Source organism: Janthinobacterium darwini (assembly GCF_051380905.1).
In the GTDB taxonomy this organism is placed as follows: Bacteria; Pseudomonadota; Gammaproteobacteria; order Burkholderiales; family Burkholderiaceae_D; genus Janthinobacterium.
The window spans coordinates 3,153,517-3,205,892 of sequence record NZ_JBNYXX010000001.1 but is presented as its reverse complement, the minus strand read 5'-3'; the positions used below and the strand labels follow the sequence as shown (position 1 = coordinate 3,205,892).

General features: G+C 62.5%; 59 protein-coding genes (2 of these 59 only partly in view). 33 read left to right on the top strand and 26 right to left on the bottom strand.

The genetic code is table 11. The features are described from left to right. A protein-coding gene (locus tag ACQ4WZ_RS14765) for a TetR/AcrR family transcriptional regulator (RefSeq protein ID WP_436573770.1) crosses the window boundary here: on the top strand, positions 1–394 show its 3' portion. 224 nt of this gene lie to the left of the window's left edge; the window shows 394 of its 618 coding nt (coding positions 225–618); its start codon lies off the left edge, out of view; it ends in the stop codon at positions 392–394. 3 nt (positions 395–397) lie between these two features. Here the strand turns inward: ACQ4WZ_RS14765 and ACQ4WZ_RS14760 are convergent, their stop codons facing one another. Both ACQ4WZ_RS14760 and ACQ4WZ_RS14755 read right to left on the bottom strand, forming a co-directional pair. Then, entirely contained in the window at positions 398–868 is a 471-nt protein-coding gene (locus ACQ4WZ_RS14760; RefSeq protein ID WP_101480322.1) for a GNAT family N-acetyltransferase, read from the bottom strand. Between the two features lie 33 nt (positions 869–901). Further along, the gene (locus ACQ4WZ_RS14755) at positions 902–1,339 is read right to left on the bottom strand and encodes an XAC2610-related protein (RefSeq protein ID WP_436573769.1); all 438 of its coding nucleotides are present in this window, start codon (positions 1,337–1,339) and stop codon (positions 902–904) included. Here ACQ4WZ_RS14755 and ACQ4WZ_RS14750 point away from each other — a divergent pair. Together ACQ4WZ_RS14750 and ACQ4WZ_RS14745 are read left to right on the top strand one after the other, a co-directional pair. After that, a complete protein-coding gene (locus ACQ4WZ_RS14750) occupies positions 1,322–1,540 on the top strand; it encodes a hypothetical protein (protein ID WP_436573768.1) in 219 nt (72 codons plus the stop codon). The genes ACQ4WZ_RS14755 and ACQ4WZ_RS14750 overlap by 18 nt on opposite strands. A 186-nt stretch (positions 1,541–1,726) precedes the next feature. After that, complete coding sequence (locus tag ACQ4WZ_RS14745) at positions 1,727–2,383, top strand: tetratricopeptide repeat protein (protein WP_436573767.1); 657 nt, start codon at positions 1,727–1,729, stop codon at positions 2,381–2,383. On the opposite strand, the gene ACQ4WZ_RS14740 is transcribed toward ACQ4WZ_RS14745, so the two are convergent. Beyond that, complete coding sequence (locus ACQ4WZ_RS14740; RefSeq protein ID WP_436573766.1) at positions 2,370–3,350, bottom strand: ribonuclease Z; 981 nt, start codon at positions 3,348–3,350, stop codon at positions 2,370–2,372. The genes ACQ4WZ_RS14745 and ACQ4WZ_RS14740 overlap by 14 nt on opposite strands. Positions 3,351–3,396: 46 nt before the next feature. Continuing rightward, on the bottom strand, positions 3,397–3,552 hold the full coding sequence (locus ACQ4WZ_RS14735) for a hypothetical protein (RefSeq protein WP_436573765.1): 156 nt from the start codon (positions 3,550–3,552) through the stop codon (positions 3,397–3,399). A gap of 177 nt (positions 3,553–3,729) precedes the next feature. Here ACQ4WZ_RS14735 and ACQ4WZ_RS14730 point away from each other — a divergent pair, with 177 nt between their 5' ends. Next, the gene (locus ACQ4WZ_RS14730) at positions 3,730–4,113 is read left to right on the top strand and encodes a hypothetical protein (RefSeq protein WP_133992831.1); all 384 of its coding nucleotides are present in this window, start codon (positions 3,730–3,732) and stop codon (positions 4,111–4,113) included. A gap of 118 nt (positions 4,114–4,231) precedes the next feature. After that, positions 4,232–6,067, top strand: coding sequence for a lipid A export permease/ATP-binding protein MsbA (msbA, locus tag ACQ4WZ_RS14725; protein WP_101480328.1), 1,836 nt, complete (start codon positions 4,232–4,234; stop codon positions 6,065–6,067). Here msbA and ACQ4WZ_RS14720 read toward each other — a convergent pair. Beyond that, positions 6,064–6,471: a hypothetical protein gene (locus ACQ4WZ_RS14720; RefSeq protein ID WP_436573764.1), complete on the bottom strand. Its 408-nt coding sequence runs from the start codon at positions 6,469–6,471 to the stop codon at positions 6,064–6,066. The genes msbA and ACQ4WZ_RS14720 overlap by 4 nt on opposite strands. Before the next feature lie 77 nt (positions 6,472–6,548). On the opposite strand from ACQ4WZ_RS14720, the gene ACQ4WZ_RS14715 reads away from it, so the two are divergent. The 4 genes from ACQ4WZ_RS14715 to ACQ4WZ_RS14700 all read left to right on the top strand — a co-directional run bounded on the left by ACQ4WZ_RS14715 (position 6,549) and on the right by ACQ4WZ_RS14700 (position 10,450). Next, positions 6,549–7,670: a toxin-antitoxin system YwqK family antitoxin gene (locus tag ACQ4WZ_RS14715; protein ID WP_436573763.1), complete on the top strand. Its 1,122-nt coding sequence runs from the start codon at positions 6,549–6,551 to the stop codon at positions 7,668–7,670. A gap of 8 nt (positions 7,671–7,678) precedes the next feature. Beyond that, positions 7,679–8,821 carry a toxin-antitoxin system YwqK family antitoxin gene (locus ACQ4WZ_RS14710; RefSeq protein WP_436573762.1) on the top strand — a complete coding sequence of 381 codons (1,143 nt, stop codon included), beginning with the start codon at positions 7,679–7,681 and terminating at the stop codon, positions 8,819–8,821. 87 nt (positions 8,822–8,908) lie between these two features. After that, on the top strand, positions 8,909–9,403 hold the full coding sequence (locus tag ACQ4WZ_RS14705) for a MarR family winged helix-turn-helix transcriptional regulator (protein ID WP_101480332.1): 495 nt from the start codon (positions 8,909–8,911) through the stop codon (positions 9,401–9,403). 78 nt (positions 9,404–9,481) lie between these two features. After that, entirely contained in the window at positions 9,482–10,450 is a 969-nt protein-coding gene (locus tag ACQ4WZ_RS14700) for a toxin-antitoxin system YwqK family antitoxin (protein WP_133992821.1), read from the top strand. Here ACQ4WZ_RS14700 and ACQ4WZ_RS14695 read toward each other — a convergent pair. Then, on the bottom strand, positions 10,447–11,769 hold the full coding sequence (locus ACQ4WZ_RS14695) for a chloride channel protein (protein WP_133992819.1): 1,323 nt from the start codon (positions 11,767–11,769) through the stop codon (positions 10,447–10,449). The genes ACQ4WZ_RS14700 and ACQ4WZ_RS14695 overlap by 4 nt on opposite strands. Before the next feature lie 77 nt (positions 11,770–11,846). Beyond that, complete coding sequence (locus tag ACQ4WZ_RS14690) at positions 11,847–12,779, bottom strand: LysR family transcriptional regulator (RefSeq protein WP_436573761.1); 933 nt, start codon at positions 12,777–12,779, stop codon at positions 11,847–11,849. Positions 12,780–12,877: 98 nt separating this feature from the next. Here ACQ4WZ_RS14690 and ACQ4WZ_RS14685 point away from each other — a divergent pair, with 98 nt between their 5' ends. Next, a complete protein-coding gene (locus ACQ4WZ_RS14685; protein ID WP_436573760.1) occupies positions 12,878–13,888 on the top strand; it encodes a zinc-binding alcohol dehydrogenase family protein in 1,011 nt (336 codons plus the stop codon). A 6-nt stretch (positions 13,889–13,894) separates the two neighbouring features. On the opposite strand, the gene nhaR is transcribed toward ACQ4WZ_RS14685, so the two are convergent. Continuing rightward, positions 13,895–14,794 carry a transcriptional activator NhaR gene (gene nhaR / locus ACQ4WZ_RS14680; protein WP_101480337.1) on the bottom strand — a complete coding sequence of 300 codons (900 nt, stop codon included), beginning with the start codon at positions 14,792–14,794 and terminating at the stop codon, positions 13,895–13,897. Between the two features lie 157 nt (positions 14,795–14,951). Between nhaR and ACQ4WZ_RS14675 the strand changes: the two genes are divergently transcribed. Both ACQ4WZ_RS14675 and ACQ4WZ_RS14670 read left to right on the top strand, forming a co-directional pair. Continuing rightward, a complete protein-coding gene (locus tag ACQ4WZ_RS14675) occupies positions 14,952–15,914 on the top strand; it encodes a TerC family protein (protein ID WP_035826186.1) in 963 nt (320 codons plus the stop codon). An 80-nt stretch (positions 15,915–15,994) separates the two neighbouring features. Next, on the top strand, positions 15,995–16,396 hold the full coding sequence (locus ACQ4WZ_RS14670) for a tellurite resistance TerB family protein (RefSeq protein ID WP_243858205.1): 402 nt from the start codon (positions 15,995–15,997) through the stop codon (positions 16,394–16,396). Between the two features lie 6 nt (positions 16,397–16,402). On the opposite strand, the gene ACQ4WZ_RS14665 is transcribed toward ACQ4WZ_RS14670, so the two are convergent. Continuing rightward, entirely contained in the window at positions 16,403–16,756 is a 354-nt protein-coding gene (locus ACQ4WZ_RS14665) for a YnfA family protein (protein WP_436573759.1), read from the bottom strand. A gap of 115 nt (positions 16,757–16,871) precedes the next feature. Between ACQ4WZ_RS14665 and ACQ4WZ_RS14660 the strand changes: the two genes are divergently transcribed. Then, positions 16,872–18,140 (top strand): glycerate kinase type-2 family protein, encoded by a 1,269-nt coding sequence (locus ACQ4WZ_RS14660; protein ID WP_436573758.1) that lies wholly within the window; start codon positions 16,872–16,874, stop codon positions 18,138–18,140. Here ACQ4WZ_RS14660 and ACQ4WZ_RS14655 read toward each other — a convergent pair whose 3' ends face one another. Next, on the bottom strand, positions 18,141–19,157 hold the full coding sequence (locus ACQ4WZ_RS14655) for a zinc-binding alcohol dehydrogenase family protein (protein ID WP_436573757.1): 1,017 nt from the start codon (positions 19,155–19,157) through the stop codon (positions 18,141–18,143). It lies immediately after the preceding gene. 105 nt (positions 19,158–19,262) lie between these two features. On the opposite strand from ACQ4WZ_RS14655, the gene ACQ4WZ_RS14650 reads away from it, so the two are divergent. The 4 genes from ACQ4WZ_RS14650 to ACQ4WZ_RS14635 all read left to right on the top strand — a co-directional run bounded on the left by ACQ4WZ_RS14650 (position 19,263) and on the right by ACQ4WZ_RS14635 (position 24,203). Further along, positions 19,263–20,168: a LysR family transcriptional regulator gene (locus ACQ4WZ_RS14650; RefSeq protein WP_133992807.1), complete on the top strand. Its 906-nt coding sequence runs from the start codon at positions 19,263–19,265 to the stop codon at positions 20,166–20,168. A gap of 96 nt (positions 20,169–20,264) precedes the next feature. Then, the gene (locus ACQ4WZ_RS14645) at positions 20,265–21,809 is read left to right on the top strand and encodes a DUF1800 domain-containing protein (protein ID WP_436573756.1); all 1,545 of its coding nucleotides are present in this window, start codon (positions 20,265–20,267) and stop codon (positions 21,807–21,809) included. 10 nt (positions 21,810–21,819) lie between these two features. Continuing rightward, positions 21,820–23,010 (top strand): DUF1501 domain-containing protein, encoded by a 1,191-nt coding sequence (locus tag ACQ4WZ_RS14640; protein ID WP_436573755.1) that lies wholly within the window; start codon positions 21,820–21,822, stop codon positions 23,008–23,010. Between the two features lie 92 nt (positions 23,011–23,102). After that, positions 23,103–24,203: an AI-2E family transporter gene (locus ACQ4WZ_RS14635; RefSeq protein ID WP_101480344.1), complete on the top strand. Its 1,101-nt coding sequence runs from the start codon at positions 23,103–23,105 to the stop codon at positions 24,201–24,203. Between the two features lie 213 nt (positions 24,204–24,416). Here ACQ4WZ_RS14635 and ACQ4WZ_RS14630 read toward each other — a convergent pair whose 3' ends face one another. Continuing rightward, a complete protein-coding gene (locus ACQ4WZ_RS14630; RefSeq protein ID WP_010396348.1) occupies positions 24,417–24,641 on the bottom strand; it encodes a hypothetical protein in 225 nt (74 codons plus the stop codon). A gap of 165 nt (positions 24,642–24,806) precedes the next feature. Here ACQ4WZ_RS14630 and ACQ4WZ_RS14625 point away from each other — a divergent pair, with 165 nt between their 5' ends. From ACQ4WZ_RS14625 to ACQ4WZ_RS14615, 3 genes are read left to right on the top strand one after another with little or no spacing between them, the layout of a single operon-like run. After that, on the top strand, positions 24,807–25,541 hold the full coding sequence (locus ACQ4WZ_RS14625) for a phosphatase PAP2 family protein (protein WP_101480346.1): 735 nt from the start codon (positions 24,807–24,809) through the stop codon (positions 25,539–25,541). A gap of 12 nt (positions 25,542–25,553) precedes the next feature. Further along, the gene (locus ACQ4WZ_RS14620; RefSeq protein ID WP_436573897.1) at positions 25,554–26,456 is read left to right on the top strand and encodes a diacylglycerol/lipid kinase family protein; all 903 of its coding nucleotides are present in this window, start codon (positions 25,554–25,556) and stop codon (positions 26,454–26,456) included. A 4-nt stretch (positions 26,457–26,460) separates the two neighbouring features. After that, on the top strand, positions 26,461–27,279 hold the full coding sequence (locus ACQ4WZ_RS14615) for a metallophosphoesterase family protein (RefSeq protein ID WP_436573754.1): 819 nt from the start codon (positions 26,461–26,463) through the stop codon (positions 27,277–27,279). 128 nt (positions 27,280–27,407) lie between these two features. On the opposite strand, the gene cls is transcribed toward ACQ4WZ_RS14615, so the two are convergent. Then, entirely contained in the window at positions 27,408–28,784 is a 1,377-nt protein-coding gene (cls, locus tag ACQ4WZ_RS14610; RefSeq protein ID WP_373917165.1) for a cardiolipin synthase, read from the bottom strand. A gap of 11 nt (positions 28,785–28,795) precedes the next feature. After that, complete coding sequence (locus ACQ4WZ_RS14605; protein ID WP_436573753.1) at positions 28,796–30,907, bottom strand: site-specific recombinase; 2,112 nt, start codon at positions 30,905–30,907, stop codon at positions 28,796–28,798. A 319-nt stretch (positions 30,908–31,226) separates the two neighbouring features. On the opposite strand from ACQ4WZ_RS14605, the gene ACQ4WZ_RS14600 reads away from it, so the two are divergent. Beyond that, positions 31,227–32,336 (top strand): porin, encoded by a 1,110-nt coding sequence (locus ACQ4WZ_RS14600; RefSeq protein ID WP_436573752.1) that lies wholly within the window; start codon positions 31,227–31,229, stop codon positions 32,334–32,336. On the opposite strand, the gene ACQ4WZ_RS14595 is transcribed toward ACQ4WZ_RS14600, so the two are convergent. The 3 genes from ACQ4WZ_RS14595 to ACQ4WZ_RS14585 all read right to left on the bottom strand — a co-directional run bounded on the left by ACQ4WZ_RS14595 (position 32,324) and on the right by ACQ4WZ_RS14585 (position 34,877). After that, on the bottom strand, positions 32,324–32,902 hold the full coding sequence (locus tag ACQ4WZ_RS14595) for a DUF3617 domain-containing protein (protein WP_101484432.1): 579 nt from the start codon (positions 32,900–32,902) through the stop codon (positions 32,324–32,326). The genes ACQ4WZ_RS14600 and ACQ4WZ_RS14595 overlap by 13 nt on opposite strands. Before the next feature lie 67 nt (positions 32,903–32,969). Further along, positions 32,970–34,517 (bottom strand): TerC family protein, encoded by a 1,548-nt coding sequence (locus ACQ4WZ_RS14590; protein WP_101480351.1) that lies wholly within the window; start codon positions 34,515–34,517, stop codon positions 32,970–32,972. A gap of 84 nt (positions 34,518–34,601) precedes the next feature. Then, positions 34,602–34,877 (bottom strand): hypothetical protein, encoded by a 276-nt coding sequence (locus tag ACQ4WZ_RS14585; RefSeq protein ID WP_133992793.1) that lies wholly within the window; start codon positions 34,875–34,877, stop codon positions 34,602–34,604. Positions 34,878–35,178: 301 nt separating this feature from the next. On the opposite strand from ACQ4WZ_RS14585, the gene ACQ4WZ_RS14580 reads away from it, so the two are divergent. Beyond that, positions 35,179–38,025: a M16 family metallopeptidase gene (locus ACQ4WZ_RS14580; protein WP_436573751.1), complete on the top strand. Its 2,847-nt coding sequence runs from the start codon at positions 35,179–35,181 to the stop codon at positions 38,023–38,025. A gap of 70 nt (positions 38,026–38,095) precedes the next feature. Here ACQ4WZ_RS14580 and ACQ4WZ_RS14575 read toward each other — a convergent pair whose 3' ends face one another. The 4 genes from ACQ4WZ_RS14575 to ACQ4WZ_RS14560 form a co-directional block, all read right to left on the bottom strand. Continuing rightward, positions 38,096–38,731, bottom strand: coding sequence for a YiaD family glycine zipper/OmpA-like lipoprotein (locus ACQ4WZ_RS14575; RefSeq protein ID WP_101484433.1), 636 nt, complete (start codon positions 38,729–38,731; stop codon positions 38,096–38,098). A gap of 215 nt (positions 38,732–38,946) precedes the next feature. Further along, complete coding sequence (locus ACQ4WZ_RS14570) at positions 38,947–39,093, bottom strand: lmo0937 family membrane protein (protein WP_121670992.1); 147 nt, start codon at positions 39,091–39,093, stop codon at positions 38,947–38,949. A gap of 185 nt (positions 39,094–39,278) precedes the next feature. Continuing rightward, complete coding sequence (locus ACQ4WZ_RS14565; RefSeq protein ID WP_101480354.1) at positions 39,279–39,524, bottom strand: hypothetical protein; 246 nt, start codon at positions 39,522–39,524, stop codon at positions 39,279–39,281. A gap of 165 nt (positions 39,525–39,689) precedes the next feature. Next, complete coding sequence (locus ACQ4WZ_RS14560) at positions 39,690–40,343, bottom strand: outer membrane lipoprotein (protein WP_436573750.1); 654 nt, start codon at positions 40,341–40,343, stop codon at positions 39,690–39,692. Positions 40,344–40,540: 197 nt separating this feature from the next. Between ACQ4WZ_RS14560 and ACQ4WZ_RS14555 the strand changes: the two genes are divergently transcribed. Further along, positions 40,541–41,296, top strand: coding sequence for a Crp/Fnr family transcriptional regulator (locus tag ACQ4WZ_RS14555; protein WP_243858201.1), 756 nt, complete (start codon positions 40,541–40,543; stop codon positions 41,294–41,296). A 78-nt stretch (positions 41,297–41,374) separates the two neighbouring features. Here ACQ4WZ_RS14555 and ACQ4WZ_RS14550 read toward each other — a convergent pair whose 3' ends face one another. Together ACQ4WZ_RS14550 and ACQ4WZ_RS14545 are read right to left on the bottom strand one after the other, a co-directional pair. Then, positions 41,375–41,593: a YMGG-like glycine zipper-containing protein gene (locus ACQ4WZ_RS14550; protein ID WP_077401543.1), complete on the bottom strand. Its 219-nt coding sequence runs from the start codon at positions 41,591–41,593 to the stop codon at positions 41,375–41,377. A gap of 174 nt (positions 41,594–41,767) precedes the next feature. Further along, entirely contained in the window at positions 41,768–43,816 is a 2,049-nt protein-coding gene (locus tag ACQ4WZ_RS14545) for an AsmA family protein (protein ID WP_436573749.1), read from the bottom strand. Positions 43,817–44,084: 268 nt separating this feature from the next. Between ACQ4WZ_RS14545 and ACQ4WZ_RS14540 the strand changes: the two genes are divergently transcribed. From ACQ4WZ_RS14540 to ACQ4WZ_RS14510, 7 genes are all read left to right on the top strand, one after another. Beyond that, positions 44,085–44,489 (top strand): DUF4398 domain-containing protein, encoded by a 405-nt coding sequence (locus ACQ4WZ_RS14540; protein ID WP_101480358.1) that lies wholly within the window; start codon positions 44,085–44,087, stop codon positions 44,487–44,489. A gap of 37 nt (positions 44,490–44,526) precedes the next feature. Continuing rightward, positions 44,527–45,426 (top strand): OmpA family protein, encoded by a 900-nt coding sequence (locus tag ACQ4WZ_RS14535; RefSeq protein ID WP_101480359.1) that lies wholly within the window; start codon positions 44,527–44,529, stop codon positions 45,424–45,426. A 91-nt stretch (positions 45,427–45,517) separates the two neighbouring features. After that, positions 45,518–46,054: a ferritin-like domain-containing protein gene (locus ACQ4WZ_RS14530; RefSeq protein ID WP_436573748.1), complete on the top strand. Its 537-nt coding sequence runs from the start codon at positions 45,518–45,520 to the stop codon at positions 46,052–46,054. Positions 46,055–46,112: 58 nt separating this feature from the next. Next, the gene (locus ACQ4WZ_RS14525; RefSeq protein WP_034786336.1) at positions 46,113–46,415 is read left to right on the top strand and encodes an ElaB/YgaM/YqjD family protein; all 303 of its coding nucleotides are present in this window, start codon (positions 46,113–46,115) and stop codon (positions 46,413–46,415) included. An 18-nt stretch (positions 46,416–46,433) separates the two neighbouring features. Then, entirely contained in the window at positions 46,434–46,820 is a 387-nt protein-coding gene (locus ACQ4WZ_RS14520; protein ID WP_101480360.1) for a phage holin family protein, read from the top strand. A 73-nt stretch (positions 46,821–46,893) separates the two neighbouring features. Then, positions 46,894–47,232, top strand: coding sequence for a hypothetical protein (locus ACQ4WZ_RS14515; RefSeq protein ID WP_071078646.1), 339 nt, complete (start codon positions 46,894–46,896; stop codon positions 47,230–47,232). A gap of 146 nt (positions 47,233–47,378) precedes the next feature. Beyond that, complete coding sequence (locus ACQ4WZ_RS14510; protein WP_436573747.1) at positions 47,379–48,536, top strand: patatin-like phospholipase family protein; 1,158 nt, start codon at positions 47,379–47,381, stop codon at positions 48,534–48,536. 133 nt (positions 48,537–48,669) lie between these two features. Here the strand turns inward: ACQ4WZ_RS14510 and ACQ4WZ_RS14505 are convergent, their stop codons facing one another. From ACQ4WZ_RS14505 to ACQ4WZ_RS14495, 3 genes are all read right to left on the bottom strand, one after another. Then, positions 48,670–48,972: a hypothetical protein gene (locus ACQ4WZ_RS14505; RefSeq protein WP_436573746.1), complete on the bottom strand. Its 303-nt coding sequence runs from the start codon at positions 48,970–48,972 to the stop codon at positions 48,670–48,672. Between the two features lie 44 nt (positions 48,973–49,016). Next, positions 49,017–49,169, bottom strand: coding sequence for a DUF3309 family protein (locus ACQ4WZ_RS14500; RefSeq protein WP_092800820.1), 153 nt, complete (start codon positions 49,167–49,169; stop codon positions 49,017–49,019). A gap of 67 nt (positions 49,170–49,236) precedes the next feature. Beyond that, positions 49,237–49,683 (bottom strand): outer membrane lipoprotein, encoded by a 447-nt coding sequence (locus ACQ4WZ_RS14495; protein WP_070278587.1) that lies wholly within the window; start codon positions 49,681–49,683, stop codon positions 49,237–49,239. A 266-nt stretch (positions 49,684–49,949) separates the two neighbouring features. On the opposite strand from ACQ4WZ_RS14495, the gene ACQ4WZ_RS14490 reads away from it, so the two are divergent. The 3 genes from ACQ4WZ_RS14490 to ACQ4WZ_RS14480 all read left to right on the top strand — a co-directional run bounded on the left by ACQ4WZ_RS14490 (position 49,950) and on the right by ACQ4WZ_RS14480 (position 52,166). After that, complete coding sequence (locus ACQ4WZ_RS14490) at positions 49,950–50,504, top strand: hypothetical protein (RefSeq protein WP_046682431.1); 555 nt, start codon at positions 49,950–49,952, stop codon at positions 50,502–50,504. A gap of 81 nt (positions 50,505–50,585) precedes the next feature. Beyond that, positions 50,586–50,897, top strand: coding sequence for a BON domain-containing protein (locus tag ACQ4WZ_RS14485; RefSeq protein ID WP_034786324.1), 312 nt, complete (start codon positions 50,586–50,588; stop codon positions 50,895–50,897). A 177-nt stretch (positions 50,898–51,074) separates the two neighbouring features. Continuing rightward, positions 51,075–52,166 carry an AI-2E family transporter gene (locus ACQ4WZ_RS14480; RefSeq protein WP_436573745.1) on the top strand — a complete coding sequence of 364 codons (1,092 nt, stop codon included), beginning with the start codon at positions 51,075–51,077 and terminating at the stop codon, positions 52,164–52,166. Between the two features lie 62 nt (positions 52,167–52,228). Here ACQ4WZ_RS14480 and ACQ4WZ_RS14475 read toward each other — a convergent pair whose 3' ends face one another. Next, a protein-coding gene (locus tag ACQ4WZ_RS14475) for a YihY/virulence factor BrkB family protein (RefSeq protein ID WP_436573744.1) crosses the window boundary here: on the bottom strand, positions 52,229–52,376 show its end. Its footprint extends 800 nt past the window's final position; the window shows 148 of its 948 coding nt (coding positions 801–948); its start codon lies beyond the right edge, outside the window — the gene reads right to left on this strand; the stop codon is at positions 52,229–52,231.

The window sequence follows — 52,376 nt, the reverse complement described above, 5'->3', positions numbered from 1 at the left end:
GGAGTGTTTGTGGGACGAAGGCATGGCGCCGCGCGCGGCCATCGAGCTGGCCTTGCGCCAGTCGGCCAGCATGCAGTCCGAGCCGGGTCACCCTCCCGGCTGCATGGTGGCGCTCGGCTGCATGAGCGCGCCGACGGCCGAACATGCGGCCGTGGCCGAGCCGCTCACGGCATCGCGCGCGCGCACGCGCAGCGGCTTCGTGCATTGCGTCGAGCGTGGCATGGTCAGCGGCGAATTGCCGGCGGGTATAGACGCGTACGCGCTGGCGGCTGTCTTCGACAGTTTCTTGTCGGGCGTCTCCATCCAGGCCCGCGATGGCGTGGCCTACGCCGTGTTTGATGCAGCCATTACGCAGATCCTGCGCGTGTGGGATGCCAACCGCGTGTTGAGCTAGACGCTAGGCCGGAAAGCGAAACTCCAGTACGTCGTCGCCATACTTGTCCGTCTCGCCCGTAGCGGTCCAGCCCAGGTAGCGGTAAAAGCCGTAGGAGCGCGAGGCGGGGTCGCTGGAACAGCCGAGGAACAGCCGTTGATGGCCCTGCGCGCGCAGCTGCGCCATGATCCCCTCCAGCAAGGTCTTGCCGATGCCCAGTCCTTCGAATTCCGGCAGCAGGGCCAGGACGATGATTTCGCCCGTGTCGCGCTCGCCAAAGCAGTAGCCGACCAGCTGGCCGTCGTGGTGGCAGACCTGGCCGGGCAGGCTGCCCGAGCGCATCATCTCGGCCCAGGATTCGGCCGTGATGCCCACCTCGGCCAAGCGTTCACTGGAAATGGCGTTTTGCCGCGTCTTGCCGCGCAATGCGATGAAGGCGGCTGTATCGTCCGCATTGGCGGCATGGAAGGTGATGGAAGCGGGATGTGTCGTCATGTGTGCGTGAATGGTTGGATGGAATTGAGGGATTTACTCCCAGGGTTTGCGCATGATTTGCGCATGGCGCTGCCAGTCAACTACTTTGGTATTTTCGATGGCCTGCTGGCCTGGATTGCCGCTATCGATGATTTCATCCTTGACGAGTATAAAGTCATTCTTTTCATTTAAGCGATACTCCCGATAGCGCTCGCAATCCTGCTCGCGCCGGGCGATGGCAATTAATCTGTTCGCCTGCCAGGCATAGCTGTCTTCATAAAAGCATTGTGCCGCGCAGCCGCAATTGGCGATGCCGCCCGCGATTCCTTGATCTGCAATGCTGATGTCCAGATTCGGAATTGCTGATAATGGTTTGTTGAAACTGTATTTTTTCGCTTGCGCATCCCATAGCCACACATCGGAACAGCGGACGCGTCCCTGGCTATCCGTGTAGCCGGTGACCCACAGGTCGGCATGGCCGTCGAAATTCATGTCCAGCAGCAGCGCGTGCAAATTGCCCGTGCCGCTGCTGCTGCAACTGCCAGGTATCCATTGCTTCCCGATTTTCAGCTGGTAAGTCTGTTTTTCATCGTGATTCGCATAGCGGATATCGGCGGCTTGCCGCACTTTGCCTGTCGCGGCTTTGTCCAGGTGCAGCGTGCCGCAATAAGCCGAGGTGGAAATCATGGATAAAAGCAGAGCAATCAATTTCATGGCGATATTCGTGGGCGGGCATTGAGGCACAATGCCCCGATTGCATCAGGCGGAGAGTGATCATACTGCATGATTTGGGCAATATGCCACACCATTCCCTATCGTGCATTCTGCGCGGAACAGTGCTGTGTACAATGCCCAAAAATCCCCGATTAAGGAATTCTTATGACATCCTCTCCCGAATCTTTTAATGAAGCGGGCATCCTCGCTTATAACGACGGTCATCACGCCGAAGCATTCAAGCAATTCGACGCGGCCGCGCGCACGGGCGATCCTGCCGGCCAGCATTTATTGGCCAGCCTGTATTACCAGGGGCATGGCGTCGAGCAAAATTTGCCGAAGGCGGTAGAACTGTTCACGGCGGCCGCGCAAGCGGGTTTTCCGCCCTCGCTGGCCAATCTGGCCTTGATGTATGCGAGCGGGGATGGCGTCGCGCAAGACATCGCGCAATCGCTGGCCTATGGACGCCAGGCGGCCGAGGCGGGCGATGGCCAGTCGCAATTCAACCTGGCGCAGGCGTACCGCAAGGGCGATGGTGTACCGCAAGATTTTGCGGAGGCGGCGTTCTGGTACAAGCAGGCGGCCGAAGCCGGTTCCCTGTCGGCGCAGAATGAATACGGCTTGCTGTACGCGCAAGGGCAGGGCGTGGAACTCGATTACGTGCAAGCGTATGCATGGATCGCCATGCCGGCCGAGGCGGGCAGCGCGCAGTCGGTCAAGAACCGCGACCAGTTGCTGGAAATCCTCACGCCCTCACAGCAGCAGGCGGCGCGCGCGCTGGCGGCCGAGTATGCGGCGCAGTACGGCGTCAATCCCCACTGAACGACGATTTTGCCGCCAACTTGGTGAGCACGCCCGCCGCATCGATCTCATAACTGTCGAAGTCGCGCGCCAGGAACAGTTCACCCGAGTAATGCAGCCGCGCTTCCGCTTCCAGTTCGGCCATACCGTCCGCATTGTGATAGCGGGCGCTGAAGTGGGTGAGGATCAGGTTCGGCAAGCGCACCGCTTCGGCAAACTGCGCCACGCGCTGCACGGAACTGTGCGTGGGACCGGGGCCTACTTTTTGCAGCATCGCTTCCGTGTAGGTGGCTTCATGTACGAGCAACTGCGCGTCCGCGCAAGCCTCTGCCAGCAACGCTGGCGTGTCGTTGTCGCCGCCGATCACCACCGTGGCGCGCTGCGTTTCCATCTGGCGGAAAGTGGCGGCGTGCAAGACCGTGCCATCGTCGAGTCGCGCATCCTGGCCCGCCTGCAAGAGCCCCCAGGCGGGGCCGGGCGGCGCACCAGCCGCCTGCAGGGCGGCCTTGTCCAGCTTCCACCTGCTCGTCTCCAGCGCAAAACGGTAGCCCACGCTAGGTGCGCGGTGCGATAGCGCATGGCGCTCGATGGTCAAGCCCGCCTCTTGGTGGACCACTTGCGCGCTGTCGACGTCGATGTGGATCAGCGGATACGTCAGGAACAGTTCCGTGTGCAGCAGGGTGGCGTCGATCCACGCCTTGATGGCGGCCGGGGCGATCAGCAGCAAGGGCTTCTTGCGCCCCGTCATGGAGGCGCTGGCGAGCAAGCCCGGCAGCCCATAGCTGTGGTCGCCATGCACGTGGGTGATGCAGATACCCACCAGGTCGTGCACGGACAAGGGCAGGCGCTGCAGCCTGTGCTGTGTGGCTTCGCCGCAATCGATCATCCACCAGTCGCGGTTGTGCGTGGTTTGCAGGGCCAGCGACGTGACGTTGCGGTGGCGCGTGGGCACGCCGGAAGACGTGCCTAGAAAAGTCAGTTTGAACATGCCCGCATTATGCGGCAGGCGTGCCGGCTTGCCAACGTTCTGTTCCTCAGTGCGCCGACGGCACGGCATCGGCCGTGTTGCCGACACAGCCGTCGCGGCTGCTAAAGCTCACCTCTTGCATGCAGGCCTGGCCTCCGGTGCGGATGGCCGGCGAGGCGGGCGTCATCGTTGTCGTTTTGTGCTGCGATAGCAGGGTGACCATGGGCATGCTGCGGCAAATGTGTGGCGTAGGCTATGATGGCGTCACCAACAAGGACAGGCTGCTGGATATTTCCACTGCGCTGTCGTCGGCGATCTATTATGTGCCTGGCATCGATGCATTGCTGGCAATGGGTATTTCGCCGGCCATTCCCGATTATTACTTGACAAGGAGTTTTCCATGCGTATTCGTCCCGCTACATTGCTGTCCGCCCTGGTATTTGGCAGCGTCGTCTTCAGCGCATCCGCTTCCGCCGTCGGGCTGGGTTTCCTGGCCGACACGCCGATGGCTTACCTGAACAAGAACGACAAGCCTGTCTTCGTGAAAGCCGTCACCGACGTGCTCAATGACAAGAAGGATGGCGAAACCGTGCAATGGAGTAATGAAGGCTTGCGCAATTCCGTGCGCATCGCCGCCGAAATTACGGCCAGCGACACGGAAAAGACGGATGCGCAAACCTGCCGCAAGGTGCAGGTGGGCTTGAGCGCCAAGGGTCAGGAACAAACCCTCAAGCTGAAAGTCTGCAAAGCCGGCACGGCCGCCTGGAAAGTGGCGAAGTCCTGATTCCCTGCTCTCGCGGGACTGCCCTTGCCGGCGATCTGTACCGGCAAGGCGAAGACTTTCTCATAAGTAAGTGTTGCAGCGGTTAGAATCACGCTTTACCTTCACTTTCACCATCTGCATGCAGCAAAGTCGCCTCCTGTTTTTCCGCCTGGTCGGCCAGTTTCGCCGCTACGGCGCCATCGTTGCCGCCACTTTGCTGGCCGTGGGCGTGGCGTCCGCCACCGATGTGTTGTTAATCCGCCAGCTACAAAACGTCGTTGACGCCATGCGCACGACGGCCAGCGCACAGGTCGCGCCTGCGTCCGGCGTGATGGGCATGCTGCAGGGCTGGGTCGACCGTTTCCTGCCGGCGCAGGCAGGGCAGGTGGACTTGTGGGTCATCCCCGCCACCATTCTGGGGCTGGCCGTGCTGCGCATGGTGTCCAGTTTTGCCGGTGATTACGGTTCCGTATGGCTATCAAGCCGTGTGCAGGCCGACCTGCGCGAAAAGATGTTCGCCACCATCATGCGTCTGCCCAGCCGCTTTTTCGATACCACCACCACCAGCTTGACGCAGTCGCGCGTGGCCTTCGACGCCAGCCAGGTGTCGCAGGCGGGCTTGAACGTGCTCAATGTGATGGTGCGCGACTCCGTCGCCACCATCGGCTACCTGATCCTGTTGTTCAGCATCGATGTGAAACTGGCCCTGTTCTGCATGGCGTCGATGCCCATCGTGGCCATCGTCGTGACCCTGGCCGGAAGGCGCATGCGTCATTTGAGCAAGAGTTCGCAGCAAGCCGTGGGCGAGCTGACCTCCGTGCTGGACGAAAGCATAGCCGGCCAGCGCGTGGTGAAAATCTTCGGCGGCCAGGATTATGAACAGGCGCGCTTCGTTGACGTCGTCAAGCGCAACCGCCAGCTGGCCGTCAAGCATGCAGCTACCTCGGCCATGAATTCCGGCTTCATCATGATGCTCGTCGGCATTACCCTGTCTTCCGTGATTTATTTCGCCATGTTGCGTGCGCAAAGCGGCGCCATCACGCCGGGCGCCTTCGTTGCCTTCATGGGCGCGCTGATGGCGATGCAGTCGCCGATCAAGAATTTGACCAAGATCAATGAACCGCTGCAACGGGGCCTGGCGGCGGCCGAATCCGTCTTCGGCCTGATCGACACGCCGCTGGAACCGGACCCGGGCAGCATCGCCCCGGCGGCCGTGCAAGGCAATCTGTCGCTGCAAAACGTTCAATTCCGCTACAACAGTGACGATCCCGATGCGCCCACGGCCTTGAGCGATATCACGCTCGACATCCGCGCCGGCGAAACGGTGGCCCTGGTGGGCGGCTCCGGTGGCGGCAAGACAACCTTGCTGGGTTTGCTGCCGCGCTTCTATGACGTCAGTGGCGGCCAGATCCTGCTCGATGGCGTGGACCTGCGCGACTACGCCTTGCTGGCCCTGCGGCGCCAGTTCGCCCTCGTCAGCCAGGACGTGATCTTGTTCAACGACACGATGGCGGCGAATATCGCGTATGGCGACCCGGCCCCGGACATGGCCCGCATCGAAGCGTCGGCGCGCGCCGCCTACGCGCACGACTTCATCATGCAGTTGCCGCAAGGTTATGCAACGCAGGCGGGGCAGAACGGTTCGCGCCTGTCGGGCGGACAACGCCAGCGCCTGGCCATTGCGCGTGCCCTGTACAAGGACGCGCCTATCCTCTTGCTCGACGAAGCCACCAGCGCGCTGGACACGGAGTCGGAGCGGCAGGTGCAGGCGGCGCTGGAAGTGCTGATGCGCAAGCGCACCACCATCGTCATCGCCCACAGGCTGTCCACCATCGAAAGCGCCGACCGCATCGTCGTCATGCAGGGCGGGCGCCTGGTGGAATCGGGCAGCCATGCCGCCTTGCTGCAACAGGGCGGCGCGTATGCGCGCCTGCATGCAAGCCAGTTGTCGCCTGTCAAGGATGGCGCGGCTTAGAACACGTGAATTTCCTGTAATACCAGCCTGGCGCCCAGCGCCGTGCTCTCCACACGAAACGTGGCGGTGAGATCGGACCAAACGCCATTCAGGGGCAGCGAATGGCGCGCTTCGGCAAGCGCCGCGCCGCCGTCCTGGCTGGCCGGGCGCTCGACGCAGCGCTCCTGCCGCGTGCCGCTGGCCTCTGCCGCCGGCGTGACGCGATATACCGTGCCATCCGCATACGGCTCCGGCGAACCATACCCTTCGATCACGACGCGCAGCAGCGCCGGCGTCCAGCCGTAATACGCGTCGTGCGCCGTGCGCGCATGGGCGCACGCGTAATCGCCGCGCGCCAGGTCGGCGATCCAGGCATCGATGATGTCTAGTATCTGGGTGTCGCCAGGGGGCGCGGGCAAGTGCATGGATTTCTTTCGTGACGGGGGAAAACGTTGCTTTCCATTATGATTGCAGCCGCACAATAACATTGCAACGGAACTCAATGCACATACAACAGACGATGCGCTGGCTGCTGGCTGCCGCGCTGGGCATGGGCGCAGCCCTGCCGCTGGCAGCGCAGGAACAGTCGGCGGCGCCAACGCCAACCTTACAGGAGGAAGACCACACCATGTATTTGGATATAAATTTTATGCCCAGCAACCAGCGCCGTGCCGTATATGCGCTGCGCACGCCGCCCGTGCGCGACGAGGCGCTGGGCGCCTGGCATGTGCGGCTCGAATTTCCCGACACACCGGGTGCGCTGGCCTTTGAAACCTACACCACCGACCTGGACTTGAGTCAGGTCAGGTTCGTGCGCTTTCGCAAGCATTACTACGAGAATGGCCAGCTGCTGCGCGAAACCTATTTCAATGCCCAGGGCGAGGAGCTGCTGGGCGGCTGCGTGTACTTCGAGAATGGCCAGGTCCAGCAGCGGGTGACCGCGTTGCCGAACGGGCGCGACAGCATCTCGGAAACGTATCACGAGAATGGCCAGCTGGCGTACAAGACGCTGTATCACGATGACGAGATGGCCGATGGCGAGCAAGTGTCGTATGCCGCGAACGGGGCCGTCAGCCACCGCTCGTATCAACGCAATGGCAAGATGGATGGCGTGCAGGAATCGTTTTATGACGATGGCAAGCTGTTCCAACGGGGACAGTTTGTGAATGGCAAGCGCGAGGGCGAGTTTGTCACCTATGCCAAGGACGGCAGCCTGCTGGCCAGGACCGTCTGGGTGCACGACCAGCCCGACGGCTGGTCGTTTGAAAGCCATGGCAATGGCGTCGTGTCGAGTAAAACGCTGTACCGGAAAGGTGCCGTGCTCAGCTTGCAAACGTGGGAGCCGAGTGGCCGGCCCAATTTTGCGTGGCAAAAAGACGCACAGGGGCGCGACCACGGCGACACGACGGACTGGCATGCCAACGGCGTGCGCGCCAGCGTGACACCGTTTGTCAAAGGCCAGCGCCACGGCTTGCTGCAGACCTGGTACAGCGATGGCAGCCTGCGGCAGATCGTGCCGTACGAACACGGCAAGAAGCACGGCATCGAGCGCCAGTGGGACAAGGCCGGCAAGCTGGTGCTGGAACAGGCGTGGCAGGATGGCCAGCCGGTGGCGGCGAAGTAGGGGATCACATGCCTTATCGACAGACCATGCGGACCTTGCGCCTGGCGCTGCTGGGGGCGCTCATGACGGCCCTGCCGCTGGCGGCGCAGGAGCAGATACAGGAGCAACAGCAGGCTGCGGCACAGTGGCAGCAGCAAGCGCAGGACAAGAGCATCTACCTGGACGAAGACTATGCGGCGAGCGACGTGCGCCACGCCGCGTATGCGCTGCGCACGGCGCCCGTGCGCGACGAGGCGCTGGGCGCCTGGCACGTGCTGCTGGAGTTTCCCGACGCGCCGGGCACGGTGGCGCTGGAAACCTACGCCACGGACCTTGATTTGCGCCAGGCCACGTTCGTCCACCTGCGCAAGTGGTATTACCCGAATGGACAACTGGCCCGCGATGAGAGGCTGGACGCCAAGGGCAATGTGCTGACCGGTGGCGCGTCATTCTATGCCAACGGGAAGGTCAAGCAGCGCGTGACCCTGCTGCCGAACGGGCGCGACAGCATCTCCGAGAATTACCATGAAAATGGCCAGCTGATGAACCGCATCAGCTACCACGGCAAGCAGATGGCCGATGGCGAGTACGTGTCATATGGGCCGAATGGCAAGATGAGCAGCCACGCCTTCCTGAAAGGCGGCAAGATGCATGGCGTGCAGGAAGTGTTTTACGCCGATGGCAAACTGTTCCAGCGTAGTCATTTTATTAATGACAAGCAGGATGGCGAGTTCCTCACCCTGGCCGAGGATGGCAAGGTGCTCGCCCGCAAGGTCTGGGTGGATGGCGAAGCCGATGGCTGGTCATTTGAAAGCCATGACAATGGCCAGCTGGCGCAAAAGGCACTGTACCGCAAGGGCAAGCTGCTCAGCATGCAGAAGTGGGGCAGCAATGGCAAGCCGTCGATCGCCTGGCAGCAGGACGCGCAGGGGCGCGAGCAGGGCGATGTCACGCAATGGCATGACAATGGCGTGCGCGCCAAGGTCATCCCCATGCGCGATGGCCAGCGCCATGGCTTGCTGCAAGTCTGGGCCAGCGACGGCAGCCTGCTGCAGCTCGTGCCGTATGAGCATGGCAAGAAGCAGGGCATCGAGCGCCGCTGGGACAAGCTGGGAAAACAGGTATGGGAGAAGGCTTGGCAGGCCGGAGCGCCAGTGCCTGCCGGGCTATAGGCAGTAGAGGGCCGCCCGCCTTTGCAGGTATCATGTACGGATTCCGGCCCGCCAGCAGGCGTGAAGCCGGCAGGATAACTGGAGGCAATGGTGGTGGAAGCGGAAGGTTCGGCGATGGCCAAGGCGCAAGGCATGGCCTTGCAAAACATGCGCGTCGTCATGCGCGCGGCGCAGCGGCACTCGGCACAGATCGAGAAACAATGTGGCGTGTCGGGCGCGCAATTGTGGGTGATGCAGGAATTGCTGGAGCAGCCAGGCTTGCGCATGGGCGAGCTGGCCAGCAAGATATCCATCCACCAGACGACGGCCAGCAACCTGGTCGATGCGCTGGTGAAAAAAGCCTATGTGCGCAAGGCGCGCGACCAACCCGACCAGCGCGTGGTCACGTTGACCTTGACGGCGGAGGGCCAGGCCGTGATCGCCGGCGCGCCGCAGCCGGCCCGCGGCTTGCTGCCCAGCGCGCTGGCCCAGCTGGACCCCGACAGCCTGGCGCACCTGAACCAGGGCTTGAACGCCTTGCTGGCCGTGGTCGCCCCCGATGACAGGCAGGCGGGCATGCAGCCGTTTCCTTTCACCATGTAATCCAGGGGCAAGCGTGTGGCGGGACTGCCCCGCTTGCCATTATCATCGGCGCTGTCGCACCGTTGATGAGAGTTCGCATTGAAGATAGTCATACCCGTTTTGCTGGCCACCGTCCTGGCCAGTTCTCCCATCATTTCCATGGCCAATGAGTCGGCCATCCTGGCCTTGCCTTCCGGGCAATCGCCGGCCACCCTGCATTTCGACGCGGATTACCAGCCCGCCGTACCCGCTGCGGCCGTGTACGAGCAGCGTGCGCCGCTGCGCCATGATGCGGCCCGCCAGGCCTGGCATTGGCAGCTGCATTTCGCGCAGCCGCCAGGCAAGCTGCACATGGATGCCTGGCTGCTGGACGCCGACGTGGCGTCGCCCCGCTACGCCTACCAGCGCAGCGTGTATTTCGCCGATGGCCAGCTGGCCCTGCTGGAAGAGCGCAACGGGGAGGGCGATTTCGACGGCGTGAGCGTCGAGTACCATGCGAACGGCGTGGTGAAGAGCCGCAAGGCTTACCGCGACGGCGAGTTCGAGGGCTTGCACAGCCATTATCATGCGAATGGCCAGCTGAGCCGTGAATTGCGGTACCAGGCGGGCCAGCCCGCCGATGGCGAATACTTGAGCTTTGATGCCCATGGCCAGGTGAGCAACCGCGCGCATTTTGCCGATGGCGTGCTGTCGGGCGAGGCGCAAGCGTTTCATCCGAATGGCAGGCTGGCTGAGCGGGGGCCGTATCTGGAAGGCCAGCGCAACGGCCTGCACCAGACGTGGTGGCCGGATGGCCGTGAAAAGTCGCGCCTCAATTTCCTGCATGGCAAGCCGCAGGGCTGGTCGCTGCTATATTTCGCGAATGGCCAGCTGGACCAGAAAATCCTGTTCGAGGATGGCGTCATGTTGAGCACGCAAAGCTGGCGCGAGGATGGCACGCCACTGCACGCCGTCGAGTATGTCGACGGTCGCAAGCACGGCCTGGAGCGCAGCTGGGGCGAGGGCGGCACGCGCACCCTCTGCGCCTGGCAGCAGGGCCGTTTGCTGCGCCCCTGCAGCCATTTTTAGTTGGGTGGCGCCGGCAGCCGTTGCAGCTGCAACTGCGCCAGCGCCCCGTACAGCGGTTCGCTGAGCACGCGCGACACGGTGCTGGCCACCACGGCGCAGGCCATCAGGCTCAGTACCATGCCGTGGCCGTCGACCATTTCCATGACAATGATGAAAGCTGTCAGCGGCGCTTGCGTGGCGGCGGCCAGGAAACCCACCATGCCCAGCGCGATCAGGGCAGGCGCGTGCGGGTAGTGCAGCAGCACGGCGATATCGTGGCCGATGCCTGCGCCGATGGCCAGAGAGGGCGCGAAGATGCCTGCCGGCACGCCCGACCAGACGGTCAGCCAGGTGGCCACATATTTGAAGGCAACAAAGGCGGGCGAGGCGTCGCTGGCGCCATCGAGCATGGCGCGCGTGGCCACGGTGCCGCTGCCGAAGGTGGCGCCATGGCTGGCGATGCCGATGGCTGCCACCAGCAGACCGCAGATGGCGGCGAACAGCACGGGCCGGCCTTTTCTCCACGCGGACAATCGTCCCAGCGGATTGCCCCGGGCGGAGGCCAGCAGCAGCCGCGCAAACAGGCCGCCGGCCACGCCCGCCACCAGGGTCACCAGCAAGCCGGGCAAGGCCAGCGCCAGGCCGATAGGGCCGGGGTGGATGATGCCGAAGTGGGTAGCGTTGCCGTGGATCGACACAGCCATCATGCCGGCCAGCACGATGCCTGCCACGATCAGGCCGCTGTTGCGCTGCTCGGGCGAGCGCGACAGCTCCTCGATGGCAAACATGACGCCTGCCAGCGGCGTATTGAAGGCGGCCGCGATGCCGGCCGCGCCGCCCGCGACCAGCAGTGAATGGGCGCTCACCTGCGAGTGACGGGGCAGCCAGCGGCGCGCGGCCAGCATCACGCCGGCGGCGATCTGCACGGACGGCCCTTCGCGCCCCAGTGACAATCCCCCCAGCAAGCCACCCGCCGTCAGGACGATCTTCGCGGCGCTGAGCTTCAGGGAGACGAACAGCGAACGCTGCTCGGGCGCCACGGCCGGGTCCAGGGTGGCCATCACTTGCGGGATGCCGGAACCGGCCGCTCCCATGGCGTAGCGGCGCGTCAGCCAGACCAGCAAGGCGGCGCAGGCTGGTGTCCACAGCAGGGCGAACCACCAGGCTTTGCCGTTAAAAAAGAGAAACAGGTCCAGTGCTTCCTCCGCCAGCCACGTAAAGCCGACGACGACGAGGCCCGCGATGGCGGCCATGCCGACGACGACGGCGCGCGACCACCACAGGCGCGGGTTGGCAAATTCATGCTTGAAGGCAGAGGGGATGTCGTGCAAGTGCTTCATTGCGGCAAGTCCAGGGTAGGGCGCGCAGGGCGTCGGGGAGACTTGCCATTATATCGATATATTTGCGCAAATGTATTTCATGCGCCTGATCCGTGGGCGGCTGGCAACAGAATGCCTGCCTCGGCCAGGAAATCGACGAGCGCCCGCACTTTTGGCGCCAGGTGCGGCCCGGACGGCCACAGCAGCCAGCAACTGTGGGCCCGATGATCTGTGATCGCGTAGTCCTTCAGCACCTCGACCAGACTGCCTTCGGCCAGCGCGCCGCGCACATGAAAGTCGGGCAGCCAGGCGATACCCAGGCCTTGCCGGGCGAAGTGCAGGCGCGCATCGACGTTGTTGCACACCATTGACACGGGCAAGTCCAGGGGCGCAGCGTCCGCCTCCTGGCGCAGCTGCCACTGTTCGATCTTGCCGCTGTGGCGGAAACGGTAGTGCAGACAGGCATGCTGTTGCAGCGCAAGAGGATGGCTGGGCGTGCCGTGCCGCGCCAGGTAGGCGGGCGAGGCCACGAGGCAGGAGCGGAACTGGCCCAGCTTGCGGGCTGCCAGGCGCGAATCGCGGGGCGCGCCGATGCGGATGACGGCGTCGAAGCCATCGCCGACGACATCGGCCAGCGCGTCGGAAAAGTCCAGGTCGAGGGCGATGGCGGGGTGCTGCCGGGAAAATTCGGCCAGCGCGGACAGGAACAGGCCGCCCAGTTCCGGCAAGCCCAGGCGCAGACGGCCGCGCGGCGCCAGATTGCCCGCCAGCTCCTCCTGCGCCACCTGCATTTCCGCCAGGATGGTCTCGCTGCGCGCGAGAAAGAGCTTGCCCTCGGTCGTCAGACTCAGCTGGCGGGTGCTGCGCTGGAACAGGCGCGCGCCCAGCCGTTGCTCCAGGCGCGCCAGACTCTTGCTGACGGCCGACGGCGAAATGCCGGCCTGGCGCGCGGCGGCGACAAAGCTGCCCGCCTGTGCCAGTTGCACGAACAGGGCCACGCCGGAGAGGTTATCGGTATTCTGCTTTTGCATGATTCATGACAGTTTGGTCAGGTGTGAAACGCATTGAAGCATATTTTTCTTTGTCGCGTGGCTGCTTACCATGGGCTTTTAACTGCAGGGAGCATGCAATGAAGATGATTGGATTCAGGAAGGGCAGTAGCGTGGACGAGCACGATGGCTTGTTCGACATGATGGGAGAATTGCCTGTGCCGGGCCCGCGCGAGGTGCTGGTGCAAGTGCGCGCCGTGGGCGTCAACCCGCTCGACACCAAGGTGCGCGCGGGGCTTGTGAACGTGCCGGAGCGTGTCGTGACCCTGGGATGGGATGCGGCCGGCATCGTGCATGCCGTCGGCAGCGAGGTCACCCTGTTCGCGCCGGGACAGGCCGTGTATTACGCGGGCTCCTTCGACCGCACGGGCGCGAACGCCGAATACCACCTGGTCGACGAGCGCATTGCCGCGCGCATGCCGGCGACCCTGGATTGTGCACAGGCGGCCAGCGTGCCATTGGCGGCACTGACGGCGTGGCAGCTGCTGTTCGAGCGCTTTGCCATCATGCCCGGCGACCGGCAGCCACGGGGCAGCCTGCTGGTGCTGGGCGGCGCGGGCGGCGTCGGTTCGCTGCTGATCCAGCTGGCGCGCCAGTTGACGGGGTTGACCGTGATCGCCACCGCCTCGCGCAAGGACAGTGCGGATTGGTGCCGGGCCATGGGCGCGCATCACGTGATCGACCATGCGCTGCCCATGCCGGCACAGGTGGCGGCCTTGGACGTGGCTCCCGTGCACCATATCGCCGCCCTGTCGCATACGGCGCAGCATGTCGCGGAACTGGTGGAGCTGATCGCGCCGCACGGCAAGCTGGCCGTCATCGACGACCACGATGTTTTTGATGCGGCGCCGCTGAAGGGCAAGAGCATTTCCCTGCACTGGGAAATGGTGTTTACGCGGCCTTTGTACGCCACCGGCGATATGCAGGAACAGCAGCGCATCCTGACCCGCGTGGCGGCACTGCTGGACGAGGGCGTGCTGCGCCACACGCTGCAGCAGCGCCTGTCGCCCATGGACGCGGCCACCTTGCGGCGCGCGCATGCGCTGCTGGAGCGGGGCGGGCAGCCGGGCAAAATCGTGGTCAGCGACTGAACAGGCTTACACGAACAGTTCGTGCCGCGCGCTCTGGCTGATGGCGATGGTGGCCGGGTGGCTCAAACGCCGTTCCGTGGTGATCGCGTAGACTTGCTCGACCAGGCTGTCGACCCGGCCCAGCGCCATCACGGCGTACTGTTCGCAGACCTGGGGCGCGATGACGGTGGGCGCGAAAAACAGGCCGGCGCCGGACTGGCCGAAGGCCTTCATCATGGCGCTGTCGTCAAATTCGCCGACGATGCGCGGGTGCAGATGATTGTCGCCTAGCCACTGCAGCAAGCGCCCGTAAATGGCGAAGTCTTCACCGGGCAGCAGCAGCGGCGCGCCATCCAGGCATTGCGGGAAGCCTCCAGTCAGGGTGGCGGCCAGGGCTGGCGTGCCGAACAGGGTCATGCCGCTTTCGCCCAGCAAATGGTTAAAACCGCGCACGCTCAAATGGGCCGGCATGGGCCGGTCCGCCATGATCAGGTCGAGGCGGTGCACGGCCAGGTCCGCCAGCAGGCTGGCCAGCCGCCCTTCGCGGCAAATGATGCGCAGCGGTTCGGCCAGGCCCAGCGCGGGCGCGACCAGGCGGCAGGCGATCAGTTTCGACACGGAATCGGCGCAGCCCACGCGAAACGTCGTCGTCGCCGTGCGCGACTGGTCGCGCACGATTTCCAGCAATGCGTCACCCGTGCTGAAAATGCTTTCGGCATGGCTGAGGATGCGCCGGCCCGTATCCGTCAATTCCAGCTGGCGCCCGCTGCGGCGGAACAATTCCACGCCCAGGGTGTCGGCAAACTCGCTGAGCTGCCCGGAAATCGATTGCGGCGTCAGGTGTAGCTGTTCGGCCGCGCGGGCGATGCTGCCCGTCTTGGCCACCATCCAGAAATAGCGCAAGTGCTTAAAGTTGAGTGTGGACATGCTTTTCCCTGAAATAAATACATCGATTTTTTCGATGTATTCGTCAATTATATTCGATTTGTTCGATGTTTATATTCAGACTATGATGGCTGCTCAATTCATGCAAGGAGAGTGCCATGGGCATCAGGATAGAGACAGACAGTTGCGGAGGCCACCGATGAACGGCCTGGAAAGTATTGCGACGGCACCCATGTGGGCCGGCTTCATCGCCTTTGTCCTGGTGATGCTGGCGCTGGACCTGTTCGTCTTCGGCGGCAACAAGGCGCACAAGGTCAGTGTCAAGGAAGCGGCGACCTGGTCGCTGGTGTGGGTCAGCCTGGCCCTGCTGTTCAACGGCGGCCTGTGGTGGTATCTGAACGGCACGGCCGGACCCGAGATCGCCAACCAGAAGGCGCTGGAATTTTTCTCCGGCTACCTGATCGAGAAAGCGCTGTCGGTCGATAACGTGTTCGTCTTCCTGCTGATCTTCAGCGCCTTCCAGGTGCCGATCCAGTACCAGCGCCGCGTGTTGATTTACGGCGTGCTGGGCGCGATCGTCATGCGTGCCGTGATGATCATGGCCGGGGCCTGGGTGGTAAGCGAGTTCAGCTGGGTGCTGTATCTGTTTGGCGCCTTCCTGTTGATTACCGGCATGCGCATGCTGGTGGCGGCCGATGCAGAGCCGGACGTGGCGAACAACCCCGTGCTGCGCTTTGCCCGCCGCCACTTGCGGGTAGCGGACGGCGACCATGGTGAGCGTTTCTTCGTGGCAAAGGGTGGCTTGCGCTATGTCACCCCGCTGTTCCTGGTGCTGATCCTGATCGAGGTGACGGACCTGGTGTTCGCGGTCGATTCGATCCCGGCGATCTTCGCCATCACGACGGACCCGTTCATCGTCTTCACGTCGAACCTGTTCGCCATCATGGGATTGCGGGCCCTGTACTTCCTGCTGGTGGACGTGGCTGACCGCTTCCACATGCTCAAGTATGGCCTGGCGATGGTACTGGTGTTCATCGGCGCCAAGATGCTGATCATGCCGTGGTACCACGTGCCGGTGGAAGCTTCGTTGCTGGTGGTGGCAGTGCTGATCGTATCGAGTTGCGTGGCGAGCGTATTCATCACCCGCAGCGACAAGAAATAAACAGCAGTACGGCGCGCCCCGCAAGGCGGTGGCGCGCCTTTTAACGCTTTTTAATTAATTAACTGAGAAAGTAGAAAATCATGCGTACCTATGAAATGAACAGTCCCCAGGCAGCGGGACGTATTTTGGCCCTGATGATGGTAGTCGACGGCAACCTGGCCAGCGCCGAGCTGCAAGCCATGCACCGCAGCAAGATTCTCGAGCATATCGACCTGGCGCCAGCCACTTTTCAGCAACTGTTGCAAGACTTGTGCGACGACATGCTGACGTCGACCGTGCATGGCGCCGTGCAGCTGGCCAATGGCGTGATCGACAGCCTGCTCGATGAAATCGATGACCCGGATCTGCGCCGCAAGCTGCTGCAAGCCATGTGGAAGATCGCCGATGCGGACGACTGGCTGGCCGATGGCGAAGCCGTGTTGCTGGCCCGCGCCAGCGCGGCATGGTCGGCGGAAACGAATTTCCGCGCGCATGGTGCCTGATGCACATCAAGCGGTCTTGTGCCCCATGGCAATGACGGCGGCACCGGCCAGGGCCAGGCCCACGCCGGCGATGTCCGTCCAGGCGGGCGTGATGCCGTCGACCAGCCACAGCCATCCCAGGGCCGTGGCGATATAGATGGCGCCATACGTGGCATACACCCGGCCGCTGGCGGCTGGATGCAAGGTCAGCAGCCACACGAAGATCAAGAGGCTGAGGGCGGCCGGCAACAGCAGCCAGGCGCTGCCTTTGTTGCTGAGCCATAGCATGGGCAGGTAGCAGCCCAGCAGTTCAGCCACGGCCGTGACGGTAAACAGCCCGAAAGTGCGGGCAAGACTGGTCCATTCGATGGCGTCGTTCATGGCATTCCTGTGATGTGCTCAAGGCGCTATTCTAGCTGCCAAGCAATTTGGCACCCGCTGGCGCGGGCAGCGTCGGCCCTGCTATGATCGGGATCGGATACCCGAGGAGAACACAATGACGACGCCCCCAGTGCCGCGCGCCTTGCTGCAAGCCATGTTCCACGCCGCCATCGCCGCGGCCCAGCCATCGCACTGCATACCGCCCCATCTGCCGCCCGCGCCCAAGGGGCGTTTGATCGTCATCGGCGCCGGCAAGGCGTCGGCCGCCATGGCGCAAGCCGTGGAACGGCACTGGCCGGGGCCGCTGTCGGGACTGGTCGTCACGCGCTACGGCTATGCCGTGCCGTGTGAACGCATCGAGATCGTCGAAGCCTCGCATCCCGTTCCCGATGCTGCCGGCATGCAGGCAGCGCAGCGCATGCTTGAGCTGGTCGCCAACTTGCAGCCCGACGATACCGTGCTGTGTCTGATTTCGGGCGGCGGCTCTTCCCTGCTGGCTTTGCCGCTGGATGGCATCAGCCTGGAAGACAAGCAAGCCTTGAACCGCGCGCTGCTGGCATCGGGCGCCACCATCGGCGAAATGAATTGCGTGCGCCGGCATTTGTCTGCCATCAAGGGAGGCCGGCTGGCGGCCGCCTGCCATCCGGCGCAAGTCATCACTTTGGCCATTTCCGACGTGCCCGGCGACAAGCTCGGCGATATCGCTTCCGGCCCCACGGTGGGCGACGCCACCACCTGCGAGGATGCGCTGGCCATCGTGCGCCGCTATGGCATGGACTTGCCGGACAGCATACGAGCAACGCTGGAAAGCGGGCGCGGCGAATCGGTCAAGCCTGATGACCCCCGCCTGGCGCGCACGCAGACGACCCTGATCGCCACGCCGCAGATGGCGCTCGAAGCGGCCGCTAGCGTGGCGCGCGCGGCCGGCGTCAAGGCGTATATCTTGGGCGACAGCCTGGAAGGCGAGGCGCGCGACGTGGGGAAAGTCATGGCTGGCATCGCGCTGCAAACGGCCTTGCGGGGCCAGCCGTTCCCCGCCCCGTGCGTGCTGCTGTCGGGTGGCGAAACGACGGTCACCGTGCGCGGCAACGGGCGCGGCGGGCGCAACGTGGAATTCCTGCTGGCGCTGGGTATCGCGCTGGAAGGCCAGGAAGGCATCCACGCGCTGGCGGGCGACACGGATGGCGTCGACGGCCAGGAAGACATCGCTGGCGCGGTCCTGGCGCCCGACACCCTGCAGCGCGCCTGGGCGCTGGGTATCAAGCCCCGCGACAGCCTGGACAACAACGATGGCCACGGCTTCTTCCAGGCGCTGGGAGATAGTGTGATCACGGGCCCGACGTTGACGAATGTCAACGATTTCCGGGCCATTTTGATTACCTGATTAGTTAAAGTTTTCCAGCACGATCTTGCCTTTCGCCGTGTTGCTTTCCAATAAGGCATGCGCGCGCTTCAAATTTGCCGCGTTGATCGTGCCGAAGCGCTCGGCCAGGGTCGTCTTGATGATGCCGGCATCCACCAGCTGCGCCAGCTCATCCAGTAGTTCATGCTGCCGTACCATGTCGGCGGTCTGGAACAGCGAACGGGTAAACATCAGTTCCCAGTGCAGCGACACGCTCTTGCCCTTGAACTTGCGCACGTCGATGTGCTCGGGGTCGTCGATCAGGGCGAACTTGCCTTGCGGCGCGATCAATTCCACGATCTGGTCGAAATGCTTGTCGGTCTGGTTCAGGCTGATCACGTAATCGACAGGCGGCAAGCCCAGGCGCGTGATTTCCCCCGCCAGCGGCAAGCTGTGGTCGATCACGTGGTGTGCACCCAGGTCCGTGACCCAGGCGGCCGTTTCCGCGCGCGAGGCCGTGCCGATGATGGTGACACCCGTCAATTGCCGCGCCAGTTGCACCAGCACGGAGCCGACGCCGCCGGCCGCGCCGATCACCAGCAGGGACTTGCCCGTCAGACTCTTGTCGCGGCTGAGCTGCAGGCGGTCGAACAGCAATTCCCAGGCCGTAATGCTGGTGAGGGGCAGGGCAGCGGCCGCAGCGAAATCGAGGCTGGCCGGCATGTGGCCGACGATGCGCTCGTCGACCAGCTGGCATTCGCTGTTGCTGCCGGGGCGGTTGATGGCGCCCGCGTACCAGACCTTGTCGCCCACCTGGAACAGGGTCACGTCGGGGCCGACGGCGGTGACGACGCCGGCCGCATCCCAGCCCAGCACTTCCGGCTGGCCATCTTTTGGTGCACGGTTCTTGCGCACCTTGGTATCGACGGGGTTGACGGAGATGGCCTTGATTGAGACGAGCAGGTCGCGCCCCGTGGCGACGGGCGTGGGCAGCTCGATGTCGAGCAGGGCGTCGGCATCCGTGATGGGCAGGTTGTGATGGTAGGCGATGGCTTTCATGCTAATCCTTGGTCAAGAGTGGGGAGGCGATGACGTATGATGGTTGCTTTCGCGCTCAGGAAAAAGAGGGCGCGTACCGAAACACTTTCAAAGGAATGCTGAAAATTGCTGCGACTCGATGACTTGCAGGTGTTTGTGCGCACGGCCGACCGGGGCAGCCTGTCGGCGGCCGCGCGCGAGATCGGCATTTCGCCTGCGCTGGCGAGCGCCGCCGTCAAGCGCCTGGAAGGGGAGTTGGGCTTGCGCCTGCTGACCCGCACGACCCGCTCGCTGAGCCTGACGCCGGAAGGCACGCAATACCTCGAGCACGCGCGCGAAGCGCTGCGCCTGCTGCGCGCGGGCCACGATGCGCTGCTGGCCGGCAAGGACAGTTTCGGCGGAACCTTGAAAATTGCCATGCCCTCGGACCTGGGGCGCAACTTGATGCTGGGCTGGCTGGACGAATTCCAGTCGCGCCACCCGAAGCTGCACTACCAGCTCAGCGTCAGCGACCGGGTGGCCGACATGGTGCGCCAGCAAGTCGATATTGCCCTGCGTTACGGGCAGCAGGACGATTCAAGCATGATCGCCATGCCCATCGCGCCCGCCAACGACAGAGTGCTGGTGGCCTCTCCCGCTTACCTGCGCGAGTATGGCCCCCTGCTGGCGTTGGAAGACTTGTCGCAGCGCAATTGTTTGCGCTTCGCGCTGGAAGACGGCATGCACGACCGCTGGACCTTTTACCGCCTGCCCCAGCGCGAGCAAGTTACCGTCCAAGTGAGCGGCAACCGCAGCGCGGACGATGCTGAGCTGGTACGGCGCTGGGCCGTAGCGGGCCTGGGCATCGCCTACAAATCACGGCTCGACGTTGCTGGGGATGTGGCGGCGGGCCGCCTGCACGTGCTGCTGCCCGAGGTGGCGGGCGAGGCCACGCCCTTGCAGCTGCTGTGCATGCACCGGGCCCAGGTGACGCCGCTGGTGCTGCAGCTGCGCGATTTCCTGCGCGACAAGTGTGCGGAATTATTAAAATAGCATCTTTGATTACAACTCGTTGCAAATGGCAATCATGTGCGGGTCAACCTGGGCGTACCCTCAAGCATTCTGCATGAAACCGCTTGAAGGACCGCCATGACCCCGCACCGATTATTGCCGACCACCTTGATTTCCCTGCTCTTGCTGGCTGGCTGCGCCGCAACCGGACCTGCCGTCCAGTCCGATCCTCGTGCGCAGACCAGTTCCACGCAGGACATTGCCATGCTGGAACGGGTCAGCTGGGGCGTGAATGGGGGCAGCGTGCGCCAAGTACAGGCGCAAGGCTGGAACGCCTACCTGCACGCGCAGTTGCATCCACGAAAAGCGGCCTTGCCGCCGGCTATCGCCGCGCAAATCGACGCCATGACCATCAGCCAGGTGCCGCTGGATCAATTGGTGCTTTCCATGGAGCAAAAGCGCAAGGAGTCGGCCGGCGTGATGGACGACATGGCGAAGCAGCAGGCGCAAAAGGAGTACCAGCAGGAACTCAACCGCCTGGCGCGCGAGGCGGCCACGCGCTCCCTGCTGCTGGACGTGTATTCGACCAACCAGTTGCAACAGCAGCTGAGCTGGTTTTGGCTCAACCATTTCAGCGTGCACCAGGGCAAGCACAACTTGCGCGCCATGGTGGGCGATTATGAGGCGAACGCCATCGCGCCACATGCCCTGGGGAAATTTCGCGACTTGCTGGGCGCAACCGTCCACCATCCGGCCATGCTGCGCTACCTGGACAATGAAGCCAATGCCGTCAAGCGCATCAATGAAAACTATGCGCGCGAGCTGATGGAACTGCACACGCTGGGTGTCAACGGCGGCTACAGCCAGGCTGACGTGCAAGAGCTGGCGCGCATCCTGACGGGGGTGGGCGTCAACCTGGGACCGGATACGCCGAAAGTCAAGCCGGCGCTGCAGTCGCAATATGTGCGCCGGGGCTTGTTCGAGTTCAATCCGAACCGCCACGATTACGGCGATAAACAATTTCTCGGGCAAACGGTGAAGGGCAGGGGACTGGCCGAGCTCGATGAAGCGCTGGACCGCCTCAGCCGTAGTCCCGCCACCGCGCACTTTATCAGCGGCAAGCTGGCGCAGTATTTCGTCGGCGACAATCCGCCCGAGCCGCTGGTGGCGCGCATGGCGGCTACCTTCCAGAAAAGCGATGGCATGATCGCCGACGTGCTGCAGACCATGTTCAGCAGCCCGGAGTTCACGCAATCGCTGGGCAAGAAATTCAAGGACCCCATGCATTATGTGGTGTCGGCCGTGCGCCTCAGCTATGACGACAAGCCCATCCTGAACGCGGGTCCCATGCTGAACTGGCTCTCGCGCATGGGCCAGCCCCTGTACGGGCGCCAGACGCCGGACGGCTACCCCTTGACGGATGCATCCTGGGCCAGCCCCGGGCAGATGACGACGCGCTTCGATATCGCCCGCACCATCGGCTCGGGCAGCGCCGGCCTGTTCAAGACGGAGGGCCCGCAGCAGCAGGAAAAGGTGGCGTTTCCCCAACTGGCCAGCGCCCTGTATTACCAGTCGCTGCAGCCGGCTTTGAGTTCCGCCACGCGCCAGGCTCTGGAGCAGGCCGCCTCGCCGCAGGAGTGGAACACTTTCTTGCTCTCTTCGCCAGAAATGATGCATCGTTGAAAGGATTGCCATGAACCGCCGTGACCTGTTGAAAGCCCTGGCTGCCGCTCCCTTGTTGTCTCACGCGGGCAGCTTGCTGGCCGCGCCCGCCACGAATGCCAGACTGCTGTTCGTCTTCTTGCGCGGCGGCTATGACGCCAACAATCTGCTGGTACCGGTCGGCAGCGATTTTTACTATGCATCGCGGCCGAATATCGCCATTGCGAAACCGGGTGCGGACAACGGCGCGCTGGCCCTCAATAGCGACTGGGCCTTGCATCCGGCCTTGCGCGAGACCGTTTACCCCATGTTCAACGGCGGCGAGGCGGCCTTCATCCCGTTTGCGGGCACGACGGATTTGACGCGCAGCCATTTCGAGACGCAGGACAGCATCGAACTGGGACAGGAGATCGGCGGACGCCGCGATTTCCGCTCGGGCTTTTTGAACCGGCTGGCGCAAAGCCTCAATAGCAACCAGGGCAACCACGCCATTTCCTTTACGGACCAGCTGCCCTTGATCTTCCAGGGCGGTGTGCAGGTACCGAACATGGGGCTGCGCTCCGTGGGCAAGTCCGGTATTGATGCGCGTCAAAGCCAGGTCATCGCCGCCATGTACAAGGGCACACCCTTGCAGCAACCCGTCAGCGCGGGCTTTGCCGTGCGCGACGATGTGACGAAGGAATTGACGGGAGAGATGCAGGCGGCCAACCGCAACGCCATCAGTACCAAGGGCTTTGAACTGGAAGCGCAGCGCATCGCCCGCTTGATGAAGGACAAATACACCATCGGCTTCGTCGACGTGGGCGGCTGGGATACGCATGTGGGGCAGGGCGGTGCCACCGGCTACCTGGCGGGGCGCTTCGATGAGCTGGGGCGTGGCCTGGCCGCGTTTTCTCAGGAAATGGGCAGCGAGTGGCGCAATACCGTCGTCGTGGTGGTCAGCGAATTTGGCCGCACCTTCCGCGAAAACGGCAACCGCGGCACGGATCACGGCCACGGCAGCGTGTTCTGGGTGCTGGGTGGCGGAATCAAGGGCAAGCAGGTGGCGGGCGAACAGCTGGCGATTTCGCAGGCGAACTTGTTCCAGAACCGCGACATGCCCGTGCTCAATGAATACCGCGCCGTGCTGGGCGGCTTGCTGCGCCGCACGTTCGGTTTGACGCCGGCGCAACTCGATCATGTGTTTGCCGGCGTCAAACCGGTGGAGCTGGGCCTCGTATAAATTGCCATGCCGCCGTGTTACGCTACGCCTGCGCAACTGGCGCGTAAGCAAGCCCCGTCCCTATCCCCGGTGCGGGGCGCGAATGGAGTGGTATGAGCGATACCCAGCGCGACATCGTCAGCGCAGGCTTTTCCCTGGCCCTGATCGCCGTGACGGCCTTCGTCATGCAGCGTTTCTTTTTGCCGCTCGTGTGGGCCGGCATCCTGTGCGTGGCCACCTGGCCCCTGTACCTGCGCGTGCGCGCGGCTCTGGGCCAGCGCACCATCATCGCGGCGGCCGTGCTGACCCTGGCGTTCGCCTGCATCTTCATCATTCCCGTGCTGTTCGGTGTGGCGCAGGCGGCGCGAGAAGTGCCTGTGCTGGCCAATTTCGTCGTCAACGCGAATACCAACGGCTTGCCCGTGCCGGATTGGGTGGCGCACATTCCGCTGGCGGGCAGCGCCATCGGTGACTGGTGGCTAGCCACCCTGAGCCAGCCCCATGGTCTGGGCCACTTTTTTGCGGGCAGCGCCGTGGGCGGCTTTCATTCGGCGCGCGACATACTGAAAATCCTTGGCGCGGACGTGTTCCACCGCCTGGTCGACTTCGGCCTGGCCTTTTTGTGCCTGTTTTTCTTTTACAAGGATGGTGAGGCGCTGACGCGTCAGATCACGGCCGTCGGCAGCCATTTCTTGCGTCCCGAACGCTGGGGCCGCTATGCGCAAAAGATTCCCACTGCCATACGCGCGACAGTTAACGGCCTGGTGCTGGTGGGCCTGGCCGAAGGGGTGCTGATCGGTATCGCCTACGCCATCGCCGGATTGCCGTCGCCGGCCCTGTGGGCGTTTGCCACGGGCATCCTGGCCATTATCCCGTTTGGCGCGCCGCTCGCTTATCTGTGCGCCGCAGCCTTGCTGGTCTTCCAGGGCAATGTGGGCGCCGCCATCGGCGTGGCCGCGTGGGGCACCATGGTGCTGTTCGTGGCTGATCACTTCGTGCGTCCCGGCATGATCGGCAACGCCACCCGCTTGCCCTTCCTGGCCGTGCTGTTCGGTATTCTGGGCGGCGTGGAAACCCTGGGCCTCGTGGGCCTGTTCATCGGCCCCGTCGTGATGGTGCTGTTCGTGACGCTGTGGTATGAAGCGAATGTGTTTGACAAGGTGTTTCCAGTGAAAACACCTGCCAGTCCGGCCGCACCGGAACGCACACAGTAATGAGGGGTCGGCCAGCGTTGCCGCTGGCCGGTACTGGTGCGCTCCCGGCGTGGCCGGACGAGGCTTTCAAGCAAGGTGTCGAAAGCCCCGGAATACGCCGAGAAAAATCGTAGCGAGCGGCAACGAGTTGTGACTAAGAAGCGCAGCTATACTTTAGTACAGCGAGCATCGCAGGCCGCAAATCGCGCCGCGCAGTAGATTTTTACGGCGTATTTAATGCGCCTTGGATAAGATAAGCAACCAACGGCGCATCAGCAGCACTTCAACATAGCCCGGCTCGATGCCCGTACCGCACTCGATCAAGGGATTGACGGTGTAGTAGCGCTTGCGGAAGTCGCGGCAAACGAGGATTTCGCGCTTGCCCATGCGGACGAGGAAAGAGCTTGGGGCGTATTCCAGGCCGAACCGTGAGCCAAAACCGCTATTCAATGTTGCCATGACAATTCCTTTGAGGGAGATGTGTTGAACGAGTCATCAGAATAGCATAACTACTGTATGAAAACACAGCTACTGTATGAATAAACAGTATTTTTTTACTGGTGTGGTTTTTTTGATCATCACCGCGAACCGGAAAGTGAGAGCAGTTTGCAAGAGAAGAATGACATGGGCATGACCGCGGGCTGGACCACGAAATTGCGCCGCTTCGTCGAGGCGCGTTTGTCGCCCGAGGGCGAACTGGGCCTGCATATGACGGTCGGCGTGGCCCTGATGCTGGTGGCCATCGTGGTATTCCACGAGATCGCCGAAGCGGTGATGGGCATGCAGCAAATTACGGTGATCGACATGCAGGTGGCGCAGTGGTTTAACCAGCATGCCGTGCCGTGGATCACCAGTTGCCTGCTGGTCATCACGCACCTGCATGGCGTGATCGGCGCCATTACCCTGGCCGCCTTGCTGGGCTGGTATCTGCACCGCAAGGGCGCCACCTACTGGCTGTTTACCCTGCTCATCACCATGCCGGGCGTCATGTTTTTGAACTTGCTGCTAAAGTTCATTTTTGTCCGCGCGCGGCCCAGTTTTGACGAGCCCATCTTGCCGACGGCCCTGAGCACCTACAGCTTTCCCAGTGGCCATACGGCCACCTCGACGGCCCTGTACGGCTTGCTGGCCGCCTACCTGATATGCCAGACGGCGCCGGGCGCCTGGGGCAAGCGCATCGCCATCGCGCTGGGCGCCTTCCTGATGGCGGCGCTCGTGGGTTTCAGCCGCATTTACCTGGGTGCGCATTACCTGAGCGATGTGCTGGCGGCCATGGCGGAAAGCTATGGCTGGCTGGCCATCTGCATCGCCGGCGTGTCGACCCTGCGCCGCCGCCGGCATATCCGGCAAACCAAATAAGGGGAAACGATCCTGAGCAAGATTGCAGTCATCATCAATGGGGGCGCCGGCTGTGGCTACGCGCCCGACTGGGCGCAGCAGCTCGAAGCGAAATTCGCGGTCGTGGGACTCGACGTCGCCATTACGCTGGCCGCCAGCGGCGCCGAGATGATCGCCACGGCCGAGCAGGCCCTGCGCGATGGCGCGCCCATCGTCGTGGCCGGTGGCGGCGACGGCACCATCAATGCCGTCGCTTCCGTCGTTGTCGGCAGCGGCACGCCGTTTGGTGTCTTGCCGCTGGGAACCCTGAACCATTTCGCCAAGGATTTGAACATCCCGCTCGAACTCGATGCGGCGATTGCCAATGTGGCGCAGGGCGTGCCGCACCAGGTCGACGTGGGTGACGTCAATGGCCGCATCTTCCTGAACAATTCCAGCCTGGGCCTGTATCCGGACATCGTGCGCGACCGCGAAAAGCAGCAGCGCCGGCTGGGACGGGGCAAGTGGCTGGCCTTCAGCTGGGCCCTGGTGGCCGCCTTGCGCCGCTATCCCTTCCTCAGCGTGCAATTGAAACTCAATGACGCCGTGCATGCGCGGCGCACGCCGTTTGTGTTCATCGGCAATAATGAATATCTGATGGAAGGCTTGAATATCGGCGAGCGCGAACGGCTCGATGGCGGCCAGCTGAGCCTGTACGTGGCGCAGCGTCCGGGCCGCCTGGGCTTGCTGAAACTGGCCTTGCATGCACTGTTCGGCAAACTGTCACAAGCCAAGGATTTCGATATGCTGACGGCCAATGACCTGGAAATCGCCACCAAGCACCGCCGCCTTCGGGTGGCCACCGATGGCGAGGTGACCATCATGAATACGCCACTGCAATATCGTATCCGCCCGGCCGCGCTGGCGGTGCTGGTACCAGCACCTTCCGGGGAGTAAGGCCATGCGTACCCTCGTGCATTTATCTGATTTGCATTTCGGCCGGGTCGATGCTGCCTTGCTGGCGCCCCTGCGCGCGCTGGTCGAGCGCCTGGAACCGGACGTGGTGGTAGTTTCGGGCGACCTCACGCAGCGCGCCCGCAGCAGCCAGTTCCAGCAGGCGCGCCACTTTCTCGATAGCTTGCCGGGGCCGCAGATCGTGGTGCCTGGCAACCATGACGTGCCCCTGTACAACCTCTTTTCCCGATTTTTGACGCCGCTGGTGAAATACCGGCGCCATGTGACGGAAGATATGTCGCCCGAATATATGGACGGGGAAATCGCCGTGTTGGGCATCAACACGGCACGCTCCCTGACGTTCAAGGATGGCCGTATCAGCCACGAACAGATCGGTGCCCTGCGTGAACGCCTGGGCAGTTTGCCGCCCGGGTTGACGCGCATCATCGTCACGCATCATCCCTTTGACTTGCCCGAGCATTTCGACAAGGATGACCTGGTCGACCGCGCGCCGCTGGCATTGCAAATGTTTTCCGAATGCGGCGTGGACCTGTTGCTGGCCGGACACTTGCATGCCAGCCATGCGGGCGATACGTCGGCGCGCTACAAGATCGACGGCTACGCTGCCCTGATGGTGCAGGCAGGCACGGCCACGTCCACGCGGGGCAGGGGCGAGTCGAACTCGTTCAATGTCATCCGCATCGACGACAGCTGCATCCGCGTCGAGCGCTACAGCTGGAATGAAGGCAGTGCCGACTTTGAAAAGGTCAGTACGGAAGCGTTCGAGCGCCAGGGCGGGGTATGGGCCAGCTTGCGGCCCTTGTAGGTCGGATTGGCGGGGCGAAGCCACGCGTAATCCGACGCTATTGTTGGCTTTGGTCATAGCTGTGGTGATGTCGGATTACGCTCCGCTAATCCGACCTGCGCCGACCTGCCGGGGCACACTTCTGTGCCTTACAGCCAGTAATTCATGAAACGCGCCGCCCACTCCTTCATGCGGTCCGAGATGGGTCGCGTTTCCCATTTCGCTTTGGTGATTTCTTCCGAGTCGCGCAAGTCTTCCTGGAAGGCATTCTCCATTTCGCGGCCGAAGCTGTCTCCCAGTACGATCACGTTCAGTTCGCTGTTATGCAGGAAGCTGCGCATGTCGATGTTGGTCGAGCCCACGGTCGACCAGGCGCCGTCGATGACGGCCGTCTTGGCGTGCAGCACGGCCAGTTTCAAATGAAAAATGCGGATGCCGCCAGCCAGCAACTGGTCGTACAGCGCGTGTCCCGCATGGAACACCAGGCCGCTGTCGGACACGCCGGGCAGCACCACGGTGACATCCACGCCCCGCTTGGCGGCTGCGACCAGCGCGTCGACTGTCTGCTGGTCGGGCACGAAATAGGCGGAGGTGATGTGGATGGACTTTTTTGCTTCCTGGATGGCTAAAATATACGCCTTGTAGATTTCAAAGCCGCCGTCCGGCTCGCTGGCCACCACGCGCACCAGCTTGTCGCCCACTTCGGACAGCACGGGGAAATAATTGGCGTCCGGCAAGTCGGCCTGGTCTTGCTGGGCCCAGGTGCGGATGAATAGCCACTGGAAGGCGGCCACGGCCGGGCCTTCCACTTTCACGTGCGTATCGCGCCAGCCCACGTCCTTCTTGTCGGTGGGTTTCGATTTCGAGCGGAACAGCGAGCTCTTGGCATAGGTATCGCTGATATTGATGCCGCCCGTAAACGCCATCTTGCCGTCGACGATCAGCACCTTGCGGTGATCGCGGTTGTTGATCTTCCAGTCGTCGCCCTTGAGCTTGGCGGGATTGACGGGGTTGAACGCCACCAGGTGCACGCCGGCAGCGCGCATGCGGTCAAAGAAGGCTTGCGGCACGCCCAGGGTGCCCACGCTGTCGTAGATGACGTTGACCGTCACGCCCGATTGCTGCTTTTCGATCAGCATGTCGGCAAATTTCAGGCCCAGCGGGTCCTGGTCGAAAATATACGTTTCCAGGTTGATGCTGTTCTTCGCTTCGCTGATGGCCTGGAACATGGCGGCCATGGTTTGCGGGCCGTCAAACAGCAGGGTCACCTTGTTGCCCTTGATCAAAGGCACGCCCGTGGCCGCCTCTTCCAGTGCGGCCTGGGCCTTCAAGTCCATGCCGGACTTGGCCCAGCGCTTGTTGAGCAGGGCGGCGCGGCTGTTGACGTTCAGCAAGGCGCCCTTGCCCGTGATCACATTGGGCTTGGCTACGGGTTCCAGGGTGGTATTGAGGTTCTTGACATTGGGCAGCGAGGCGCATGCAGCCAGGGTCCAGCACAGCAGTAGGGCGGTGAGACAGGGTTGCATGCGCCTGGCGGTCATTTTTGAGCCTTGGTCGTGGGTGACAGGTTTGCCGAATCATCGGCCAGTGCCAGTGGTGGCGGGTTTTTCGAGCCGAAGAAGAAGACGATGGGCGAGCGCAGGAAGCGCTTGCCCAGAATCTTCAACAATTGCATGCCGTGCTTGAAACGCACCTGGCGCGAACGCAGTGCCACCCACAGGGCCAGACCGAAACTGACCAGCAGGTTGGCCGTGCCGATGGCGAAGATGCCCGACAGCGACTTGACGGCCAGCTGCCAGCTCATGTTGTGGTCGAGTCCCACCAGCGCGGTCGCAAAGTTGGCGGCCGAGAAAGTGATGTGGCGGATATCGATCGGCAAGCCGATCAAAAAGCCCAGAGTGCCGATGGATCCCAGCAGGATACCGAAATAAAAATTACCCATCAGGCCGCCCAAGTTGTTTTCCAGGTACAAGCCCAGCCGTTGCAAGCGATCCTGGCCGATCACGCGGCCCAGGCCGCGCAATTGCGCGATGCGCTGCGCCCAGCGCGTGTACAGCGCCTGGTTGTCATAGTAGCCCGAAATCAGGCCTGCCACGAACAGGCACACGCCGGCGATCATGGCGTAAAAGATGGCGGGGCTGCCGATAGGGTCGATATCGTGCAGCAGATGCATGGCTTTTTCCGGCGACACCAGGTGGTGGCCCGTGATTGCCTTATAGCCGAGCGCGATCAGCCAGGCCGTGGGGATGGCCGTGGCGAGGTTGCCCAGCACGGCCATGTTTTGCGTGCGGAAGACCTTGTTGATCAGTTCCGCCATGCTGTCGAGGTCGATATTTCGCCCATCCTTGCTGTGCAGGCCGGCGGCGATGCGCGAGGCCGTCATGGCCGGCTGCTTGGTAGCCACCGTAAAGTGCAGCAAGTGGATGAACATGAAGCCGATCGAGTAATTCATGCTGAACATGAACGCTTCGACCAGTGGCGCCGAGCGCAAATACGACATCAATATCTTGAACAGGGCCATGAAGCCGATGATGATGCCCGCGCCCGCCGAGGACAGGAACATGGCGCCCATTTCGCGCCGGCTTTCCGCGATGTAGTGCTCGCCCGTGCGGCTGGCGTTTTCCGTCACATTGCGTGCCAGCAAGTTGATATTGTCGGAAAACAGGTCGCTGACCTTGTACTTGTGGTTATGCGCGCGTATCAGTTCCAGCGCCAGCCCGACGGCGCCTGCCCGGCGGCGGCTGACAGGCTGCGGGTGCAGCAAGTCCTGCGTGGCGTCCACCGTGATGGCGGCGATGTCCACGTTGCTGGATGCGGGCAGCTCGCCGCTCGTGTCGACCAGGAACAGCAGCTTGCGCAGGCGGTCGATGCTTTGCGCCAGCGCCACCAATAAATACGTGAGGGGAATGCTGGTGCCCTGGTACAGGGCCTTCTTGCGGATCTTGGCGATGACGGCGTCGCACTGGTCCAGCATCACCAGCAAATGGCGCGCATCCTCGATGTGCTCGATATTGCCGTGCAGTAAATTCGTGTAGGCGTCCAGGTAGGCGTTCACTTCCGTGTTCTGCACCATGAACGGCGACTGGAACACTTCGATTTCATTGTGGAAACGCGTCAGTTCCGGTTCCAGGCCCATGGCGCAGACGCGGTAGGACAGGGTGCGGATGGCGTCCAGAATACCCGGCAGCATGATATTACCATCGCCGACGGCCAGTTCGATATCGTCGCTGGTGAGCACGTCGAACAGTTCCAGCCAATCCGTAGCGGGCACGTTGCTGATCCACAAATAATCGGTCTTCAGGTACAGCACCTGGTCGAGCGCGTCGTTCAGGTACTCGTCGCCCAAGGCGGGCGGCAGCATGCGGTAGGCGATGCGGCGTTTCAATTCCGTGAAAAAACCGCTGTTCGACAGGACGCCGATGTCCGTGTACAGGCTGGCGTGACGACGCGCGGCCAGCACGCGCAGCACGTATTCGTGCAGGGCGCGCGCTTGCGCGGGGTTACCTTTGAGAAGCTGGCGCAGGGTGCGCACGTTGGCGATCGCGGTAGCGCTGTCGTGGGGGCGCTTGGGACGCAGTGAGTTGAATAATTCCACCAGCAAGTCGATATTGCTGGAGTTGGGGTCAATGCGTTCGAGGATAGCTAGCATGCAGAAAAAACGGGCGAGCCGCTGTCGGTAAAACCAGTAGTGTACCGCCTGCGTCAAATCGCGCAACGTTCGCCACCGAACATTGCTTTGCGGCAGGGCCTGCTTTAAACGCCATTTTGCCGTAAGTATCCCAATCATGGTCAAACTTGCGTGTGGTCAGTGCGCGACTCTTTTCCCGGGGCTAAGCTGAAGTTTTCTGTTGTACAACGCACTGATGGCTGGACAAAAAGCGAGGATAAGGTAACACTAAGATCAGACACACAGCGCATGTCCTGATCAATACCGGAAAGTTTCAACTCACGTGACCGAGATATTTATCATGAAGACCTCGTATTTTGCGCTTGCTGTGATAGGGATGGGGCCATTTGCGCTGGGCGCACCGGCCCAGGCTGCCGATGGCGCGGGCAGTGCCGCATCCAGTAACGTTGCCGTGTATGGCGTGCTTGACGCGGGTGTCGTGGCCGAACGGGGCTGTGCAGCCAATTGCGCCGGCACCAAGGTGTCCGGCGGCGCTGCGTCCGGCTCGCGCCTGGGGCTGCAGGGACGCGAAGCGCTAGGCAATGACGTGTCCGCCGTATTTACCCTGGAAGCGGGCGTGCAGAACGACACGGGCCAGTCGGAAGACGGCCGTCTGTTCGGCCGCCAGGCCTATGTGGGCCTGGACAGCCGCCTGGGCGCGCTGACCCTGGGGCGCCAGTACAACCTGCAATACCTGACCCTGACCGACGTGGCCGACCCGTTCAAGGGCGGCATGGCCGGCAGCGCCAGCAACCTGGCCGGCTACAGTGTGAAACGTTACGACAATACGGTCAAATACGTGACGCCCGCCTTGCGCGGCGTGTCCGCCAGCGCCATCTACAGTTTTGGCGAGTCGCCGTACAGCAGCGCCAACAACCGCGCGTATGGCGCCACCCTGGGCTATTCGGCCGGCGCCGTGAATGTCAGCGTGTCGCACCAGCGCAAGAACAACTTCATCCTCGCTTCCGGTACCTTGCCCGCCATCGACATGTCGTCGCGCAACACCCTGATCGCGGCGAATATCGACCTGAAAGTGGCCACCGCCTTTGTCGCCGTGGGCGTGAACAAGGGCTATGGCAGTTCGCCTTGGGACCCCAGCAATGCGTACAGCTCGCTGGCCCTGTCGATGTCGTCCTCGGACAGCCGCGACACCTTGCTGGGCGTGTCCGTGCCCGTGGGCGGCTTCAAGCTGCTGGCGTCATGGGTGCGCAAGGATGACCGCGACCTGGCCAACCGCGACGCCAGCCAGGTGGCCGTCGGCCTCACGTATTCCCTGTCAAAGCGCAGCGATTTCTACGCGTCCTACGCGAAGATCCACAACAAGAACGGCGCCCGCTACACGGTGGGCAATGCCAGCGACGCGGGACGTGGCGACGCCGCTTTTAATATGGGCTTCCGTCACGGCTTTTGAGCTGCCGTCGTAGCTGGGGCAGGGCAGCTGGCGCCCAGCCACTTGCCGTTGCTCGTCACGTTCACTTGTTCCGGCGTGCCGCGCGCGCTGGTCGTCACCGCCAGCTGCATGCTGAAAGCCTGGTCGCCACTGAAGCGCACCTGGCCTTCGCCGCTCGATTTCGGGTTCGCGCAGGTGAACGATATATTCATGCCGCCCGCGATGTCGGTGTTCTTCGACTTGCAGTCGCCGGGCTGGCCCGTGGGAATCTGCTTGCGCGCAGCCATTTCCGGCGTCACGCACGCCGTCACGCGCACGGCGCCGTCGGCGCCTACGGTGGGCATGGCCATGCCGCGGCTGGCGGCCATGCTTTCGAGCTGCTTGCGTTGATCGGGAGGAAGGTTGCCCAGCTGCTGCAGCACCATGGACATGGCGTTGTCGGTGGCGGCATCGGGCGATGCCATCTTGCTGTCGACTTGCCACAGGCCCGGCTTGATGGCGGTGGATGGCGAGGCGGCCTGGGCACCGGCCTGGGCGCCGATGGCGGCGCAGGCCAGCAAACTCAGGCGTAGCAGGGAGTGGTTCATGTTGGCATCTCCAAAAAAGGCAGACTCCAGCATACGGCATGGCAAGCGGTGCACGCTTGCCATTGTGTTACAAACTGTGATCGGGCTCGATGCGGCGCACGTCCACGCAGGCGATGCGGCGCTCGTCGGCTTCGACGATTTCATAGCGCAAGTCATCGAGCTCCAGCACCTCGCCCACGGCCGGCATGTTTTCAAAGTGCGCCAGCAGGAAGCCGGCCAGCGAGTTGTACTCGCCGTCGTCGCTGACCAGCGATTCCGTCTCGAAGACTTGCTCCAGGTAATGCAGGTCGGTGGCGCCGTCGATGCGCCAGTGGCCGGGCCCCAGCACTTCCACGTCGGGTAGCTCGTCCTCGTCGGGGAATTCGCCTGCGATGGCTTCCAGTATGTCGATGGGCGTGAGCACGCCTTGCACGGTGCCGAACTCGTCGACCACCAGCACCAGCTGCCCGCGCGAGCGCTTCAGGGTTTCCATGGCTTTCAGTACGCCGGCCGCTTCCGGCACGACGACGGCTTCGCGCATGCTGGCCGGGTCGATCTTGCCATGCGAGACCAGATCCTCGATCAGGTCCTTGCTGCGCGCAATGCCGATCACATTGTCCAGGTCATCATTGCAGACAGGAATCATGCTGTGCGGCGTTTCGCGCAGCAGTTGCAGCATCTTCGCGCTGCTGTCGTTCAGGTTGACCCACGAGACGTCGCCACGCGGCGTCATCACGGAGCGGATCGAGCGTTCGGCCAGGGTCAGCACGCCGCTGACCATGTTGCGCTCTTCCACGCCAAAGGCGGAGACGTCGGGTATTTCCTTGACTTCATGCTCTTCGACGGCTTCGCGGCCCTTGCGTCCGCCCAGCAGGCTCAGGACGGCTTGCGCCGTGCGGTCGCGCAACGGCGCGTTCGACTGCAGCTTGAGGAAGTTGCGGCGGGCAAGCTGATTGAAGAACTCGATGACGATCGAGAAGCCGATAGCGGCGTACAAGTATCCCTTCGGAATATGGAAGCCCAGCCCTTCGGCCACCAAGGAGAGGCCGATCATCAGCAAGAAGCTCAGGCACAACACCACGACGGTGGGGTGGGCGTTGACGAAGCGTGTCAGCACCTTCGAGGCGAGCATCATGACGACGATGGAAATGACGACGGCCGCCATCATCACGTACAGGTTGTCCACCATGCCGACGGCCGTGATGACGGCGTCGAGCGAGAAGACGGCGTCGAGCACGACGATCTGCGCCACCACCAGGCCGAAGCCGGCGTACACTTTCGGGCCCGTCTGGGCATGGGTGACGCCTTCGAGGCGCTCATGCAACTCGGTGGTGGCCTTGAACAGCAGAAACAGACCGCCGATGAGCAGGATCAGGTCGCGTCCGGAGAACGAGAATGTCCATAGGGAAAACAGAGGCGTGGTCAGTGTCACCAGCCAGGAAATCAGCGAGAGCAGGCCCAGGCGCATGACGAGGGCCAGGGTCAGGCCCAGCACGCGCGCCTTGTCGCGCTGGTGCGGCGGCAGCTTTTCGGCCAGGATGGCGATGAAGATCAGGTTGTCGATACCCAGTACGATTTCCAGTACGACCAGCGTCAGCAGGCCGACCCAGATTGTCGGGTCAAATAACCATTCCATGTGTGTAACCTTGTAAAGTCAATCAATATAAAGCGTGCCCGGCGGCGGATTGCCCCGGGCCTCAATGCGATGCGTGCTGCGGTGTCAGTGGCGGACACGCGGCGGCCGGGTGGCCTGCCGCGCGTCCGCTTCGGCAAGTGCGCCCGGTCCCGCTTGCCAAATGATGGCGCAAAACGGCGCCCCCTGGCGCGAGGGCGGGTACAGCGTGATGGGGTCGTTGTCGCATTCTTCGGCGTCGCAGTTGTCGCCGGGCTGGCCCGCATGGGCGCCGGGGTCAAGGCAATCCGCGACGAAGGCAGGCGTGGCAGTAGTGCCAGCCGCGATTGCATGCTGGAATGGGGAAGGGCTGGCGTAAGCCATGCTGGCGAACGCCTGGGGTAAGGCGATGAAAACAAAAAGGCAGAGCAGGACGAGAGCTCGTCTCATATACAGGCAGATAGTTCTGGAACTGAGGAGTATAACACGGGCAGATAACAGCTCCATGACAGGACTTGCGTAACTGATAAGTATGCCGTAAATTGGGAGGGCAATCATTTCCCTGGGCGGCGAAGACGCAGCGCGGGCCTGTGGCAATTCTTGCGTTTGTATCGCATTGTGCTTACGCATCTTTCGTTTGTGCATCTTTCGCACTTTTATATCGTAGTGTTAATAGGACTCCGACTTGAAACCAATTACCGCTCTCCTGCTTGCCGCCGGCATCCTTTCGCCTTCCTTCATCCTGGCCGCCACCCCGGTGGAAACCGCACCTACCCAGAAAACCGGCAAGGCTGCACCCAACCGCAGCGCCGCCGTCAAAGTCACCTCCGTCGAAGGCATCACCGAATACCGTCTGGCCAATGGCTTGCGCGTGCTGCTGTTCCCCGACGCCAGCAAGCCTACCTTGACCACCAACATCGTCTACCTGGTCGGCTCGCGCCATGAAAACTATGGCGAAACGGGGATGGCCCACTTGCTCGAGCACTTGCTGTTCAAGCCCAGCGCCAACTTCGGCGTCAAGAAGGGCACGAAAACCCCCGTCGAGATCCTGAACTCGACGGGCGCGCAGTTCAACGGCACCACCTGGTACGACCGCACCAATTACTACGCCACCTTCCCCGCCAACGACGACAACCTGCGCCAGATGCTGGCCATGGAAGCGGACCGCATGGTCAACGCGGCCATCGACCAGAACGATCTGTGGAATCCGAAGACGCAGAAGGGTGAAATGACGGTCGTGCGCAACGAGTTCGAGATGGGCGAGAGCGATCCGATCGGCGTGACGAGCGAACGCATCCAGGCCATTGCCTATGATTGGCACAATTACGGCAAGTCGACCATCGGCGCCCGTTCCGACATCGAGCAGGTGAACATTCCCCGCTTGCGCGCCTTTTATCATAAGTACTACCAGCCGGATAATGCCGTGCTGATGGTGGCGGGCCGTTTCGATGAAGCCAAGGTCTTGAAGCAGATCAATGAGCTGTTCGGCAAGATTCCAAAACCGACGCGCGTGATCGAGCCGACCTACACGGCCGAACCGGTGCAAGATGGCGAGCGCGCCGTGACGGTGCGCCGCAGTGGCGGCACGCAATTCGTCGGCGCCGGCTATCACGTGGCGCCGTCCGGCAACCCCGATGCCGTCGCCATCGAGGTGCTGGGCCACGTGCTGACGGATGCTCCTGCCGGCCGTTTGCACAAGGCGCTGGTGGAAACCAAGCTGGCCAGCAAGATCGAATACAACTCGGTGAGCAACCTGGAGCCCGGTTACAACCTGTTTGGCGCGCTGGTGCCACTCGATGGCAACCTTGATGCAGCGCAAGCGGCCATGTTGAAGGTACTGGAAGAGCTGAAATCGCAACCGGTCACGGAGGCCGAAGTGGCGCGCGTCAAGCAGCAATTGAACAAGCAGATCGAACTGGCCACCTCGAACACGGCGCGCCTGACGATTGCCCTGACGGAGTCCCTGGCGGCCGGCGACTGGCGTCTGTTCTTCCTGCAGCGCGACCAGCTCGACAAATTGACGACGGCGCAGGTGCAGGCGGCGGCCGAGAAATACCTGAAGAGCTCGAATCGCACCCTGGGCCGCTTCATTCCTACCGATGCGCCGGACCGCACTGTCGTGCCGGCCTACGCCGACGTGGCGCCGCAACTGGCCGGCTATACGGGCCGCGCCGTGGTGGCGCAAGGCGAAGCGTTCGATCCCAGCCCCGACAATATCGAAGCGCGCACCACGCGCTTCACTTTGCCGAACGGTTTGAAGGGCGCCTTGCTGCCGAAGAAAACCAAGGGCAGCACCGTCAGCGTCGTGCTGAAATTGCAGATCGGCAGCGAAGAGAGCTTGCGCGGCAAGGGGGCGGTGGGCAGTTACACGGCCAATCTGCTGTCGCGCGGCACGGATAAACTGTCGCGCCAGGAAGTGAAGGACAAATTCGACCAGCTGGGCACGCAAGTGGCCATCTCGGGCGGCGCCGAGGGCGTCACGGCAATGCTGACGGGCAAGCGCGAGAACTTGCCGGCCGCCATGGACCTGCTGGCGCAAGTGCTGCAAAAGCCGGCCCTGAGCGAGACGGAATTCCTGGAATTGCAGCGCGAGCGCGTCGGCCGCGCCGAGCAGGAATTGCCTGAACCGCAACCGCAGGCCGTGAACGCCTTCCGCCGCCTGCTCGATGCCACGCCGCCAGGTCATGTGCGCCATATCGGCACCTTGCCAGAAGAACTGGCGCAATGGAAAGCCATCAAGGTAGCCGATGTGCAAGCCTTCCATGGCGCCTACTATGGCGCGTCGAACGCCACCTTTACCGCCGTGGGAGACTTCGACCCTGCCGCGCTGAAGGCGCAAGTGGCCAGCCTGTACGGCAGCTGGAAGGCGAAGCAGCCGTATGTGCGCATTCCTGACGCCGTCAAGCCCGTCAGTGGCGAGAAAGTCACGCTGGAAACGCCGGACAAGGCCAATAGCGTGCTGTTCGCCATCCAGCCGATTCCCCTCAAGGATGACGCCGCCAGCTATCCTGCTTTGCTGATGGCCAATCACATGCTCGGTGGCGGCGCCTTGCGCAGCCGCCTGGCGGACCGCATCCGCCAGAAGGAAGGCCTGTCGTACGGCGTCGGCTCGCAAGTGACCGTGCCATCGCGCGAGCCGGCCGGCTTCTGGATGGCGTATGCCATCAGCGCGCCGCAAAACACGGTCAAGGTGGAAGCGGCCCTGCGCGAGGAAATCGCCAAGGTGCTGGCTGACGGCTTTACGCAAGAGGAATTGGTCGAGGCGAAGAAAGGCTGGCTGCAATCGGAAGAAGTGGGCCGCACGCAAGACAGTGGCCTGGCGCGTGGTCTGGCCGAATACCTGGCGCAAGACCGTACCATGGCTTACGACAAGGACCTGGAAGCGAAAGTGGCAGCATTGACCCTGGCGCAAGTGAACCAGGGCTTGCGCGAGTACCTGAAGCCATCGGCCATCTCGATCGTGACGGCCGGCGATTTTGCCAAGGTGGCGAAAGAGGGTGAGAGCGGCGCGAAGACAACGACGTCGAAATAAGCTGTTTTACAGACAAAAAACCCGCCGGCAATGACCTTGCCGGCGGGTTTTTTTATTGATGCGTGTCAGCTTAGCGTGGTGCCATTTCGGCTACGTAGATTTCCACGCGGCGGTTGCGTGCGCGTCCCGAGGCATCGGCGTTCGAGGCGATAGGCTCGCGGGCGCCGCGGCCTTCCGTGACGACGCGGGTCGGCGAGACGCCGCGCATGGACAGGTAGTCGCGTGTGTGAGCCGCGCGTTCCACCGACAGCGGTTCGTTGATGGAAGCGCTGCCCGTGCTGTCCGTATGGCCGATGATACTGACCGTGGTGTTCTGGTTTTCGTTCAGGGTGGCGGCAAAACGGTCGAGAATGGGGCGGAAGTTGCCCTTGATGTCGGCGCGGTTGGTGTCGAAGGAAATGTCGCTTGGAATTTCCATTTTCAAGCGGTTATCGGCCGTCTGCGACACTTGCACACCAGTACCCTGTGTAGCTTGTTCCATCGCGCGCTTCTGGTTTTCCATGCGGTTCGACCAGATATTGCCGATGACGGCGCCCGCTGCCGCGCCGATCAGGGCGCCGCCAGCCGTGCGGCCGCCGCTGCCGCCACCGGTGGTGCCGCCGATCAAGGCGCCCAGGCCTGCGCCCACGCCTGCGCCCGTGGCCGTGCCACGTTGTGTGGCGGACATATCCGCGCAGCCGCTAGCGGCCAGTGCGATAACCAGCATGCCGATCAGGGATGTGGCGCCAGGGCCTTTTTTGAATGTTTCTTTCATGGATTTTCTCCTTGTGTTGTTATTGGGACATACCCAGGAATTACCTGCACACGTTACTGCAAAATGCCGCGGCTTGCCAGCGTGTGCACACTGTACATAAAAGGCGACAAAAAGGCGGCGCCCGTTTGCACGTGCGCCGCCCTGTCACCCTGCGCTAACGGCCTGGGCTATAAGCCGCGCCCGCTGATCAGGCGCAACAGGATCATGATGACCGCCACCACCAGCAGAATGTGGATGAAGCCACCGATGGTGTAGGAAGTTACCAGGCCCAGCAGCCAAAGAATAATGAGTACGACGGCGATTGTATACAGCATGATATGTCCTCCGAGAGTAATGTGTGGATGACGGCGACTGCCTTGGCCTTGTGAGGCGCTGGCGTCTGGCGCTGTCATCGGCTTTTTGTCATTGCGCGGCGACTGGGTCGCTGAACGCTGATGCCATGACTTAGTGTCTACTTTGTTTCCCTTGTGTTCTGTACGCTGTCGTACACAAGGATCAACTATTGGGGCCGGTCGGCGTGTTCGTCTGCCATGCCCGGTATCCAGGCCAACATGCCGGCCATGCCGACGGCGCCCGCCAGGCAACTGACCATGCCGCCCGTCAGCAGCAGCATGACGCCGAACACAGGCGCGCTTGCTTGCAATTGCGCCAGGTCCAAGGCGCAGAAGCCCAGCGCGGTGGCCAGGATGCCGCCACCGATAAAGCCGAGCCAGATCCGGTTGGCGCCTGTCTTGTCGTTTTTCATCGCATCTCCTTGAAGATATCCGTTGAGCTTTCCTGAGTGCATCATCTCGCGGGACGGCAAGCTCATCTGTACGCCAACGAACATGGCCAAAAAGAAAACGCCCGGACAGGCCGGGCGTGTGTGTAATGTGCCACATTGTCCGGCGGCGCGCTGGCCGCCGACCGCTTAGCCGATGGCGCGCAGGCCGCCATTGACGACGCGCACGCGGTCGCCCTGGCGCCAGTTCGGCGCGGCGCTCTGGTGTACGGTGCGCGTCTTGCCGTTGTCGAGGCGCACGACGATGTTGTAGCTGCGCGTGGCGCGCACGCTGCCTTCGATCTGGTTGCCAGCCACGGCGCCGCCAACAGCGCCCAGCACGGTGGCCAGCTGCTTGCCATGGCCGCCGCCCACCTGGTTGCCCAGCAAGCCGCCAACGACGGCGCCGCCGGCCGCACCCACGCCGCTGCCTTCGGCGCGCGTATTGACTTCATGGATGGCCTCGATCACGCCGCAATTGCCGCACACCTGCGGCGCCGGGGCTGCCGCGTATTGCTGCTGTGGTTGCTGTTGGGGCTGCGGCTGGCGCACGGGTTCCTGCTGTTGCTGCGGCGGCAGGGCAGCCAGCGCTTGCGCGCCGGCAGGCTGCAAGTTCGTTTGTGGCTGGTTCGCCTGCAGGCTGGCCAGCTGTTCCGCCGAAGTGCTGGCCGCCAGTGGCTGGGCATCGCGCTGCGAAGAGGGCAGCCAGCCCATCAGGGCCGCAGTGCCCACGCCGCAAAACAGCAGGACGGCGACGGCGGCGGCAAGCACCAGCGGATGGAGGGATTTGGTGGTGGTGGTCATGGAGAGCTCCTTGGTTTTTTTAAATAATGAAATGGGTAGTGCGTGTTATCCGTGCATGCAGCCAGTGTGCTGTGCTGCGTGCCCCGCTTCCGTGCGTCAGCGTACATACAGGGACGGTACTGCACCGTAGGCTAAGTAAAAATTATGTCGAGTTGTAACGACACCAAGGAAAAGCGATGTCACCTAGGAACGCCAGCATGACCCTGTCCCGCGACACAGGCCGATCCGGCCTGGGCACGCCTGCGGGCACGCTTGACGCTGGCAACCGTTTGCTGGCCAGCCTGCCCGAGCCCGACTTGCGGCACCTGACGGCGCTGTTCGATACGGTCACGGTCGAGGTGGGCGAGGTGCTCTACGAACCGGGCCAGCCTATTGGCCACATCTATTTCCCCAGCGACTGCCTGATCTCGCTGCTGGCCGTGGCGGAAGGCCGGATGACCCTGGAAGTGGGTTCCGTCGGCCGCGAAGGCGTGCTGGGCGCTTCCGTCGCGCTGGGCCATGACTTGGCGCAGGTGCGTGCCGTGGTGCAACGTTCCGGCAGGGCCAGCCGCATCGGCCGGGCCGAGTTCTGCGCCGAGTTCGCCCAGCTCGATTCCCTGCAGCGCCTGCTGTATCGCTACACGGACACCTTGCTGGCGCAAGCCATCCAGATTGCCGTGTGCAGCCGCTTTCACGTACTTGAGGCGCGTCTGGCCCGTTCGCTGCTGATCACGCGCGACCGCCTGCAGTCGGAAAAATTTCACCTGACGCATGAATTCCTTGCCCATACCCTGGGCGTGAGGCGGGTTGGCGTGACCAAGGCGGCCAGCGCGCTGCAACAGCAAAAACTGATTACCTACAGCCGCGGCAATATCGAAATCCTCGATTCGGCCGGCCTGGAAGCCGTCTCCTGCCGTTGCTACGCGCTGGTCAAGGACAGCGGCGCCATCGGCATGGCCAACGTCTTCGTCTGATTTCCCTCATCCACGAGCCGCAGACGCAAAAAAGCGGGGTGGGCGCCTGGGCACCCACCCCGCTTTCTTGATCTGCGATTACTTCGGCTTGACCTGGTTACCGATCACGCCGCCGACGGCGGCGCCGCCGACTGCGCCGATGGCGCTGCCGCCCGTCAGCACGGAACCGGCAACGGCGCCGACACCGGCGCCGATGGCCGTGTTTTTATCCTGGCCGGACATGTTGGCGCAAGCGGTCAAGCTCAGCAGCAGAGCTGCAACGGAAGTGGTAGCGGCGATTTTTTTAATGATTTGCATGATAGTTCTCCTATGAATTCGGACCTCGTGGCGCCGGCTTGGTAGGGGCCGGTGGAATTTCGTATCGCCACGTGTTCAGGCACGATCACAGAATAGGATTGTGACAAGGCAGGGTCTGTTCGGCAACGCACATAGGGGTGTAACAATTGTAAATGCGCCCGGTTGTCGTACCGTTCAGCGGCTTTTGCCCGCTGTCCTGCCTGGTTTTGGCGCCACCGGCTTGACGCGCGCCTGGGCCAGCAGGCTTGCACATTCGCTGTCCTCGCCGGGACCGGTATTGACCAAGGGCAGCAGGGCGGCCACGGGCGCCACCACGGCCAGCGCCAAGGCGCCGCCGGCGCGCAGGGCCAGCACACCCTTGTCGACGCTCACGTCGGGCTTGCTGAAAGTTCCCTGCACATACAGGGGCGAACGTAGCGAAAAGACGCGCAAGCCCTTGCTGTCCGGTTGCAGAGTCAGGTCCAGCTGCTCATTGGCCAGGTTCACCGTGCCATCGACATGCAGCAGGGCATCGTCCGTGTCGACGATGAACTGGCGCGTGCGCATCATGCCCTTGGTGACGACGAAATCGGCGGCCATGCAGTTCAGCTTGACCTGCTTGTCGCCCACCAGCTTGGTCAGCACGATACTGCCGATATTCAATCCCATTTCTTCCAGCAGCAGCTTGCTGATGCTGCCCCGGTTGATCAGCGCGCGCACTTCGCCATTCGAACTGCCCAGCAGGCTGGCGACGGAATTGCCCGTGGCCGACAGCGAAGCATCGCCATTGATTTCGCCCACGCTCGCTTGCAGGGCCGGCAGGCTGGGAAACAGTTGCTGGATGTGCAGATGACGGGCACTGGCCTTGAGTTCGGCCGCGATGCCGTTGGCGATGACCTTGCCGCTGCCGTCGAGCTTGATCTGCGAGCTCAGGGTGCCGCCCGCCACATTAAAGTTGAGCGGCGTCAAGGACAGCACGCCATCCGTCAGCACCACATGCGTGTCGAGCTTGCTGATCGGCAACTCGGCGTCGCGCGTGATTTTATCGGCTGTATAGCGCACGTCGGCGTCCAGGCTGGTCCAGCGTTCCGTCTTGAACGTTTCTACCGGCAGCACGCGGCCGGCCGGCTGCGTCGACGGCACGCCCCGCTCCTTCTTGCTGGCGCTCGAATCGGCGCCCACCAGCGGGCCAAGGTCGGAAAATTGCAGCAGGCGCGAGTGCACTTCGCCCGTCAGGCGCTTGCGCGCCGTGCTGGCTGAAAAGGCCAGCTTGCCGCTAATGTCGCTGGACCCCACCTTGCCGCTGAACTTGTCGTAGACCCATTCGCCGCCGCGGGGCGCCAGGGTGCCGGTCAAATGGCCTTCCGTGCTGAAGTGCGGCGTTTCCGGCAGCAATACGCCCGTCAATGGATACAGGCGCGCCATGCTGGGCCCGGATATTTTCAGGCGCACGTCGAGCGCGGCAAGGTCTGCCGGGCGCGTCAGCGTGCCTTCGATGGCCACGCTGCTGCCGCTCGCGCGCATGTCGGCCTGGATGGGGAAGGGTGTGCCTTGCTGCTGCAGCGACAGCACGCCGCCCGCCTTGCCGCCGCCCTGGATGCTTTCGCCACGGTATTGGCCGGACAGCTTCCAGGCGATGCCGTAGCGCGCATCGTCCGCGATGGTGTCGACATCGGCGCGCATCGCCGTGTGCGTGACTGCATCGTCCAGCGTCACGGTGCCCTTGCTGAAGACCACGCTTTGCAGTTCCAGCTGCCACGGCGATGGCTGCTCCTGCTTGTCGAAGGTCCAGTTGTTCTTGCCATCTTTGTTGCGCAGCAAGCGTACCTGCGGCGTGTCGAAGCGCAATTGCGGGATGATGATTTTTTTGTCCAGCAGGGCCAGCGGGTTGAGCGAGAACGCCAGCTGGCTCACGCTGGCCAGTGGCGCCTGTTCATCCGCCGCTGCCATGGCGCTCGGGTTGCCCAGGCGTACGTCTTGTGCCTGCAAGTGCGGCCACGGCAGGTAGGTGCGCCAGTCTTGTTGCCCCGCGGCGGGTGGCTGCTGCCACGTCAGCGACAGGTCGCCCGCGATGGCGAAGGGCCGGCCCAGCGCTTCGCTGGCGCGCGCATTGAGCCAGGGCTTGGCGCGGTTCCAGTCCATATTGAGCAGGACGACGGCGGCCGTGACGGGCAGGGCGACCAGCACGGCGGCGCTGGCGAGGGCGATTTTCTGGCGGCGCGAGAGAGAGATAGAACGTGGCATAGGGTGTGGGGTAAGAAGTGTTTCTTTCTGAACAGAAGCACGATGCTACAGGAATCGCTACAAAGCCGGGCCCGTTTCAGGTTTTGCTGTCGCAGGCGTGCGCTGGCGCACGTTGCCCATGCAAGTATTGTCGATTTCTTACTCTATGTGCGGCACCGAACGGATATGTGGTGAGCCGGAGCCTATAACGTCATACATCAAACGCAGTTCCTGATTCCAGATGCACTGACATCACCCCTCACGCTTAACATTCTCCAGGAGAAGAAAAATGACAAACCGAGATTTCAAGATTTCCCCGCTGGCCGCTTTCGCCGCATGTGCCACAGCCGTCGTCCTGATGACGGGCTGTTCCAGCATGAAAACGCCTGCCACGGCCGACGTCGCCGTGTCGCGCGCCGCCGTCGATAACGCTGCCAGCGCCGGCGCCGCAGAACTGGCTCCCGATGAAATGCGTTCGGCCCGCGAAAAAATGCGCATGGCCAACCAAGCCTTGAAAGACCGCGACTACAAGACGGCACGCGACCTGGCCGACCAGGCGCAAGCCGATGCCAAGCTGGCGCAAAGCAAGGCCAACTCGGCCAAGGCCACCAGCGCCGCCGATGAAATCAACGAGAACATCCGCGTCATGCGCGAAGAGCTCGATCGTGCCAACCAGCAAGCCCCAAAACAATAATTAATCAATAACTAATAACAATAACCAGGACCCCATCATGAAAAAAACTACTTACACCACACTTCCCGGCCTGTTGGCCATGGCCGCTTTTGTTGCCGCCTGCAGCTCCGCACCGACCACCACCAGCCTGCTCGACCAGACGCGTGGCGACTACATGGCGGCGCAATCGAACCCTATCGTGTCGACCTATGCGCCACGTGAGTTCCGCGAAGCGAGCGCTGCGCTGGAAGCGGCGAACGCGGCTGCCACGCGCCAGGAAGATAGCGAAAAAGTCGACAAGCTGGCCTACCTGGCCAAGCAAAAGATAGCCACGGCGCAAGAAGTCGCCAAGCAGAAGGCAGCTGAGGCGGATATCGCCAACGCCGGCAAGCAGCGTGACCAATTGCGCCTTGATGCGCGCACGCAGCAGGCTGACCAGGCCACGGCCCGCGCCCAGGCGGCGCAAGCCGATGCGGAAGCAGCCAAGGCCCAGGCGCAATCGGCCGAAGCGTCGGCGCGTGACGCCACCGCCCGCGCCGCCGCGCTGGAAGTGCAGCTGGCCGACCTGGCCGCCAAGAAAACCGAACGCGGCATGGTGATCACCCTGGGCGACGTGCTGTTTGGCACGGACAAGGCGAACCTGACGGCCGATGGCGCGAATACGGCGCGCAAGCTGGCCGACGTGCTGAAAAACAACCCGCAGCGCACCGTGCTGATCGAAGGCTTTACGGATAGCACAGGCGGCTCCGCGCACAATCTGGAATTGTCGCAGCGCCGCGCCGAATCCGTGCGCAATGCGCTGCTGGAGCAAGGCATCAGCCGCGACCGCATCGCCACGAAAGGCTACGGCGCCGCGTATCCGGCCGCCGGCAATGACAGCGCGGCGAATCGCCAGCTGAATCGCCGGGTGGAAATCGTTCTGTCGGAAGATAACACGGCGATTCCCGCCCGCCGATAGTATTGGGTCGCCGCCGAGTGCGGCAGTACCCAGGCAGCACCGGCCGCAGGTCGGCCGGTGGATACCCATGCAAGACTTGAAAGGAAACATCATGACACCAACATCTGTTGAGATTCCAGCTGGCATCGATACGGCCGCCATCCGAGCTGCCGCCAAAAACCTGGACGACGGCGCCGTGACGGCCGGCTACCAAGCCGACCGTGAGGAGTTGATCACCCTGTTGAATGGGGCGCTGGCCACCGAACTGGTGTGCATTGCGCGCTATAAACGCCATTACTACACTGTGAGCGGGCGCGACAATGGCAGTATCAAGGCCGAGTTCCTCGAGCATGCGCTGCAGGAGCAGGAACATGCCGACTGGCTGGCCGAACGCATCGTCCAATTGAATGGCAAGCCAGATTTTAATCCTGCAACATTGCTTGCGCGTAGTCATGCCGAGTATGATGACTCCGAAGACGTGCAGAGCATGGTGCGTGCCAATCTGATCGCGGAACGGGTAGCAATCGAGTCGTATCGCCAGATGATCGTGAAAATTGGCGACAAAGACCCGACCACACGCCATTTGTTGATCAAAATCATGGCTGTCGAGGAAGAGCACGCCGATGATATGCGCGATCTAATGGAATAGTGTTTTTGAGTAAAGTAGGTATAGTAACTACATTCATCCACAGCTAAGGAGCTAAACCATGTTGGAAAACAATATCACCACCGTCAATAACGATGTCAAAACCCTGGTCAAGGATGCGCAAGCCCTGTTCAGCGCCGCTGCCGCCCTGACCGGCGAAAAAGCCGATGAAGTGCGCGTCAAGGGTATGAAAACCCTGGACGCCGCGCTGGCCAAGGCGCATGAGGCGCAAGCATCGGCCATCGTTGCGACCAAGCAGCTCGCCTCCCAGGCTGACGGTTATGTCAAGGAAAACCCATGGCGCACGGTGGCCGTCGCCGCTGGCGTCGGCGTGCTGGTCGGCTTCATCCTGGGCCGCAAGTAATCCACTGTCAGGAGCGATATGGACAAGTCTGCTTCGTCTCACCAGGGGCCGGGATTGATCGGCTCGGTCGCCGGCCTGGCCAAGAACGCCGTCGGACTGATGTTGTCGCGGCTGGAACTGGCCACCATCGAACTGTCGGAAGTGCGCAATCACATGCTGCAGCTGGTGGTCATTTTCGCGCTGGCGACGGTGGCGGGCTTGTTTGCCATCGCTTACGGCAGCGTGCTGATCGTTTTCCTGGCCTGGGATAGCCTGGGCTGGAAGATCCTGGCGATCATGACGGTCGTGTTCGTACTGCTGGCCATCGCGCTGGTCACGTATGCGCGCGCCATGCTGCGTCAAGGAAAGTTGTCCATGCCCGCCACCATGGCGGAATTGAAGGCCGACCGCGACATGCTGATGTAAGCTGCTGGCGGGTACCAGCCGGACCTGTGCCGGCGGGTCTCGCCATGTCCAGCCTGCCTTACGAGGAGAATTCATGTCGGAAAACGACAAACTGGCGGCGCAAGCCGCCCGCAAGCGCCTGCTGATCGCCCAGGGCGAAATGTACCGCGTGGGCATCGTGCATGCGCGCGCCAACGTGGGTTATGCATTGCGTCCCGAATCGCTGCTGCAGGGCGTGGTCGAGACGGCCGTCGGCTTTGCCGGCCACCGCGTCGAATCCTTGCTGGCGCCTGGTGGCATGCGCTTGCAAGGCGCCATGCCCTACGTGCTGACGGCGCTATCGTTTATCGGGCGCAAGAAGCTGGTCAAGCCGGCCCTGGTCCTCGTGGCCGTGGCCGCCGTTGCCGCCAGCTGGCTGCGCCGCAAGCGCTGACGCTGGAATTGCCTGGAGCGCCGTCATCGACGGCGTTTTTTTTTGCCCGTACACAAGGTCCGCCACAAGCGCGGACGCAAGCGCGGGGACAATCCCTTACAATGATTCACGCCGCATTCCCCGCGGCAAACAGAGGGACCATCTTGATGACGCATACGAAGACACCGATCAATCAGTTAAATCCCTCGCGCCTGCGCATCGTGCTGGTGCTGCAGGGCGGCGGCGCACTGGGCGCCTACCAGGCCGGCGTCTACCACGCGCTGCACGAACATGGCCTGGCGCCCGACTGGGTGGTGGGCACTTCGATCGGCGCCATCAATGCCGCCATTTTGGCCGGCAACAAGCACGAGGACAGGCTGGTGCGCTTGAAACAGTTCTGGCAGCGCGTGGCGCACCGCGACAGCATCGACATGAACCTCGTTTCAGACCAGCAGCGCCGCTCGAACATCTGGCTGGCCACGCTCGATACGGTGCTGCGCGGCGTGCCCGGCTTCTTCAAGCCGCGCGCCTTCAGCCTGTTTTCCGCAGGAATCGCCGTCAAGCCGGAAGAAGCGAGTTTTTATGACACCAGCGAACTGGCCAGCACCCTCGATGAACTGGTCGATTTCGATTACCTGAACCAGCCGGGCGGCATGCGCCTGACGGTCAATGCCCTGCGCGTCAAATGCGGCAGCCTCACCAGTTTCGACAGCCTGCAACAGCCGCTGACGGCGGAGCATATCCGCGCCAGTGGCGCCTTGCCGCCTGGCTTTGCCGGCGTGCGCGTCGATGGCGACCTGTACTGGGATGGCGGCCTGTATTCGAATACGCCGCTGGAAACCGTGCTCGACGACACGCCCCACGTCGACACCCTGGTCTTCATGGTCGACCTGTGGAGTTCGGAAGGCCCGGAACCGACCACACTGGATGAAGTGCAGACGCGGCAAAAAGATGTGACCTTCGCCTCGCGGTCGAAGCGGCATATCGCCGATTATGTCAGTACGCACACCTTGCAGCGCAAATTGCGCGAACTGTACGCCAAGCTGCCTGATACGGCACACAACCGCCAGCAGACGGAAGAACTGGTAGCGCTGGGCTGCGACAGCACCATGCACATCGTGCGCCTGCCATATGCGGGGCGCGACTGGCATATGGCGGCCAAGGACATCAATTTCTCCAGAGGCTCCATCGAGTGGCGCTGGGAGCAGGGCTACCAGGATGGCTTGCGCGCGATCAAGGCGGCCGGCTGGCTCGCTTTTGTCACGCAAGACACGCCACTCGTGGTGCACGAGTTGCCCCCGTACGAACGCGACGCCGTTTTGTGACGCCTGTCAAAACCTGCTGCGTGTCGGTATAGGCGGCCTGCGATGCGCACCGTACCTTCGTGCGGTGGCGCTTCCTGGCCACCTCTCCCTTCCGCTGGCGACGGTTTTGTCAGACGTCGCAATAACGTGTTCATCACTGCGGATGGGCCGCTACGCGCAGTTTTTCCGCGTTCGCCATGTCTTGCCGGTAAGTGTCTTGCGCATCCTTCAGGCAAGTGGCCTGCGTGGCGGACGGTTCCAAACGGCAGGCTTTTTTTGCCTCGGCCAGGGCGGCGGCAATCTCCTTGCGCAAGGTGCGCAGCTGGGCTTGCGCCGTGCTGTCTTCCTGGTACCAGCGTTGCGGGTCGCCCGGCTGTGGCATGGCTGTCTGGGCCAGCGCCAGTGGGGCCAGGCTACAGGCGAACAGGACGCTCAATAGGGTGTTGTGGGTAGTCATGATCTTTCCTCCTCAAAATAAGAAAGGCGCCGCAGCGCCTTTTTTTACAACCTGCCTGTCAGTAATAGCAGGATCAGTATCACGACGACCAGGCCGGCGACGCCGCTGGGGCCGTAACCCCAGTTGCGGCTATGCGGCCAGGTAGGCAGGACGCCGACCAGGGCCAGGATCAAGATGATCAGAATGATGGTGCCCATGGCAACTCCTTGTTATCGTACGATGTATGCGGGATGGCGGACGCCTGCTGGCAAGCTCCGCCGAGAATTAATAGCGGTAGACGCGGCCATCAACGACGCGCACGCGGTTGCCTGGGCGCAAGTCATTCGCATTGTCCTGCACCACGGTGCGGTATTCGCCATTGTCGAGGCGCACGCTGATCTGGTAGGCCTGCGCTTGCTGCCTGCGGCCTTCCACCTGGTTGCCGACCACGCCGCCGGCAACGGCGCCCGCGACGGTGGCGGCCGTGCGTCCACCGCCCGAGCCTATGGTATTGCCCAGCAGGGCGCCGGCAATGCCGCCGACCACGGCGCCGGCGCCACTGGTTTGACCGCCACCCTGCACGATCTGGATGGAATCGACGGTGCCATACATGGCGGACTCAGGCTGGTTGGCCGGATAATATTGTTGTGACTGGGAAGGGCCGGTGGCGCAACCGCTCAGTACGGCGGTGGCAGCGAGCATCAGTGCAGCCAAGGTGGCATTGGTTTTCATTTTATTCTCCTGACGAGGTGAGGGTGTAGTGCCATCTTAGTCATGCCCCTGTCCCCGGTCTGTACGCTGCCGCACGCACTTATTTCGTATCTAAATGACATTCTTTCCCCCGTGCGATTCACCAAAACGTTGTTATTTATCCCAGTCTGCCTCCAAGTTCTAAAATAAATTACTTGTGTACGGCAGCGTACAGAAGAGAGGCGACGATCCACGTAAAACGGTAGTCATGCCAAGCAGACATGCTTGTCACCACCAGGGAGAAATACATGAATAAAAATAAGCTTTTCACCGCCATCGTTGTCAGCCTGGCGTGCGCCGCCTGGGGCGGCCAGGCAGTGGCCGCCACGCCGGAAGCGAAAGCAGCCTACAAGGCGGCCAATGAACAGGCTGGCCTGAATTACAAGCTTGCACATGCGGAATGCGAAAAAATCACGGGCAACCCGAAGGATGTCTGCATCGCCGAAGCGAAGGCCGTGCGCACTTACGATGAAGCAGTGGCGCAGGCCCAATATACGAATACCCTGCGTGCCTACACCAAGGCGCGCATCAAGATTGCCGATGCCAATTACGACGTCGACCTGGCCCGCTGCAATGCGCTGACGGGCAACGACAAGGATGTCTGCGTCAAGCTGGCCAAGTCCACCAAGGTGGCGGCCCTGGCCGACGCCAAGGCGGACAAGAAAGTCATCGAAGCGCGCAGCGATGCGCGTGAAGCAAAAAGAAAAGCCGAGTACAAGGTCGCTACAGAAAAATGCGATGCATTAGCCGGCGCAGCCAAGGATGACTGTATCAAGGCTGCAAAAACCCAGTTTGGCTACTGAACGCCATTTGGCGCGCAGTCACCACACTGGTATAAGAAGCTCATTGTGAGCACATTGATTGACCACTCCTAAGGAAAAACCATGAAATTTACTAAATCTATCGCTACTGGCCTTTTCGTCGCTTCCCTGTTCGCTGTTGCAGGTTGCGCTTCGACTCCAACCAAAGAAGGCACGGGCGAGTACATCGACGACGCGGCCATCACCACCAAAGTGAAAGCCAGCATCTTCAATGAGCCTACCCTGAAATCGACGGAAATCAACGTTGAAACCTTCAAGGGTGTGGTTCAGCTGAGCGGCTTCGTTGCCCAGCCAGCCGATGCCGCCAAAGCGGGCGAAATTACCCGTGGCGTCAAGGGCGTGAAGTCGGTGAAAAACGACATCCGCGTCAAGTAATGGCATGACCTGCCGCAGTGCCCGGCTCCACGGCTGGCACTGCGGCCCTCCACCGACCGTTGCGGGAATCGCATGCATATCCAGCCTTCAGATACCCCGCCCGAGCCGGTGGTGGCTGCCTCCACCGAGCCTGCCGGGCCACCTTCAGGTATGCCCACAGAGCACCTGGACGCATCCTTGCGCCTGCCTCTGCATGTCAATGCGCGAGGCCTGGCCCTGGGCATCATCGCTACTGTCAGCTTCATCTATGCGCTGCAGTGGGCGCAGAAATTCCTCATTCCCGTCATCTTCGGCATTTTTATTGCCTACACCCTCAATCCCGTTGTCGGCTGGCTGGAAAAGCTGCGCCTGCCGCGCGCCATCGGCGCCACTGCCGTCACGGCCCTGATACTGTTCGGCTCCATCGTCGTGGTCGAGCGCGTGCAGGGCGAATTTGAATCCATCGTTGAAGAGTTGCCAGCCGCCACGCACAAGCTGTCGCGCCTGATTGCCGCCAGTACGGGCGGCAAGAACAGCACCTTCCAGAAGATGCAGGCCGTCGCCAATGAAATCGAGCAAGTGGCCGCCGGCGCCGAAGCGCGCCGCAACAACCGCCGCGCCGCCGCTGCCGAGGCACCCAATTTCAAGATCATGGACTGGGTCTGGGCCGGTTCGCTGGGCCTGGTGGGCTTCCTCAGCCAGGCGACCATGGTCATCTTTCTCGTGTTTTTCCTGCTGCTGTCGGGCGATACCTTCAAGCGCAAGCTCGTCAAGCTAACGGGACCGTCGCTGAGCCGCAAGAAGGTCACCGTGCACATCCTGGAAGACATCAACACCTCGATTCAGAACTATATGTTCATGCTGCTCGTCACGAATGGCTTGCTGGCCGTCCTGATGTGGATCGCCTTGCGCGTGATCGGCCTGGAAAATGCGGGCGCCTGGGCCATCGTGGCCGGCTTGCTGCACATCATGCCGTATTTCGGCCCCTTGCTTATCACCATCGCCACGGGGCTGGTGGCTTTTTTACAGTTCGAATCGCTGCAAATGGTCTTGCTGGTGACGGGTACTTCGATGGCCATCGCCACCCTGGTCGGCACCTTTGTTACCACCTGGATGACGGGGCGCATTGCCCGCATGAATCCCACTGCCGTCTTCATCAGCCTGCTGTTCTGGGGCTGGCTGTGGGGCGTCTGGGGCTTGCTGCTGGGCGTGCCCATCATCGTCATCGTGAAGGTGGTGGCCGAGCGCGTGCAGGGCATGGAAGTGGTGGCGGAACTGCTGGGCGAATAGCTTGCCTCAGCGCCAAAGCCAACGGCGCCCGCGGGCGCCGTTGTTGCATCTGGAATGCTGATTTACGACTGGTGGCGTTTCAGTATCTTGAATTGCACATCGCCGTCGTCCGTCTTCGGCATATCCTTCATGCTGCCCAGCTGGAGGGCGAACTGGCGCGTGAATTCGGCGCCCAGGAAGAAGATTTGCGCCGAGTAATACACCCACAGC

Excerpts from the sequence above, each read along its gene's own strand:
- ACQ4WZ_RS14500 (WP_092800820.1), bottom strand. The coding sequence starts at position 49,169 with ATGGGCACCATCATTCTGATCATCTTGATCCTGGCCCTGGTCGGCGTC.
- ACQ4WZ_RS14735 (WP_436573765.1), bottom strand. The coding sequence starts at position 3,552 with ATGGTCACCCTGCTATCGCAGCACAAAACGACAACGATGACGCCCGCC.
- ACQ4WZ_RS14545 (WP_436573749.1), bottom strand. The coding sequence starts at position 43,816 with ATGCCACGTTCTATCTCTCTCTCGCGCCGCCAGAAAATCGCCCTCGCC.
- ACQ4WZ_RS14485 (WP_034786324.1), top strand. The coding sequence starts at position 50,586 with ATGAAATTTACTAAATCTATCGCTACTGGCCTTTTCGTCGCTTCCCTG.
- ACQ4WZ_RS14750 (WP_436573768.1), top strand. The coding sequence starts at position 1,322 with ATGGCCGTCGAAATTCATGTCCAGCAGCAGCGCGTGCAAATTGCCCGT.
- ACQ4WZ_RS14535 (WP_101480359.1), top strand. The coding sequence starts at position 44,527 with ATGAAAAAAACTACTTACACCACACTTCCCGGCCTGTTGGCCATGGCC.
- ACQ4WZ_RS14760 (WP_101480322.1), bottom strand. The coding sequence starts at position 868 with ATGACGACACATCCCGCTTCCATCACCTTCCATGCCGCCAATGCGGAC.
- ACQ4WZ_RS14605 (WP_436573753.1), bottom strand. The coding sequence starts at position 30,907 with ATGCTAGCTATCCTCGAACGCATTGACCCCAACTCCAGCAATATCGAC.
- ACQ4WZ_RS14640 (WP_436573755.1), top strand. The coding sequence starts at position 21,820 with ATGAACCGCCGTGACCTGTTGAAAGCCCTGGCTGCCGCTCCCTTGTTG.
- ACQ4WZ_RS14490 (WP_046682431.1), top strand. The coding sequence starts at position 49,950 with ATGAATAAAAATAAGCTTTTCACCGCCATCGTTGTCAGCCTGGCGTGC.
- ACQ4WZ_RS14675 (WP_035826186.1), top strand. The coding sequence starts at position 14,952 with ATGAACGGCCTGGAAAGTATTGCGACGGCACCCATGTGGGCCGGCTTC.
- msbA (WP_101480328.1), top strand. The coding sequence starts at position 4,232 with ATGCAGCAAAGTCGCCTCCTGTTTTTCCGCCTGGTCGGCCAGTTTCGC.
- ACQ4WZ_RS14570 (WP_121670992.1), bottom strand. The coding sequence starts at position 39,093 with ATGCTGTATACAATCGCCGTCGTACTCATTATTCTTTGGCTGCTGGGC.
- ACQ4WZ_RS14755 (WP_436573769.1), bottom strand. The coding sequence starts at position 1,339 with ATGAATTTCGACGGCCATGCCGACCTGTGGGTCACCGGCTACACGGAT.
- ACQ4WZ_RS14575 (WP_101484433.1), bottom strand. The coding sequence starts at position 38,731 with ATGCTGGTTATCGCACTGGCCGCTAGCGGCTGCGCGGATATGTCCGCC.
- ACQ4WZ_RS14720 (WP_436573764.1), bottom strand. The coding sequence starts at position 6,471 with ATGCACTTGCCCGCGCCCCCTGGCGACACCCAGATACTAGACATCATC.
- ACQ4WZ_RS14515 (WP_071078646.1), top strand. The coding sequence starts at position 46,894 with ATGTCGGAAAACGACAAACTGGCGGCGCAAGCCGCCCGCAAGCGCCTG.
- ACQ4WZ_RS14590 (WP_101480351.1), bottom strand. The coding sequence starts at position 34,517 with ATGGAATGGTTATTTGACCCGACAATCTGGGTCGGCCTGCTGACGCTG.
- ACQ4WZ_RS14595 (WP_101484432.1), bottom strand. The coding sequence starts at position 32,902 with ATGAACCACTCCCTGCTACGCCTGAGTTTGCTGGCCTGCGCCGCCATC.
- ACQ4WZ_RS14600 (WP_436573752.1), top strand. The coding sequence starts at position 31,227 with ATGAAGACCTCGTATTTTGCGCTTGCTGTGATAGGGATGGGGCCATTT.
- ACQ4WZ_RS14705 (WP_101480332.1), top strand. The coding sequence starts at position 8,909 with ATGGTGGTGGAAGCGGAAGGTTCGGCGATGGCCAAGGCGCAAGGCATG.
- ACQ4WZ_RS14555 (WP_243858201.1), top strand. The coding sequence starts at position 40,541 with ATGACCCTGTCCCGCGACACAGGCCGATCCGGCCTGGGCACGCCTGCG.
- ACQ4WZ_RS14730 (WP_133992831.1), top strand. The coding sequence starts at position 3,730 with ATGCGTATTCGTCCCGCTACATTGCTGTCCGCCCTGGTATTTGGCAGC.
- ACQ4WZ_RS14550 (WP_077401543.1), bottom strand. The coding sequence starts at position 41,593 with ATGCAAATCATTAAAAAAATCGCCGCTACCACTTCCGTTGCAGCTCTG.
- ACQ4WZ_RS14525 (WP_034786336.1), top strand. The coding sequence starts at position 46,113 with ATGTTGGAAAACAATATCACCACCGTCAATAACGATGTCAAAACCCTG.
- ACQ4WZ_RS14745 (WP_436573767.1), top strand. The coding sequence starts at position 1,727 with ATGACATCCTCTCCCGAATCTTTTAATGAAGCGGGCATCCTCGCTTAT.
- ACQ4WZ_RS14740 (WP_436573766.1), bottom strand. The coding sequence starts at position 3,350 with ATGTTCAAACTGACTTTTCTAGGCACGTCTTCCGGCGTGCCCACGCGC.
- ACQ4WZ_RS14585 (WP_133992793.1), bottom strand. The coding sequence starts at position 34,877 with ATGGCTTACGCCAGCCCTTCCCCATTCCAGCATGCAATCGCGGCTGGC.
- ACQ4WZ_RS14660 (WP_436573758.1), top strand. The coding sequence starts at position 16,872 with ATGACGACGCCCCCAGTGCCGCGCGCCTTGCTGCAAGCCATGTTCCAC.
- nhaR (WP_101480337.1), bottom strand. The coding sequence starts at position 14,794 with ATGTCCACACTCAACTTTAAGCACTTGCGCTATTTCTGGATGGTGGCC.
- ACQ4WZ_RS14665 (WP_436573759.1), bottom strand. The coding sequence starts at position 16,756 with ATGAACGACGCCATCGAATGGACCAGTCTTGCCCGCACTTTCGGGCTG.
- ACQ4WZ_RS14565 (WP_101480354.1), bottom strand. The coding sequence starts at position 39,524 with ATGAAAAACGACAAGACAGGCGCCAACCGGATCTGGCTCGGCTTTATC.
- ACQ4WZ_RS14710 (WP_436573762.1), top strand. The coding sequence starts at position 7,679 with ATGCCTTATCGACAGACCATGCGGACCTTGCGCCTGGCGCTGCTGGGG.
- ACQ4WZ_RS14685 (WP_436573760.1), top strand. The coding sequence starts at position 12,878 with ATGAAGATGATTGGATTCAGGAAGGGCAGTAGCGTGGACGAGCACGAT.
- ACQ4WZ_RS14695 (WP_133992819.1), bottom strand. The coding sequence starts at position 11,769 with ATGAAGCACTTGCACGACATCCCCTCTGCCTTCAAGCATGAATTTGCC.
- ACQ4WZ_RS14715 (WP_436573763.1), top strand. The coding sequence starts at position 6,549 with ATGCACATACAACAGACGATGCGCTGGCTGCTGGCTGCCGCGCTGGGC.
- ACQ4WZ_RS14635 (WP_101480344.1), top strand. The coding sequence starts at position 23,103 with ATGAGCGATACCCAGCGCGACATCGTCAGCGCAGGCTTTTCCCTGGCC.
- cls (WP_373917165.1), bottom strand. The coding sequence starts at position 28,784 with ATGCAACCCTGTCTCACCGCCCTACTGCTGTGCTGGACCCTGGCTGCA.
- ACQ4WZ_RS14530 (WP_436573748.1), top strand. The coding sequence starts at position 45,518 with ATGACACCAACATCTGTTGAGATTCCAGCTGGCATCGATACGGCCGCC.
- ACQ4WZ_RS14510 (WP_436573747.1), top strand. The coding sequence starts at position 47,379 with ATGACGCATACGAAGACACCGATCAATCAGTTAAATCCCTCGCGCCTG.
- ACQ4WZ_RS14690 (WP_436573761.1), bottom strand. The coding sequence starts at position 12,779 with ATGCAAAAGCAGAATACCGATAACCTCTCCGGCGTGGCCCTGTTCGTG.
- ACQ4WZ_RS14645 (WP_436573756.1), top strand. The coding sequence starts at position 20,265 with ATGACCCCGCACCGATTATTGCCGACCACCTTGATTTCCCTGCTCTTG.
- ACQ4WZ_RS14495 (WP_070278587.1), bottom strand. The coding sequence starts at position 49,683 with ATGAAAACCAATGCCACCTTGGCTGCACTGATGCTCGCTGCCACCGCC.
- ACQ4WZ_RS14560 (WP_436573750.1), bottom strand. The coding sequence starts at position 40,343 with ATGACCACCACCACCAAATCCCTCCATCCGCTGGTGCTTGCCGCCGCC.
- ACQ4WZ_RS14520 (WP_101480360.1), top strand. The coding sequence starts at position 46,434 with ATGGACAAGTCTGCTTCGTCTCACCAGGGGCCGGGATTGATCGGCTCG.
- ACQ4WZ_RS14655 (WP_436573757.1), bottom strand. The coding sequence starts at position 19,157 with ATGAAAGCCATCGCCTACCATCACAACCTGCCCATCACGGATGCCGAC.
- ACQ4WZ_RS14540 (WP_101480358.1), top strand. The coding sequence starts at position 44,085 with ATGACAAACCGAGATTTCAAGATTTCCCCGCTGGCCGCTTTCGCCGCA.
- ACQ4WZ_RS14505 (WP_436573746.1), bottom strand. The coding sequence starts at position 48,972 with ATGACTACCCACAACACCCTATTGAGCGTCCTGTTCGCCTGTAGCCTG.
- ACQ4WZ_RS14630 (WP_010396348.1), bottom strand. The coding sequence starts at position 24,641 with ATGGCAACATTGAATAGCGGTTTTGGCTCACGGTTCGGCCTGGAATAC.
- ACQ4WZ_RS14615 (WP_436573754.1), top strand. The coding sequence starts at position 26,461 with ATGCGTACCCTCGTGCATTTATCTGATTTGCATTTCGGCCGGGTCGAT.
- ACQ4WZ_RS14670 (WP_243858205.1), top strand. The coding sequence starts at position 15,995 with ATGCGTACCTATGAAATGAACAGTCCCCAGGCAGCGGGACGTATTTTG.
- ACQ4WZ_RS14625 (WP_101480346.1), top strand. The coding sequence starts at position 24,807 with ATGGGCATGACCGCGGGCTGGACCACGAAATTGCGCCGCTTCGTCGAG.